This window comes from Xanthobacter cornucopiae, assembly GCF_043195065.2.
GTDB lineage: Bacteria > Pseudomonadota > Alphaproteobacteria > Rhizobiales > Xanthobacteraceae > Xanthobacter.
On the sequence record NZ_CM195531.1, the window covers coordinates 2,284,708 to 2,340,302 of the forward strand.

The following is a 55,595-nucleotide window of genomic DNA, read 5'->3' on the forward strand; positions in this document are numbered from 1 at the left end:
ACGGCTTTGACCCAAGCCCGCAAGGGTTTAGACAGGTCTTGACGTGACGCAACGTCCGCGCCGCCCGCAGGCCCTAGTGTCCCGCACGGATGGGCTGTTCCCGCGAGCTGGCATCGGCAGCCGTCGAAAAAGCTCCAGGATCGGCGCATCGCAGGAGGAATGCCCAATGCTCGACACGATAAGAAGCGTCCTCATCGGCATCACCGAGGAGGGGATAGACGAGCCGTCCTCGGCGCTGAGCTACGGCGTGTCCCTGGCGCGGCAGGCCGGCGCTCATGCCACCATCCAGGCCGCCTCGCTCAAGGTGGTGCTCGGCACCACCTTCGTCAGCAACATGGCGGCCGGCCTCATCGGCGACCACAACCGGCGCCTCAAGGCCCTGGCCGCGGCCGTGGCGGAGCGGGCCCGGGGCGACGCCCAGGCCCAGGGCGTGTCGTGCTCGGTGGAAACGCCGCAACTGCCTTATGGCGAGCTGGTCGACACCTTCGTGGCCCAGGCGCGCGTCCACGACATGTGCGTGCTCGATGCGGAAACCGCCACCGTCAACGCCGACCGCGGCCTGATCGAGGCCTTGCTGTTCGACGGCGGCCGGCCCCTCATCGTGGTGCCGCCGGGCTGGGACACCTTCAAGCACCACCGCGTGCTGATCGCCTGGGATGCAAGCGTCCGCGCGACACGGGCCGTCAACGACGCCATGCCCATCCTGAAATCGGCCGCGGCGGTCGAGGTGGTCGCGGTCGGCACGGAGAAGGAGCTTGCCCATTCCGTTCCCGGCGCCGAGCTGGCGCCCCATCTTGCCCGGCACGGGGTGAACGTGACCGTGAAGAACCTCGTCGTCCAGCCCAACGGCATCGCCGGCGCGCTGCGGGAGCAGGCGACGCTGTTCAATGCCGACCTGCTGGTGATGGGGGCATTCAACCATTCCGTCGTGCGCGAATGGGTGCTCGGCGGCGTCACGCAATCCTTGCTCAAGGACAGCCCGGTTCCCCTGCTCATGTCCTATTGAACGGCGCTGGCGACCCGCCGGCCCGCAACCGAAACCCGTGGCCCGCCGGCCACGGATCGGCCCGATCAGGCATCTGACGGGAATGCGGCTGCCGGTCGGAGCCGGAACCCGGGCCCCGGCCATGCCAAGCTCCCACCGGCCTGCACCAAGATCATCGGCCGACCGGCGCGGAGCACCCGCGCCCCAGCAGCCAGGCCGGCCGCGCGCGGAGCGGTCTCAGCTGACCGCCTGCCACTTGCCCTCAGCATTGCGGCACGCGGCGCCACGCGCGATCTGCGGGTGGCCGTCAATATAAATGGTATGGGAGTAATCACGGCAGGTCTGGAAGCCGGGCCGGTGATAGGAGGGGCCGGCGATGACCGTGCCCCGCGCGCCGCTGTCGCTCTTCCAGCCGATGGGATAGCCCGGCCCACCCGTCTCAAGGGCCGCGACCTCCGCGTCATAGGCCTTCTGGCGGTCGGCGTCCTCCAGCCCGTTGCCGATGGCGCCGCTGATCAAGCCGCCGGATACCGCCCCCCGCATCACCGGGGTGACCGGCAGGGCGATGTTTCCCGCACCCTTGAGGTTGGCATTGGCGTCGCTGGCGCAACCGGACAGGAGGGTTCCCAGCGCGACGGCGCTGAGGAGCGCGGGCACCATGCGGACGAACTCCGGACGAACGGGCATTGCGCGTGATCTTTCAACGCCAGGGCCTTGCGGCGCGGAAGGGAACGGCAGCGACAAGCGGACTGCCGCACAGTCTTAGTTGGACTTCGCCGCGAGTAAAAGCGGCGGCAGCGCCGCCTCGTGCCACAGGCGACGTTTTCCGGGGCTCATGCACCGGCGGAAGGACCGGTGCCCGTCACCGCCGGCAGCACCAGTTCCGTGCGCAGCCCCCCGATCGGCGCGGTCCCGAGGTCGAAACGCCCGCCATAGAGCAACGCCAGCTCATGCACGATGGAGAGGCCGAGGCCCGATCCCGGCTTCGATTCGTCGAGCCGCCGGCCCCGCCGGCCCACGTCCGCGCGGCGGGACGGCGCGAGGCCCGGGCCGTCGTCGTCGATGATCAGGCGGAAGAAGGTGCGATCTCCCGCCGTCCGTGGCCGCTCGAGGCAGACCTCGACCTCCACCCGCGCCGACGCCCATTTGCAGGCATTGTCGACCAGGTTGCCCACCATCTCCTCAAGGTCCTGCTGCTCGCCGCGGAAGCGGACTTCGTCGGCGACCCGCACGTCGATGGCGAGGTCCTTGCCGCGATGGATCTTCTCCATGGTGCGGGCGAGCGCGGTGACGATGGCGGACACATCGCACACGCTGATGACGACCGACGCCCGCGCCGCCATCCGCGCCCGTTCGAGATGGTGCGCCACCTGGTCGCGCATGACCCCGGCCTGGTCGCGCACGCGCACCGCAAGCGGGTCGTCGCGGGTGCCGGCCTCGTTCATCAGCACCGACAACGGCGTCTTCAGGGCATGGGCCAGATTGCCCACGTGGGTGCGGGCGCGCTCGACCACCTCCTGATTGGCCTCGATCAGGGCGTTCACCTCCCGCACCAGCGGCACGATCTCTTCCGGATAGCGGTCCTCCAGGCGCTCGGCCTTGCCGGAGCGCACGTCGGCCAGCGCCTGGGAGATGCTGGACAGGGGCCGGAGGCCGAACCGGACCTGGAACAGCACCACCAGCAGGAAGGCCAGCGCCAGCACGATCAGGGTTCCCACCAGGACAAGGTTGAACCCGGAAATGTCGAGCTCCAGCTCGGTCGCCACCGCCGCCACCGACACCGCATATCGTCCGTCGCTACCGAAATCGAGCGACCTTTCCACCACGCGCAGCTTCTCGCCCCTTGGACCATCGCCATAGCCCTGCCGCATGGACCCCGAGCCGCCGGTCGACATCAACGCCGACAAACGCCCCTCATGCAGCGAGCGCGAGGTCTTCACCGTCTCCTTGCCATCCAGGCTCTGGACGATCTGCCAGTACCAACCCGAATTGGGAAATACGAACAGCGGATCGGCAAGGGCCAGCGGCTCCGGCAGGCCGGCCCCGCTGGCATTGGCGACTTCCGCGACAATGGTCTTGAGATACACATCGAGCCGCCGGTCGAAGGCGCGCTCGGCGGCCCGGGTGTACAGCGTGGCCAGCACCAGCCCCACCACCACCAGCACCACCATCATGATGGCGACAGCGGACAACACCAGGCGAAACGCCAGCGATCCAGGATCGGCGGAGCGTCGCGGGAGACGGGTCATGACCAACCCGGCGCCCGCAGCAGGCGGGCAGGCTGACACGCGGGCATGGCTCAGCGCGCGCCTTCAGGCGGCGACAGCAGGTAGCCGAGACCGCGCACGGTCTGGATCACATCGCAATCGAGCTTGCGCCTGAGACGTCCCACGAACACCTCGATAGTATTGGAATCCCGGTCGAAATCCTGATCGTAGAGATGCTCCACCAGTTCGGCCCGGGACACCACCCGGCCCACATGGTGCATCAGATAGGACAAAAGACGGTACTCATGGGAGGTGAGTTTGACCGAGGTCCCGTCCACGGTGACCCGGCCGGACCGCGTATCGAGGCGGACCGGACCGCACGTCAGCTCGCTCGACGCATGCCCGGCCGCCCGCCGCAGCAAGGCCCGCAGGCGCGCCAGCACCTCCTCCATGTGGAAGGGCTTGGCCACATAATCGTCGGCGCCGGCATCGAAGCCCTGCACCTTGTCGCTCCAGCGGTCGCGCGCCGTCAGGATGAGCACCGGCATGATCTTGCCGGCGCGCCGCCAACTCTCCAGCACCGAGATGCCATCCATCTTGGGCAGGCCGATATCCAGCACCACCGCGTCATAGGGCTCGGTGTCGCCGAGAAAATGGCCCTCTTCTCCATCGAAGGCGCGATCCACGGCGTAACCCGCGTCGGCCAGCGCCGCCACGAGCTGACGATTGAGATCGGGATCATCCTCCACCACCAGCAACCGCACCGCCCCCTCCCCCGCCAGATGCGCGGGGGTACAATGGCAGCAATCCCGCCGCAAGTCAGGGCCCCGGCGGGGGTGCGCGCCCGGGCCGCACACCGCCGCCTCGGGCTCCCGGCGTCAGCCGGGTCCCGCGTCGCGGCCGGTGCGCACCGCCTCCACCTCCGCGCGCTCCGCCTGCCCGGCCAGGGCATGGAGTCCCATCGCCACCGCGACGATGGCCACCGGCCAGACCCAGGACGGGATCTCGCCCAGGGACTCACGCAGCCCGGCGATCCGGCCCGCCGCCGCCGGCATCTGCTCCAGCACTCCGAGCAGGGCCGCGGGCAACGCCAGCAGCAACGCCCCCCATTTGCTCCGGCGGGTGGCGCGCGCGACCAGATCGCCGCCTGCCGCCAGCGCCCGCGCCGTGACCTCGGCCCGCGCCGCGCTCACCGGGCGCGGGCCCGCGGTGGCGAGGGCTGCTGCGGTGGCGGTGTCGAGCGTCCCGGTGACCGGCAATCCCGCCGTCGCCTGGAACGCGGCCACGGCGGCGGTGGTGCGCGGTCCCCACAGGCCGTCGGCCGCCCCGGCCTCCGCATAGCCAAGGTCGCGCAGGCGCAGTTGCAGGGCGCGGACCTCTCCGGGGTCGAGACCGGCGCCGGAGAGACCCGGCGCCGCCGATCGCGCCAGCCGCGCGGGCGGCGTGGGTCCGAAATCAGCCCCGACATCGGCCCCGATGAGGTGCTTCATCAAGGGCGCCAAGCCGATCTGCTGATCCACGGCGGTGGCGCTCCATACGCCATCGGCCACATATTTGCCGCGCACATATTGGTCCGAGCCGCTCCAGAGATAAGCGCTGGCGATCCCGCGCAGACGGTAGCCGAAGCCGTTGAAGCGCTCGCCTTCATACAGGCACCGCGCCAGACTCCACGGAACGCCCGGCTTCAGGCCCTTCAACGCCAAGGCGTCGACCGCGGCCTCCTCCCAGGTCTTGAACGGCCCACGTCCGGCCGGCACAAGCCGCGTCCTGCGCCCGGTGCCCAGGATGCGCTCGCCATTATGGAGCACACCGCGGAAATCGCAGCCGGATTCGCGCGCATGCAGAACACCCACCAAGGCCCAGGGCACGCCCGTGGCCGCCTCCACCGCGCGATACCGCGCCTTGCCGGCGATGATCCGGCGCGCCATGGCCGCGATGGCGGCCGCCCGCCGCGGCTCCACACGCATCTCCGCCCATCGCCGCGTGTAGTCCGCTTCGAGCACCGCAAACGAATAGCTGCTGGCCATCACGGCTCCCTTCCTGGCTGAGAAAGACTGGCTGAAAGAAGGAGGCCGCCCGCCGGCGACCTCAAGAACGCCCCACGCCGGCGTCACGCGGACGGGAGGGGTTGGCGCGCCCGCCAAGCGGCCCTATACTTCCGTTACGGAAGAAGGATACGCATGAACGACCTCCGCCTGCCGGCGCTCACGCTGGCCCTGCTCTCCTGGTTCATCCTGTTCTGGCTGAGCTGAGGCCTGGCAACGAAGGCCGCTCACGCGGAGAAGCCGCAACGGGGGGTGGCCGGCGTCACCACGTGCGCTCCGAAATCGGGCGTGTCCGCCGCCTCGCCCCACCACAGGAGATTGACGTGGTCGGCCGCGCTGCCGGCGGCCACGCCCTGGTCGGCCAGGAAGCACAAATCGTAGCGGACGCCCGCGCGCATGCCGGCCGGCAATTGCTCCCGGCCCCCCGGCCCCTCCGCCGTGCTGTCATAGCCGAGCACCGCGGCGAGCACGCAGAGCGCCTCGGCGCGGTCGGCAAATCGCAAATGCAACGTGATCATGGCTTCTCCTCCGGCCCGGTCATCAGGCCCAGACCCGCGCCTGGGCCTGCAGCGCCGGCGCCCCGGCGCGGACCGCCCACACCAGCAGCGCGTCGATGTCGTAGCGGGCCCCCGCGTAGAGGCCGCCATTGGTGCCGAAATGGACGGTCGCCATGTCATAAGTCAGCGCTGTGGCGTCGCTGTAGACCGCGCCGCCGTTGACGCTGCCTGCGCGGCCGGTCGGGTCCCAGGCGATGGCGACACCCGCCTCGCCCGGAATGACGGCGCCGCTGATGGTGAGCACGGTCGCCGCACCCATCAGGCCCAGCGCCGTGGTGGTCTGCGCGCGCAGAATGGTGCCGCCGGCGGCGCGGAGGAGGTTCTGGGAGCTGACCTGGGAGGCGACCCGCCCGCGCAGGACAACGGTATTGGCCCCGGCGGCGGAGAGGCGTGCCGCGGCGGCGCTGCTCCAGGGGCACACATCGGTCACCCGCGCCAGCGCCATGGAGGTCGTCTCCACATAGCTGGTGGGGATGGAATTGGCCTCCACCTGCACCTTGCGCACGTCGCCGGCGGGGGTCAGGGTCAAGGTGCCGGCAACCGGGGTGAAGCTGTAGGCCACACGGTCGTTGCTGCCGGTGCCGGCCACGACATGGGCGTGGGCGCCGCTGAGGGCAAGGGTGCCGGTGCCCTCGAAGGCGAGCGTGTAGGCCTGGGCGGTCACGCTCAGACCCTGCGCCGCCGCGGGCGCGGCCGAGCCGACGAACAGATTGGTGGAGGTGCCCTCCATGACCATCCGGCGGCGGCCACTGGCATAATCGAAAGCCAGCGCGTTGGCGGGCGCCAGCACTCGCGCGCCAGAAGCCGAGACCACCGCCTTGGCGGCTCCGCTCCGCTGTACGATGCTGGTGGACGAGGCATGGGCGCCGTTCAACGCATAGCGCTCGCGGGAGAAGTCCGCCGCCAGCACCGGTGCCGCCCCCTCCACCAGATGCGCGGCGTCGGTCCACCAGGCGGCTTCCCGCTCGGGAAAAGCGGAGACCGGACAGCGCAGCAGATGGATGGAGACCCGCACCCGCCCGCCGGTGAACACGCCGCCAGTGGCCGTCAATCGCACCGCCGTCGCGGCATAGAAGGCGGTCGGCCCGATCACGCCGGAATTCGAGGCGCCGAGGGCGATCCCCAGCATCCCGCCGAACTTCGAGACCTCTCCGGCGATGCCGCACTCATAGGACGTGGCGCCGGTGACCTCGGACAGGACACGGGTGGAGACGCCGAGCACGATGGCCCGGGCCGGAATGACGATGGTGGTATCGGTGCTGGCGCCCGACAGAATCAGGTCCTCTTCCCGCATCTCCGCCTCGATGGCGGAGCGGGTGGGCATCGCCGCCAGCGGCGACACGAAGCCCCCGCCGTCGTAGAGCACCAGCCGCCACTGGTCGCGAATGAAGGCAAGCCGCCCGGCTGACAGGGGGCTGAAGGTGAAGGCGCCGCGCTCATAGGTGGCGACGGTTCCGGCCTGTCCCGAGAAGGCTCCGCTCGCCCCCGCCGGCACAAACCAGCGCGCGCCGGCCGCCGGCGCGGCCGGCGGCGCGGTGGCGGTGACGCTCTCCAGCACCAGCTGCCCATCCGCGGCCGCGCTGAAGGGGGCAACCCAGGCGCCGCCGTCGAAGCGGGCGAACCGCGCCTCGTCGCGGACATAGGCCAGCGCATCGCGCGGCAGGGCCAGGAAATCGAACGCCCCACCCTCGTAGGCCGCGAGCCGGCCCGCCTGCCCGGCGAAGGCACCGGTGGCGCCGGCCGGCACGAACCAGCGCGCCCCCTCCTCCGGGGTGGCCGGCGGTGCGGACATCGTCACGCTTTCCAGCGCCAGCTGCACATGGGCATCGAGGGCGCGCAGCGCCTCGTTGTGGGTGACATGCTTCTGCGCCTGCGCCGCCGCCAGATACGGCAGGGCGAGGTTCGCCGACTGATCGGACGCCATGGACACGCTCCAATAGGAAAGGGTCGAGCCGGCCGCGGCCCCGTTCGGGCGGGCGGGGGCGGCAGGGGTCAGGGCACCAGCGTGCGCAACGTCGGCGCGCCGGCCCCCACGGTGGCCGACAGCTGGCGCACGCGCACCGCGAGGCTGGCCTGGGCGGCGCCAAAGTCCGCCAGCTCAGCGGCGGCGGCGTAGGTCACACGCGGCGTCCCGGTCTCGATGACGCGGACCACGCTGGCGCCGGAGAGAATCTCCACCCGGTAGGCCTCGCCGGCTTCCCCCAGCGGCACCTCCACCCCATCCCAGCCGTCGCCGTCGAGGCGGGTGCGACGGGTGAAGTCGATCACGAGTCCGGCCGCCGTGCGCCGCGCCCGCACATGCACCGGCGCCAGCGGCCGCAGCGCGGTGCCGGCGACGCTGGCCGCGACCTGCGTCACGTCCTCGCCGCCATGGTCGCCGCGCGCCGGCCCGACGCGGTAGATGGAGCTGCGCCCCAGCGCCGGCAGCCCGCTCGCCACCGTCACCAGGGCGGCGTCGAGCCGCACCATCCGCGTGCCCTCCGGCCAAGCCTGGGCGCCGGCAGCCTCGGTCCCGGCCTGGCCGCGCAGCAGGCCGGACAGGCGATAGGTGGCGGTATCCACCAGATCGGCCTGGGTGAACTGGAGAATCTCCGGCGCCCGCCCGTCCGCGAACAGCACCAGCCGGTTCGCCCCCTCAAGCACCTTCGTTTCGCTCGCGGAGGCCAGCCGTCCGGTGTCCAGCCGCGCCAGCACCGTGTTGAAGCGATCGAAGCGCCAGCACGGGCCGGCCGGCAGCGCCGACAGCAGCGTGCCGAAGGTGGCGGGCGCGGTCAGAGCCGCCAGCGCCTCGAAGCTCGCGCCATCGGAGGATCGCCAGACCGCGAGGGTGCCCGGCCAGGGGGACACGGCGGCGGCGAGAAACTGCAACGGCAGAGGATCGCTTCCCTCCACGGCCGGCAGATCGAGCACCACCACCGTCGGCGGTCCCGCCGCGGCGGGCACGGCGACGCCGCCGCCCGCCCAGCCCTCCAGGGCCGTGTCGAACACCTCCGGCTCGATGGAGCGGGCGGTGATCGCCCGCGCCTCCGCCTCCTCCACACGGGTGATCTCCAGCAGGCGCTGGCGCCCGTCGAGATCAAGGCGCACCACGTCGCCCGGCATCAGCGCCGCCCGCGACGGCGGCAGGGTGAAGGACGCCGTCTCCCGGCCCGCCCACAGGTCCTGCAACCAGACATCGGCGGCCCGCGCCATCACGTTGGGCGCGGCGACCACGGCAAGCTCGGCCTGGGTGACATGCCGGCTGCGGCCGGCGAGCCGGCGCGACGACACCGTCGCCTTGCGGTAGTCGCGCAGCGGATCGATGAAGCCGAGGCTCACCTCGAGCGGCAGTTCGCTTTCCTGCGCCCGGGTGAAGGCGACGAGCGCGCCCTCGTCCGGCTGCACCAGGTCATCGACACCAAGCTCGGTGACGGCGCCGGCGCCCCGCTGGTGGAAGATGACCGCTGCGCCCTCCTCCGCCGCCGCGAAGGCGAAGGCGCGGGCCAGGGGCTCCAGGGCGGCGCGGGCGGACATGGGCGCGCTCACCACATAGCCCTCCACCACGCCCGCAAGCTGCGTGGCATCCACGTCTCCGGCGTCGAAATCGGCGCACAGGCGCGCCACCAGCGCGTCGAGGGGCGCCGCGCCCAGGCGGCCGGTCAGCCAGTGGCCGGTGGCCCAGTTGGCGCCATCCCCCCACACGTCGGACAACACTGGAAACTGCGGATAAGGCCGCGCGTCCCAGGTCCACAGATAGACGCACCCCGGCTCCACCATGCGCCCGCCATAGAGCGGCGCGGGCGGGTTGTCGGCGGCACTCGCCCCCGCCGCCGGATCGAAGGTGGCGAGGATGGCTTCCAGCGTCCGCCGCTGCACCAGGTCGTCGCGCCGCCCCGAGGAGAAAGGCGGCAGGGCGTTTTCCGAGGACTTGGGATCGGGAAACGCGCTCGGCCGGTTGGGGCCCTTGTCCACCGCCGCGCAGCCCGCCTCCATGAGGCGGATCGGCTTGCCGCCGGGCACATAGGCAGTGGGCGCCGCCGCGCGGACGCCGCCGATGCGCTCGTGATGCGGATTGGCCCACCACGACCAGAGGTCCTTCTGGCGAAACACCCAGGGCTCGCCGTGGGCGCCGTCGGTGATCGGCGCGCGCGCCTGCGCGGCCCGCGCGGCATCATCCGTGTAGAACCAGTCGAAGGCCTCACCGGCGCGCAGGCGGGACTTGAGATAAGCGGGATCGGTGATGACGCGGGCCAGCGCCGCGTCATGATGGGCCGTCCCCTCGCGCCAGTCGGTGAGGGGCGGATAATAATCGATGCCGACGAAGTCGATGGCCGGGGAGGCCCACACCACGTCGAGCGGAAACCGCACCTCGCCGCCATCGAACACCTGCGCCCCATACTCGGCCCAATTGGCGCCGTAGGACACCTGCGTTTCCGCCCCCACCACCGCCTTCACGTCGGCGGCCAGCGCCGCGAAGGCGGCGGCGGCGGGAAAGGCGCCGGCGGCATCGCGCAGCCGGGTGAGCGCCTCCATCTCGGAGCCGATCAAGAAGGCCTCGACGCCGCCGGCCGCCGCCGCCAGATGGGCATAGTGCAGCGCCATGCGGCGCAGGCTCCATTCATCCGGGCCGGTGTAGAGCACGAGGCTCCCCAGGCGCAGGAAATGACCCGGCGCGGCGACACCGAACAGGGCCGCCACCTGCGCGGCACAGGCCGCCGTGCCCTCCACCGTGCCGGGCCGCCCCGGCGCCGGATCGCACACGATGCGCCCGCGCCAGGGATGCGGCGGCTGGGCGCCGCCGCCGGTCCACGGGTCGGGCAGCGTGTTCGCCGCCGGAATATCCATCATGACAAACGGATTGAGCGTGACCTTGAGGCCCGCCGCCTTGAGCTTGCCGATGGCCCGGACCACGGTGAGGTCGGACGGCGTCCCGCCGTAGGCGGCGCGGCCGTCGTAACGCGACACCTCAGGCAGCAGCAGCCGGGTGAGGCCGCCCACCGACCACGCATCGGGAAAGGTGGACTTCACATGGCGCTCGCACTTGGGGCGCACGCGGCAGTGCCCGGCGCGCAGGTCGTCGCCGAACCAGGATACCACCAGCGACACCCGCTCCAGATTGGGGCACGCCGCCAGCAACTGGTCGAGCGAGGCCTCGAAGTCACTGCCGGCGGTGCTCACGTGGCGCGCTTCCGGCCCGTAACTGCCCGGGCCGTGGACCTGGACGGTGTTGACCGTGTCATAGCCGAACTCGGTGGCGCCGGGGATGAGGGTGACCGCCCGCACCAGCGGCTCGAGCGCCCCCACCGCCCGCTCCACCTCCACCGTGAGCTGGGGCAGGCGGTTGCCGTAGTCGGTCAGTTCCAGGTTCTCGAACACCAGGTAGGCGACGCCGCGATAGGCGGGGGTGTCGGCCGCGCCCTGCCTGGCGGCGATCCAGGGGTCCGGCTCCTGGTCCTCGGTGCCGAGATGGGTGCGCACGGTGAGCCCCGCCACGTCCATCAGCTTGCCGTCGGCCCAGATGCGGCCGATGCGGGAAACCGGCCCCTCGCATACCGCCACCGCGAAATTGGCATAATAGGTGTAGCTGACGCTCTTCACCTTGGGCGAGAGGCTGCCGCCCTTGCCGCCGGCGGAGGCGCTCTCCGTGGTCTTCACCTCGGTCAGCCGGGTGGCCCAGATCACCTGCCCGGCGAGCCGCGCCCGCCCATAGAGGCGCGGGATCGCCGCCCCGGGCGTGGAGGCCATCACGTCGAGATCGGACAGGCGCGGCCCCTCGGAGGTGCTGGCACGGGCGCCACCCACCAGGGTCTGGTCGAGCACCGCGCCGCCCAGCGCGCCGAGCGCCCGGCCGGCCAATGCCCCGGCGGGGCCGAACAGGGCGCCGCCAAGGAGCCCGCCGGCGGCGCCGAGAAGCAGGGTCGCCATGACAAATCCTCGCAGGTGGGAAGAGGGAAGGCGGCGCGGAGCCTGGGCGCCGTCAGGGATCGGCAAGGCCGGGAAAGCGGAAAGCGAAGGCCAGGCGCCGCCGCCACCAGGATGTCAGCGCGCCCTCGCAGACCGCCGCGCCGTCATAGGCATGGATCATCCGCCCCTCCCCGGCGAGGATGGCGGCGTGCTTGGCCGGCAGATGGGCGCGGAAACGGAACAGCACCACGTCGCCCGCTCCCGCCGCCTCGGGGTCGAGGGCGACGAGATGCCGTCGTGCCGTATCCGCCAGGGTCTCGCGGCGGCCCGCCTCGGCCCAGTCGGGCGCATAGGCGGGCAGCGGCTCCGGCTCGGGGCCGACACGGGCGCGCCACACCCCGCGCACCAGCCCCAGGCAATCCGCCCCCACGCCCTGAAGGGACGCGCGATGGCGATAGGGCGTGCCGATCCAGCCGCGTGCCTCGGCCACCAGCGCGGCGCGTGTCACGAGAGGCGTCATTCCAGCAGGCTCCCGTCGTATCCGCCTTCCCCGGGCACCGCCACCGCGATCACGAAGTCATTGCCGGGCATGTGGGGAAAGCCGCGAAAATTGGCGGCGTTGGCGAACCGCTCGCGGCAGGTGGCGAACTGCTTGTCACAGCCCACGCTCACCGCCACCGCGTCTCCCACCGCCACTGGAAACGGCGGGCGCTGCCACAGCCGCACCGCCGCCGCCGCGCCGGACCGGTCGTGGCCCTTGATCTCGGTGTCGAAGCCGGCATTGGCGCCGCTGGTGAAGGCGAGCCGCCCGCGCGCCAGGGCGGCGGCGGCGAAAGCGGACAGGCCGGCGAGCTGGAACCGCAGCGTGCCTTCCACCGCGCTCACGGTGCCTGTGCCGGACCATGCCGGGGCCGACAGGTCCACGCCACAGCGGGCATCACCGAGGTCGGCGTCGCAGCCGGTGGCGTAGAGGCGCCCCCGGGTCTGGTTCATGGCATCGGTAAGGGCGCGGATTTCCGCCGTGAACCGCCCATCCTCGCGGCGCACCTCGCCGATGGTGCCCCGGCGCAGCAGCAGCCGCGCCTGCGGATCGGACCAGTCGACCAGCCACAGCTCGATCGCCGCGCCGTCGTACAGACCCGCGACCAGGTCGTCCTCGGTCAGCGCATCGGCGGACAGGGCCCCCGACACCTCCGTGCCGGTGACCGCCAGCCCCTCGGCGCTGGTGGTCTCGGAGCCGGCGATGCCGGAGGCCGCCTTGAAGGTGAGGCCCTCCAGGAGCAGGTCGCGATCATGGTCGGTGAAACCCAGCGCCACGCCGTCGCGACGCACCAGACGCCAGGCCGAGCACAAGGTGGTGACACCGCCGGCGAGCCGGCTCGCGAGCGCGGAAGGAAGCGTGCGCATGGGACCCTCGGAACGGGATGGAGTTCAGGCGCGGATTTCGATCACCGGGATGCGCGGGATCTCGCCGGCGGCGAAGGCGGACAGATTCACCTCGAGGAAGTCGGTGTCGAACCGCACCGGCACGTCGAACAGGAATCCGGCGGTGACCACCGTCCCCGCCGCCGGCACATGGCCGGCGTGGAAGGTCACGAGGCCACGGCTCGCATCCACGGAGAACGCCGTCCCCTCGCCTTGCGCGACGCCGTCCACCCCCACCCGCACGGACCCGGCCACCGGCTTCGTGATGGGCCGCACATAAGGCGCGTGGAGCGCACCATAGGTCTTGGCGAGGGTGAAGACCGAGGTGGTGCCGTCACCGATGGCGAGCGGCTGGTCGAGCGGGCCCGGCGCCTGTCCGTGGGGGGCCGAGGCGTGGTCGAGCCGGTCGCGCCAGCGGAAGCCGTGAAGCCGCCCCCGGCGCTCCTCGAAGAAGGCCACCACCTCCGACAGGGCCACCAGGGTTTTGACGCCGAAGCCGGCGTCCCACCGGCGCCGCGAATCAGCAAGCCGGGTGTTGCGCTCCTCCCGGCCGGTGGCGCCGGTGACAACCTGCGTGACCCGTTCGGGACCGCCGGACGCGCCCAGGGCGACGTCGAGGGGAAACAGAATGTCGTGAAAGGCGGCCATTTGATCCCCTCATCCCAATTCTACAGCCTGCTCAATAGAAACAGACTTGACATAGTTGAACGTGGCGCCTTGACTTTGAGTGCCTCGATGAGGATGGAGCGAATGCATGGCTACGAAGCCCGCGAAGAAGCCTGCGGCTGCTGCGGAGAAGCCGGCCGCCAAGGCGGCTCCGGAGAAGGCAGCCCCCACCGCCAAGATCGCCACGAAGACCGCCACCACACCCACCGCGACGACGCCCGCGAAGCCCTCGGCCAAGGCCGCTGTCAAGGCCACGGCCCAGACCACGGCCAAGGTGCCGGCCAAGGCCACGCCCAAGGCCTCGAAGGCAAAGGCGGCACCCGTCGCGCCGGTTGAGGTGGAGACTGTGGAGGTCGCGGCGGTGAGCGCGCCCACCAAACCGTCGGCGACGAAGAAGGCATCTCCCAAGGCGGCGGCGAAGGCCGTGGCGGCTGCCGCGCCCGTGACGGACGCCCCCCCTGCCCCCGCCAAGGCGGTCGCAGCCAAGGCGGTCGCAGCCAAGGCCGGCGCATCGAAGGCGCGCGCGGCTACCAAATCCGCGCCCGCGACCGTGGAAACCACCGCGCCCGAGCCGGCCGTCGCGGCGGTGCCTGCCAAGTCCACGCCGCCGAAGGCGAAGACCGCGTCCGGGACCGCGCCCAAGGCCGCCCCGAAAAGCGCCGCGACAAAGACGAAGACCGTGGCGGCCGCTCCGGCGCCCACCCCCAAGATCACGCCCAAGGTCACACCCGAGATCACACCCGCGCAGAAGCCCGTGGCGGCGAAGAAGCCGGCAACGGTGAAGGCGCCTCCGGTGGCGCCGGTGACCGAAGCCGTTCCGGTGGCGTCCGCCAAGCCCGTGGCGGCGAAGAAGCCCGCCGCCGCCAAGGCGACCAAGGCGAAGGCCACCGCAAAGGCGTGAGCGCGCTCCCGCCTCCGGGCGTCGCCCGCACCGCGGGCGGCGACGCGATGACCACAGGTCCCCGAGCGACAACCGGAGACCCGGGGGACAATCGCCGCGCGGACCCGCGTTTCCGTTCGGAGACCGCATTGGTGGCGCGTTTCGGCCATGGCATAGTGCACGCCGCGTGCAACGGGGTCAGGGCCCCGGCTGCAGCGCCGGCTCATCGCCTGAGGTCATCCCCATGATGCCGAAGAGTTTCGCCTCAGCCACTCCGCAAGACCGTGGCACGGACGACAACGCACTACGGACCTCCGCCGGTGCCGAGTCCCATGGCCGGACTCATGATGCGCACGCCGGCCGGCCCGTGGCGGCCTATCCTGGTTTCATCCCATTGCGCCACCGGCCCTCCCAGCCGGCCCTCCGTCGCCGATCCGGCCTCCGCGCGGCGTTGGCCAGCCTTGGCGCGGTGCTTTTCATCCTCGCGGTGGCGACGTCCGGCGCCCTGGCGCAGAGCAAGGGCACGGGCGGGCAGGTCACCTCCAATTGCGCCGCGCTCGGTGAAGGCTTCGTGCGCGCGCCCGGTTCCGATACCTGCGTGCGCATGCGCGGCGCGGTGCGCGCGGAGGTGTTCACGGGCGCCTCCGCCTCCAATGGTGGCGGCTTCGGCAACACCGCCACCGATCTCGGCGGCGGCACCCCCGTCCCCGCCTCCGACCCGTGGAAGCAGACGCGCTGAGCGCTCACGCCCCGCGCTGCGCCCGCGCCACCGCGCGCGCCACCAGCCCCGACACATAGGCATCGGAGCGGCGAAAGGCCGACAGGTCCGGCGTCGCCACGTTCACCGTCACCTGGGGCCGCGACTGGGGCCGCGATCCGCCCTCCACCTGGCGCACCCCAAGGCGTCCATCGGCACCCCGGGTCAGGGGCATGATGGCTTCCGCCCCCTTCTCCCCCATCAGGCCGAAGCTGGCGCCGGCCAGCGGAAAATAGGTGGGTGCCGCCACCACGCCGCCGCGCGCGAATGGCCGCACGCGCGCTTCCTCCGACAGCCCCGGCGCGACCAGCACCCCGCCCTTGGCGAACGGCCGCGCCGCGCCTCCCTCGATCACGCCGCCGGTGGCGAAGCCAAGCCCGCCGGCTGCGCTCGACAGCACAGCGGAGAGCCCGGTTTCCAGCGGCTTGAACGCGGCGGTGAGGGCGATATTGGACAAACGCGCCGCCACCTGCTCCAGCACCGCCCCGAAGTCCTTGCCATGGATCGCGAGCCCGGTGAAGGCCCCGCCCAGGGTGCTGGCGAGGCCCCTGGCGGACACCTCCATGTTCGCGAAGGCGGCCTTGGCGGCCCGCGTATCCACAGCGACGGCAATGTCAACGGCTTCGGTCATGGATCAGTTCCCCCGGAAGCGTGGGCGGTCAGCCGTCCCCGACACCTGACGGCGCGACATGCGCCGGGGCATCGGGAAAGCGCTCCATCAGCGCCCGAAGGCGCGTTCGGTCCAGGGCCGGCGCGGGGCGGGGCGAAAGCCCCCCGGCGGCGGCCAGCTCGCGCGGCGTCATGCGCCAGAACGCATCGGGTGGCAGCCGCAGAACGCCGAGACCCAACCCCATCGCCGCGTCCCACGGAAAGGCGCGCGGCGCTGGCGAGGTCCCATTCAGGCGCTCCGCGGCACCGGCGGGGGGAGCGGGGCGCCCTCCTGCGGCGCGCCGAAGGTGGCGCTCAGCAGCGCGGCGACAAGGCGCACGCAGCCGACGGCCCCGCCCTCCACCCGCATGCGCTCCACCTCGTCCAGCGTCACCTGCTCGCCAGCGCCGGTGAGGCCGGCATGCAGGATGCGCGCGGCATCCCGGGCGGAGAGGCGGCCGCGCTCGAAACGCTCGGCCAGGGCCATGAGGTCGGCGGCGCCGAACGCGCTCTCCAGTTCCGCCAGCGCCCCGAGGGTGAGCACGAGCACGCGCGGGCGATCGTCGATGACGGCGTCGATTTCGCCACGCCGGGCATTGGCCATGGGCCGGTCCTCCTGTTGAACATCCCGCCGCTCACAGCGCCGCGAAGGCGATCTCGCCGGCGCTTTCCAGGGTCAGGTCGAAGGTGACCTCCCGGTCATGCTCGGCGGCGATCTCCAAAGCGGTGATCTGGAAGGCGCCGGTGACGGTGCCGAAGTCGGGCACCACCACCTGGCACGCGGCCAGCGCCCCATCGAAGAAGAGCTGCCGGACCAGGGCGTCGGAGGCGGCGTCCTTGAACACCCCGGCACCGGAGATGCTCGCCCGCTTCACCCCCGCCCCCGCCAGCAGCTCGCGCCAGCGGCCGGCGGACTCCGAGTGGGTCACGTCCACGCTCTGGGTATTGAAGGCGAGCGTGCGCGAGCGCAGGCCCGCCACGGTGGCGAAACCGGTGCCGTCGTGGATCCTCAGCAACAGGTCCTTACCCTTCTGCGCGCTCATGAAAACCTCCGCTCGATCTCATCACAGGGGCTCGGTGACGGCACGAAACCGCACCAGGGCATGAAAGGTGCGCCCATCCTTCTCGCGCACCACCTCGGCGGTGGTGGCGCGCAGATTGGCCAGCCGGTGGCCGGCCAGTGCCAGCGGCGCGTCGTGCAACGCCGCCTGCACGGCGGCGGCCAGGGCGAAAGCCTCGGCCCGCCCGCCGCCGCGCGAGAAGGCGTGCAGGGTCAGCGCGTGCTCGGCGCCCGCCTCGGTGGCCGTGGACCAGTCGCTCACCACCGCCTCGCCCAGGGCGACGAAGGGAAAGGCTGCATCCGGGGGCGGCACGTCATGGATGCGCGGCCCGCCGAGCAGGGCGAGCAGCGGCGCGTCGGCAACCAGCGCCTCATGCACCGCCTTGCGCAGGCTCAGGACCGGACTGGTCAGCGGCACGCTCACGATCCGCCCTCCCCTGGCCCGTCATCCGCGCGCCCGGCGCGCCGGGTCCGCGCGAAGGCCAGCCGCACCCGGTCCAGCACCGGGTCCCCCTCCCGGCCCGCCTCGCCGCGCACCCGCGCCAGCACCGCCGGCTCGGCCACGCGGACCAGGGGACGCCCCGGTAGCCCGGCCCGGTGCGGCCGCACGCCGGTGGCCGCCTCTACCTGCCGCGCCAGTTCGTCCGCCGCGCGCGCCGCGGCGCGTTCGGCGGCGTCGGGGAGAGCGCGGCCGGCAAGCCGGGCCGCCAGCCCGTCGGCGAAGCGCGCCCGCACGGTCATCCTCATGGCTGCTCCTCCCGGCAGCGGCAGCGGGTGAAGCGGCCGCGCCCCTCCGCATCGTCCACCGCCTCCACATGGAACACCCGGGCGCCCAGCAGCAGCCGGTCGCCGGGGGCGAGGGTGTTGGGCGCGCGCACGGTGATGCGCACCAGCTGGACCGCGCGCGGGCGCTCCTCGCCGAGGCCGAACTCGCGGGACAGGGACTCGATGGCGCCCCACAGCTGGTCCACGCTCAGGAAGTGGCGCGCGACGCCGCCGGCACCGTCCGGCAGGTCCACATAGGTCTGGTGCGTCAGGCGGTGACGCAGGCTCGCCACCGCGCTCACAGCCGCACCAGCCGATAGGGCGCCAGCAGCGCCGTGACGGTGGCGGGCAGCGCCTGCGCCGCGCCGGAGCCGTCGCGGAACTCGTAGAAATGGGCCAGCACCAGCCGCACCGCCTGTGTCAGGTCCGCCGGCACATGGTCCGGAGTGGTGCCATAGCCGGCGCGGACGGTCAGCGTGATGCCGCCCGGCCCCGGCCGGGGCACCCGCGCCGGATCCACATGGATCAGCGCCGGGGCGCGATCCGCCTTCAGGATCAAGGCGCCCTCGGGCACGGCCACGCTGGCGCCATCCGGCAAGCCCACCTGCGCCGACACGATGGCCCGAACCGGCGCCACCGGGCTGGGGATGACCCCGCTGAGCGGCCACGCCTCCCGCGAGAAGCGCCAGGTCTGCTCCAGCAGAACCCGGCCGGTGGCCGCCTCCACCGCCCGCCGGGCGGCGGGGATGAGGGCATCGACAAGGGCATCCTCGGCATCGTGGTCGATGCGCAGGAAGGCCTTGGCCTCGGCGCGGGTGAGCGGCTCGGCGGCGGGACCGACGAGAAGTTCTGCCATGGGCGGGTCTCCGTTGAGATGAGGGCGCCCGGCGCCATTGACGCCCCGGCGCCGGACCGGCAGAAGGCGGGAATGATCGGTTCTCGCCCCCTCGCCGTGTTCCTTCTTGCGTGCGCGGCCCTCGGCGCGGCGCCGGCCGCGCGCGCCATGGTGGGCGGCGCGCCGGCCGACGCGGCTTTAGCCGCCCACACGGTGATGGTGGTCTCCACCCGCGGCGCCGCCTGTACCGCCACGGTGCTGGCGCCGGACCTGCTGCTGACGGCCGCCCACTGCGTGGCGCCGCAGGCCGACTATGCCGTCGCCCTCATCGGCGAGGGGCCGCCGCGGCTCATTCCGGCGGCGCGGGTGCTGGTGCATCCGCGCTTCGACGCCGACCAGTTCCGCACCCGCCGCCCCACCCCGGACATCGCCCTGGTGAAACTCTCGGCGCCGCTGCCGGAGCCATTCCGTCCCGCAGCCCTGACCGACGCCGAGGGACTGCCCGCCAAGGGCGCGCCATTCACCCTGGCCGGCTTCGGCGTGACGGCCGAGGGCGCCCCCCGGACCGCCGGCACCCTGCGCGCGGTGCGCCTGCCCTCCGTGGGCACCACCGGCGGCATCATGGTGCGCCTCTCCCCACCGCAGGGCGTGGCCGGGGCCTGCACCGGCGATTCCGGCGGGCCAGCGTTCCAGGCGGGCGCCGTTGCCGGCGTCATCGGCTGGGCCACCGGCCCCGGTGGCGCGCGCGGCTGCGGCGGCGTCACCGGCGTGACGCTGGTGTCCATCCATCGCGACTGGATCCTCTCCACCGCTGCCGCCCTCGGCAGCCCGATCGAGCGCTGACCATGGCCCCGCCGCCCCTTCCCGCGCGCATGATGCGCTGGGGCGGCGCGGCGGTGGGCGTGCTCATTCTCGGCGCGGCGGCGAGCCTCCTTCTGTCGGGCGAACAACCGGAGCGGCCGCCATCAATCCTGGCCGATACGCCCGGCCCCGCGCCGCAGACGGCCTCCGGCCGGGAGGAGGCGCGGAACCCGCCCGGCGGTGCCGTCCGAACCGCGACCGCGCCGGAGGATGCGCGCCGGGCGCCGCAGCCGGACACCCTGCGCACCGCCGAGCCGATCCCGCGCGCGGCGGGCAGCTCGCTCCAGCCCCTGCCCGGTGCGGCCAGCTCCGCCACCCCGGTGGCCCCTCCTGCCGCCGTGCCCCCTGCCGCCCCGCTCGGCAACGCCGAGGCGCGGGGCGAGAGCATCGATGCCGCCCTGTGCCGCCTCATCGACGGGGCGGCGGCCAAGGCCGGATTGCCGGCCGCCTTCCTCACCCGCCTCATCTGGCGGGAAAGCTCGTTCCGGCCGCATGTGGTGAGCCGCGCCGGGGCGCAGGGTATCGCCCAGTTCATGCCCGGCACGGCGCGCGAGCGCGGGCTGGCCAATCCCTTCGATCCGGAGGAGGCGATTCCGGCCTCGGCGGCACTGCTGGCCGATCTCAAGCGCCAGTTCGGCAGCCTGGGGCTGGCGGCGGCGGCCTATAATGCGGGACCGGGCCGCGTCTCGGGCTTCCTCGCCGGCGGCGGCCTGCCGCAGGAAACCCGCACCTACGTGCGCCTCATCACCGGCCGCACCGCCGAGGACTGGGCCACCCTGAAACGCCGCGGCGAGGCGCCGTCGCAGGAGGCGGACGCCCCCTGCCTTGCCACCCTCGCCGCCCTGCGCCAGGGTGCGCCCGCCCCGGACGCCGGGCCGAACGGCCTGTTCGCGCCATGGGGCGTGCAGATTTCCGGCAACTTTTCGAAAGACCTCGCGCTCGCCTCGTTCCGGAGGGCCGCGAGCCGCTACGACAGCGTGTTCGGCGACGCGGTGCCCGTCATCGTCGCCACCCGCATGGCCGGACGCGGCGCGCGCACCTTCTACCGGGTGCGCCTGCCGGCGCAGACGCGGGCGGAGGCCAATGCCTGGTGCAACCGCCTGCGCAAGGCCGGCGGCCCCTGCATCGTGCTGCCCAATTGAGCGCGGCGGGCGGACCGGTGGACGCCGCGCGCGGGCGGCGCCACCCTGCCCTTATCCCATCGGCCCCGGTCTTCGACCGGTGCCGATGGGGCCGCCAAGTGGAGCCGCTCAAATGGGGCCGCTCAAGCGCCGCGCGGGCTTGACCCAAGGCCCATGAGACACGCTCACGGGCCTTTGGCATTAGCTCGCGGCGAACTTCAGCAGCTTGGCGGCGTCGAAATCCTGGATGCCGCCGCCGACCCGTTTGGTGGTGTAGAACAGCACATAGGGCTTGGCCGAATAGGGATCGCGCAGCACCCGCACCCCGGCCCGGTCCACCACCAGGTAAAACCGGCGGAAGTCGCCGAAGGCGATGGCGAAGGCATCGGCCGCAATGTCCGGCATGTCCTCGCTTTCCACCACCGGAAAGCCCATCAGGCTCGCCCCCGCGCCCGCCACCGCCGGCGGCGCCCACAGGTAGTTGCCGTTCTCGTCCTTCAGCTTGCGCACCGCCGACTGGGTCCGCCGGTTCAGCACGAAGGTGGCGTTCTGGCGGTAGCCGCCCTTCAGCGCATAGACCAGCTCGATCAGCCGGTCGCCGGCATCTGCGGCGGGGAAGGCGCCGGCGGCGCCGGTGGCCACATAGCCCACCTTGTCCCAGGCCCAGGCGCTCTCCGCCACCTTGGAGTAGGCGAGGAAGCCCTTGGGCTTCGACACCCCGTTGCCGACGACGAAGGCGGCGCCCTCCTGCTCGGCGAAGGCGGCGTCCACCTCCTGGGCGATCCACTCGTCCACGTTCACCTGGGCATCGTCCAGCAGGGCCTGGGTGGCGGCGGGCATGGCATAGAGTTCCATGGCCGGATAATCGAGCGCCGCCAGCGCCGGGCTGTCGGTCTGCGGGCGGGCCGCCGTTTCCGCCGCCCAGCCGGCCACCGGGCCGGAGGTCATGAACGGCTTGCGATAGGTGCCGGCGCCGATGGTGCGCACGGTGGCGAGCGCGCGGATGGGCGACAGCGCGGCGAGCCGCCGGCCGATCTCGCTCTCGATCTCGCTCGGCACCAGATAGCCGCCATCCACCCCGGAGCCGGCGGCGAGCGCCTTCGCCTCCAGCGCCTTCAGGCCGCCGGCCGCGCCGTGGCGCACATAGGTGTCGAAGGCGCTGGCATGGAGGCCGCCCGCCGCCGCGCGGGCCGGGGCGCCCAGCGCCGGGCGCTGGGCCTTGGTGGCCAGGGCGTCGAGGCGCGCCTGGTGGGCATCGAGGGCGGCATCGATGCGCGCCACCTGCTCGGTGGCGAGCACATCGGCGCCGCGCCGCTCCACCTCGGCGAGGCGGGCGTCGTTGGCGGCCTTGTAGGCCTCGAAGGCGGAAAGGAAATCGGCGACGGCGGCGCGCGCGTCGAGGCCCGAGGGGTCGGGGGCGGCCACCTTCATCTCGGGGGCCTGGGAGGGGCTGGAGTGCAGCTGATGCATGGATGATCCTTGGCTTGGAGGAAACGGGGCTCAGCGCCCGGCGAGGCCGGCGCGCAGGCGGGCGGTGGCGCCGGCCAGCGCCAGGGCCGCCGCGGCGCCGGTGCCGCCGGGGGCGATGCGGGCGCCGGGCTGCATGGGAAAGGTGACGATGGACACCTCCCACAGGTCGATGCGGGTGAGCCGGCGCACCCGGGTGCGCGGATCGGTGCGGGCCTCCACCGCCTTGAAGCCGATGGACAGGCCGTCGAGCGCGCCCTCGGCCACCAGCGCCGCGCATTCGCGGGCGCGGGCGACGGCGGGGGAGAGCCGGCCGCGCGCGTAAAGGCCGCGCGCATCCTCCCAAAGCTCGGTCCACACGCCGATGGGCTCGGCCGGATCGTGCTGGTAGAGCATGCGCACGCCGGCGGCGCCGCGCCGGGACAGGCTCTCGGCGAAGGCGCCGGGCAGCACCAGGTCACGGCCGAGATCGGTGACCCCGAACAGGCAGGCATAGCCTTCCACGCTCAGCTCGGGCGGAGCGGCGGCGGGCGCGGCGGCGGCGCGCAGGGCGGGCTCGGGTATCGCCACGCCTCAGCCCTCCCCATTGCCGGGCTTGCGGCGCCGGCGGGTCTTGTCGAGCTTCTCCAGGGTGGCCACGAACTCGCGCAGCACCGATGCCGCGCCCATGGCGGCGCCCTGGACCGCACCGTGAGCCGCACCTTGGGCGCGGGTCTCGGCCGGCCCGTGGGCCCTGGCGCGCGCGGCCGCGCCGCCGAGCGCACGAATGCGCGGCGCCGACGCCTTCTGGAAGGGGGCACGCATGGATCGTCTCCGAAATGTGAAGGATCGAAAGGCCCGCCACGGGCCGCCGCCGCTCCCCGGCGCGCGCCGGGGCTGCAGCAAAGGGAAACGTGCGCGCCCGCGCACGAGAGCACCGGGGCGCGCACGGCAGCAGCGGGACGCAGGGCCAGAGGCGCACCGGCCCAAGGACGCGCGGGGCGAAAGGCGCGGGGGGCGAAAGGCGCACCGGTCGAAGGGCGCGTGGACGCGCGGGCGCGACGCCCGGCCGGACCGACCTACGCCGCCGGCATCCGGGCGGGCGCGGCGCCGGCGGGGTCAGCCCTTGTCGTCATAATGGGCGTTGAAGCGGGCCAGCTCGCGGATGAAGTCATCGAACCGCCGCGTCGCCCGCGCCAGTTCCCCCAGCACCCGCCAGAACGCCACCGACGCCGCAAGCGCCCACGCCAACAACGCCACATGCGCCAAATCCCCCCGCTCGGCGAAGGTGCGGATGAGGATGTCCATGGCGGGGCCTTGTGGTGTGTGGAGGGTAATGACCCATTGCTGACCCTCGTCCGCCCTTTCAGCGGCGTCCGCTTTGCGCCCCGTTTCGGACGTTCGCGCGTCTTGGCGCGACACCTGGAAGCTGCCATCCGGCGAGGTTTGCAGAAAAGGTCGCAACGGGCGGAAAACTGACTGAAGGCGTTGCGGCATGGTGGTCGCGGAAATCGACGAAAGCCGCCGTTCACGGCGATCGGGGAAACCGGGATTCATGTCCGCAATGGTCGGGATTGCACCGCGCAATTCGAACGGCGGCCGATGATGAGACATGAACGCGTCAAAGAAACTCAAGCCTATTGCACTATGCAATGGCAGCGTTCCTACGCGTGTTGTAAGATCGTCGGATCCCCCATAACGAGCGTTTTCGGGGGCGGAATGGTGGCAACCGCTGAGGAAACAACATGGCCAGACGCCCAAGGCGCACTCATGTTCTCATCGATTGGAACAGTGAACTTCACGCTCTACGTGGAGCGACTTCTTCAGAAAGCGTGGATGTTGCTCGTCGGGTTCTTAAGTCGGTATGCCGCCAGGTCGGGAAAAGCCTTCTTCAATCGGCACCCGACGAGAACTTTTTTCTATTCCTTCGCGCCTATCATGGATGGCGACGGGGCTTTGAGCCGACACCAAACCGCGCGGCACTGGAGGCGGCCCGCGTCTTCGACCCGGATGCCGATGAAGGTGGCGGCCTTAACGAGTATTCGGCGCATCCCCGACGGGTGATCGTGCGAGAGCTGGAGTTCGGGGATCGGCTGCTCGGAGCAAGGGACGAACGGCTATGTGGTCAAAGACGGGATCACCATTTGCCGAGCACCCTCCAGACCGACCGCGCCGGCATTCTGGGCGAGAAGATGGTGGACACGGCACTGGTTTCCGACTTGCTTTACCTTGCGGTAGAAGACGACGACAGTTGGCTGATCGTGGTTGGACAGGATGCGGACCTGGTTCCCGGCATCTTGACGGCAGAAGGATTGTTGCAAGGAACAGGCCGCCGCGTGGTCTATCTTGCTCGCGGCGGATTAAAGAATAGCAACCCCAAAATGGCGGAATTGGTATGGCAACGGATGAATTGACGCCCAAAGATCTGCGCCCGTTCGCGGATATCGGAACTTCGGTCGAGGTAATCGAGGCTGGGCTCCGGCTGACCAGAAACGAACTCCCTATCACGGTTTCGAGAGAGACTGCGGGTTACGTGGTTTCCGCCAATGGACAAACCCGCCACTACCCAAGCGCTGGCGCGGTCCTAGCGAGCCCGGTGTTTGCAGATCTTCCCAAGGTCGCGAGGAATCAGGCAGCTCTCCTGGCTCCTGAAAGGATGATTGGCAGACCGATCCCCATCACCTGTGGAATGAAGATAATAGAAGGACAGCTTCCGGGATGGAGTGACAGCGAAAGCCCTTGGAAGAGCCTCGATGATTGGCTGCGCACCGTTCCTTCTTCGCGGCAGCCGGACGGAACCGATTTCCTCCTGATCGACGGCCCAGCAGGTGTCGGGAAGACGACGATTGTTCGTGAGGCCGCACTGGCCTGTGCCGAGTCGTATGATGGGTCGGCACCATTGATCCTGCAAGTTATCAGCCGAGGACGCGTTCTCCAGAACATTCCGGACCTGATTGCTTTCGCGTTACAGGATATTCGGTCTAATCTGACGGTCAATCAGTTGATCGTATTGATGCGCTACGGCCTCGTAACACTGGCTATCGACGGGTTCGACGAACTTTCTGATCCCAACGGATTTGAAACAGCTTGGAGTGGCCTCAACGGCTTAATCGGAGAGGCCCGTGGCTCAGCGACATTCTTGCTTGCTGGGAGAGAAACTTTCGTATCGACCGACACGATGCGGAAGCAGTTGACCACCTTCAATACCAATCGCGACCGGCTTGCCGCCTTGTCTCTGACCGATCCAGATCCTGTCGCCGCCTGGACCTGGCTTCTTGAACAGGATGGTTGGAGCCATCAACTTCTGCAGAAAGATTTTGTCGAGCCGATTTTTGTCTATGGTTCCTATGCTCTTCGACCCTTCTTTCTGCATCTCATCTCACGAGAGCCCGAGGCCTTGGCAAGCGACCAGCCCCCGGCGTCGGACCTTTTGACCTACCTCGTGGACGCAATGACCCGCAGAGAAGCGACTAAATTCGTGGAAGCGCTTGATCCGCCGGATGGAAGCAAGGCAATCGCAAATTATGAGCTCTATGTCGGGCGCTTCCTTGAAGAAGTTGCCCGCGATCTCGCCGAGAACCAGTCAGAAGCGCTCGGCGATGACGCCCTTGATCTGCTTGCCAGGGTTGCTGCGGAAGGCCTGTTGCCCGACGATCAGATTGCCGCCGTAGCGCAACGTGCTCGAACCGTGGTGTTTCTTGCAAACGATCTGAAGGCTGGCGACGTGCGTTTTGCTCACGAGCAACTTCAGCAACATTTCTTGGCGCGCGAAGCTCTGAGGTCGGTGGGCGAAGGTGAAATTCCTCGCTATGTCAGGCGTAACTTGTTCGGTCGTGAGGCCCTGGAGGTCTTTGGCCATGTGGCGCGCGGAAAAGGGGAAGAGGCAAATCGGTTTCTGATAGCTGTCCGCAAACAGCTTGCCTCACCCTCGCGCGATCGGACCAATATCAACCTTGCCGTTCTGGGTATTGCCGCCGCATGTGCAGTGGTTCTCGACGACGCTGATCTTCAGATTAGCGATATCGGACTCGGAGAGCTTCACTTTCCATTTGCGGCGCCAGGCGGGATCAGCTTTCGGGGTACTACGATCAGTATTTTGCACGCCGCTGGCGCCGATCTGCGGAAGGTGCACTTTAGTGATGGCGTTGTCATTGTGACACTGGAGATCGACGGCCGCACACGTTTGCCTTCGCCCATCCCGCTGCCGCAAATACTGGTTAGTCAGGAGGGGACGACAGCCGACCAAAACGTTATCAAAGGGGCTTTGTCCCCAACGGAAGTTGTCAACGATCCTACCAAGCTTGTCTGGTCGGAGAGCCTTGCTGAACTCCTTGGTCGAATTGACCGCTATCGCACATTCTGGTTGCGGACGAATATAAATGATGCGGACCCGCCGGGCCGAAGGATTATCGCGCACCCGGATTGGGACAGAGTATTTTCGGCTTTGAAAGAGTTGGATCTGGTGACGGTGAAGACGCGCCAAGCTTCCGGAACATCGTCGGCATTCATTCATTTCCGGCAAGATAGCTTGCTGATGGAACATCGAGATTTGCATTGGAAGCTGATGCTGAGTGGAGGGGAGGGGTGATCCAGAAACGCGCTCGTATCGCAAGCTGATGCTCCGACGATACACCCTTGAACGGCGGCTTCGAGGCGACGCAGCGCAGCGTTCTGATAGGTCGCGAATGACCGCTTAGGGCCGCTCGCGACATCCTCGCAGCGTTAGTGAATGTTCGCTTGATCCGGACGGCCGCCAGGACCGGCCTGACCGTAGGCGGCCCCATACCAGACGTTCGGACATGCACTTAGCAAGGTCAGCAAGTGGCGCAAAGCCGAATATCGGCGTCAGACAAGGCACTTATGTCGCTTTCGTGGCCCCCTCACCCATACCCCACCGCCGCCCGCTTTTCGGTGTCGGTGAGGAAGTCGGCGGTGGCGATGCGGGACCACAGTTCGGTGCGTTCGGGGGCCAGGGCTTCCACCTGGTCGAGATCGGGGACGAGGTGGAGCGGGGCGGGGCCATAGGCGGGGGCGAGCCAGGTGGAGAGGCCTTCGGCGATGCGGCGCACCAAAGGCACTACGCTCTGGCGCCACAGGGCGCGGTTGGCCTCGGCGTAATTGGCATAGGTGTTGTCGCCGGGAATGCCCAGCAGCATGGGCGGCACCCCCACCGCCAGCGCGATCTCGCGCGCCGCGCCGTTGCGCGCCGCCTCGAAATCCATGTCCTTGGGCGAGAGCGAGAGCGGGCGCCAGTCCAGCCCGCCTTCCAGCAGCAGCGGCCGGCCGGCATTGGCCGCGCCCTGGAACGAGGCCTCCAGCTCCCCCTTCAGCCGCTCGAACTGCTCCTCGGTGAGCGATCCGGCGCCGCCATAGACCAGCGCCCCCGAGGGCCGGGCGGCGTTGTCGATGAGCGCCTTGTTCCAGGCGCTGGCGGCATTGTGCAGGTCCAGGGCCTGGGCGGCGGCCTCCAGCGGCGCGAAGCCGTAATGGTCGTCCAGCGGGTTGAAGGCGGTGAGGTGCAGCACCGGGGGCACATCGGCGCCCTCCACCAGGCTCGCCTGCGGGATGCGCAGGGTGCGCCCGTCCAGGGTATAGTCATGGGCCTGCGGCCAGCCGTCCGGCCCCGGCACCACCCGCATCCGGTCCGGGCGCAGGATGTGCAGCTCGCGCACCTGTCCCTCCACCGCCACCGCCTCCACATAGGCGTTGCCCGCCACCAGCAGGTGGCTCGCCAGCCCCTCCATGAGGGCGCCGCCGGCGAGGCGCGGATTGGGCCGCGCCAGCAGGTCCAGCATCGGGTGGGTGTCGTGCTCGCGCCCGCCCTCCATCAGCACCAAGGGCACGGTGGCCGCCGTCTCGCCGATCATGCGCACCGCCCGATAGGCGATGGCGTTGCGGGCGAAGCCCTCGCGCGCCAGCGAGGCATAGTCGCGCGGGCTCCAGCGCGCCTGCCCGGTGGACAGCAGCGCCACCAGCGCCGCCGTGCGGCTGGCCTTGGCCTCCGGCGGCGCCGGCCGGGAGCGGAACGGGGCAAGCAGCGAAGCGAACATGACGGGCTCCTTGAAAACGGACCACGGGCACCCGCAGCCGGCGCAAAACACGCGCCGGCATGGCTGTCCGGCGGCGGGGAAACTCTGTAAGCTCCACCTGGGCAAAGCTGGACGAAGCTGGGAGGGGCCATGCTCTACGCGCTGGTTCTCATCATCCATACAACCACGTACATCCAGCAGTTCACACCGGGGCCGGACTGGCCCTATCAAGTGGGATCGCCCTATTACGTCACCCAGACCGCCCAGCAGGTGGTGGCTTACTACCAGACGGAGCGCGCCTGCCGCCGCGCCACCGGCCAGCGCACCAGCGCCTGGCCGCCCCCGCGCGAGGGCCAGCGGGTGCAGGCCACCTGCATTCCCGTGGAGGCGGAGCCGCCGCCGGTGGACATCTTCGGCCGGCCGCTGCGCTGAGGGCTCACAGCCCCCGCACCCGGGGCGCGGGGGCCCGCGGGCCCAGGGCGAGCGCGGTGATGGCCCACACCAGCGCGTCCAGCCGGTCCGGCGAGCGGCCGGAGGAGAGGCCGTCCGGCCCGAAATCGCACAATTCGTCCTCCAGCGCCGGGAAGCCGCCCACATGGCGCACCCGGCCCTGTTCGTAGAGCGCGGCCACCGGCTCGGCGCGCAGATACTTGCCGCGCGTCGCCCGCACCGCGTCCACCGGCACCCCGGCATCCACCTCGGCCAGCACCGCGCGCACCATCTCGCCGCCCTGGTTCACCTCGGCCACCACCGTGTCGGCAGCGAAGCGGTGGAACAGCGCCACCGCCCGCGCCGCCCACTGGGCCGGGCGCAGGCCGGCGGCGCTCTCGTCCGCCAGCACATGAATGAGGCCCGTAGCGTCGATGCCGGCGCAGACGATGCCGCAGGCATCGGCCCCCGCCCGCGAGGAGGCCGGCGGGTCCACCGCCACCACGATCCGCGCCAGCGGCGGCGGCGCCCCGGCCCGCGCCGCCTCCAGGCCGGCGCGGGTCCATAGCGCGTCGGGGCGGTCGGCGATGATCTCGCCATCCAGCTCCTGCCGGCCCAGCCGGGTGCCGCCATAGCGCGCCAGCACCTGCGCCAGGAAGCCGGGAGCGAGATGGAAGGCGTTGTCAGCCGTGCGGGCGCGCGTCACGGCGGTGGCCGGATCGTCCAGCAGCCGGCGCAGCAAAGCGGTCGGGCGTGGGGTGGTGGTCACCATCTGCCGGGGCTGGTCGCCAAGCCGCAGGCCGAACTGCAGCATGTCGAAGGCTGCCGTGCCGCGCCGCCATTTCGCCAACTCGTCGCACCACGCGGCCCCGAACTGCGGCCCGCGCAGGCTTTCGGGATCGTCGGCGGAAAAGCCCTGGGCCACGGCGCCGTTGCCCCACTCCAGCCGGCGCCGGGAGGGTTCCCAGCGCGGCCGCTCGGCATCGGGATGGACCGCCAGCAGGCCGGACACCCCCTCCACCATCACCTCGCGCACATCGGCCATGGTTTCCGCCACCAGGGCGATGCGCCCCACCGGCCGGCCGGCGAACGGCGCCCGCCCGAGGGCGAGGCCGCGCACCCATTCGGCACCGGCGCGGGTCTTGCCGGCGCCGCGCCCGCCCAGCACCAGCCAGGTGGTCCAGGGCCCGCCACCGGCAGCGGCCGGGGGCGGCAGCTGGTCCGGCCGCGCCCAGAAGGCCCAGTCGGCGAGGAGGGCGCGCAGCTCGCCTTCGCCGAGCTCAAGAAGAAAGCGGGTCGCCTGCTCCGGCCTGCTCCTCACGCATGCGCTCAAGGCGGCGCGCAAGCTCGCGACGGAACTCATCGAGGTCGCGGACCGTGTCATCGGCGTCCTTTGCGGGTTTGGCGGCGTCGTCCTCGGCGGCGACCAGCTCGCGCAGGGTGCGGGCGATGAGGGCGAGCGCCCGGGCGTCCTTCTCGGAATCGGCGGGGGCGCGCGAGGTCCCCTCGGCACCGGCCACACGGCGGGTGCGGGTCTCGATCTCCTCCACCTGCCGTTCCGCCGCCCGCCACAGCCGCGCCAGCAGCCGCGCCCGGGGCGCGGCGACCGGGGACGGCCGGCCCGCGACGGAGGTGGCGGCGGCCGCCGCGCTCTTGAAAGTCTTGGCGGCGCGACGCCCGATGGGCTGGAGCCGCACCGAGCCATCGGCCCCCACCTCGCGGTCGATCCAGTGATAGGCGGCGCCGGTGGACAGGCCGGTGCGGGCGCAGATGTCGGCGATGGGCACGCCCTGGGCATAGAGCTGGCGTGCCAGCCCCGCCGTCGCGGGAGCCTGCCGACGCGGCGGTTTAGTGGCCATGGGAATTTCCGAAGCTGCGAGCGAGAGCGCCACCGGCCCCGCCGGGCGCAACTCTCGAACATGACGCAACCCTACCCGGACAGCGCACCGCTGTCAAGGACTAAAATCCTCATAACCCCGAAAATAGGATCAAATCCCATTTTCTGCCGGTGCCGCGGCGGGCGCCGGGAGGGCGTCCGGCTCTTCCACCAGCACCCGGTTGCGGCCGGCCATCTTGGCCGCGTAGAGGGCCTTGTCGGCGCGGCGGTAGATCTCGGCAAAGGTGTCGCCGGACCGCGCGGCGGCCACGCCACAGGAGAAGGTGTAGGAGAAGTCCGGCAGATCGGCGAGGGGACGGGAGGCGCGCACCACCGCCAGCATGCGCTCCACGATCGCCACCGCGGCCTCGCGCCCGGCGTCCGGCAGCACCAGCACGAACTCTTCGCCGCCGATGCGGCCGAAGCAGTCCGAGCGCCGGACCTGGCCGCTGATGCGCTGGGCGAAATCGCGCAGGATGGCGTCTCCCGCCTGATGGCCGTAGCGGTCGTTGATATATTTGAAATTGTCGAGGTCCAGCACGCACAGCGACCCCGCCGGGGGCAGTCCCGGCGCGGCGGCGGAACGGGCCAGCATCTCGTCGATGCGGGCGGTGACGAAGCGGCGGTTGGCAACCCCGGTGAGATCGTCCGTATGGGCCGCGCGCAAGGCCGCGTCGCGATCGAGCCGCACCGTGCGCACATCGGCGCGCAGTTCGGTGATGTCGCAGCCAACGCAGAACATCCAGCCGTCGGCGGCGACGGTCTCGTTCATCAGCAGCCAGCGGCCGTCATGCAGCTTCACTTCCATGGCGCGAAACGGCGTCTTGCCGCGCTGGGACAGGGCCGAGACCAGCCAGGCCTCCACATCGGTGACATTGAGGGCGACGCCGCGGTCGAGCACCACATTGCGGCGGACCATCGCGGCCCAGGTGGGGCTCTCGCCCTCCGCCACCCCATAGGCGGCACGGTACGCGGCATTCGCATAACGCAAACGGTCCGCCTCGTCGAAGGCGGCGAAGAGAACGGGGCTCTCTTCCTGGAGTTGACGCAGATGGGCCGCCAGATCACTCATGATGGTACCGAACATAGCCGAGTTCCGCAGCGCGCGGGAGGCCGGGAGCGAACACGGTGACATGCGCAATTCACATGACTGACAAACCAATCATGCATGCAATGCAACACCGAGGTTCCAGCCCGGCCTTGAAATGGGCGCGCAACTCTGGTCTGAAGCCCCGCCCGGGAGAATGACATGAGCGCCTGCGGCCTGGATTTCGGCACATCGAACACCACACTCGGCATCGTCGAGGACGGCCGGGCCCGGCTGTGCGCGCTGGAAGGCGCGCACGTGACCGTGCCGAGCGCGGTCTTCTTCGGCACCGACGGCACCTATCGCATCGGCCGCGCCGCCATCGAGGCGTATGTGGAGGGGGTGGAAGGCCGGCTGATGCGCGGCCTCAAATCCGTGCTCGGCAGCGCCCTGATCGACGAGACCACCCGCATTGGCCGTGAGCGGGCACCATTCCGCACGGTCATCGCCCGCTTCCTGTCCGAGGTGAAGCGCCGCGCCGAGCAGACCGCCGGGCGTCCCCTCGACGCCGTGGTGCACGGCCGGCCGGTGCATTTCGTGGACGGCGATGCCGACGGCGACCGCAAGGCCGAGGAGACCTTGCGCCGCATCGCCGGCGAGGTCGGATTTCATGAGGTGCTGTTCCAGTACGAACCGATCGCGGCCGCCCTGGACTATGAACAGCAGATCGACGCCGAGGAGCTGGCGCTGATCGCCGACATCGGCGGCGGCACCTCCGATTTCTCCATCGTGCGCATCAGCCCCGAGCGCCGGGCCCGCGTGGACCGCGCCGACGACATCCTGGCCAATGACGGCGTGCGCATCGGCGGCACCGACTTCGACCGGGTGCTGAGCCTGAGCACCCTGATGCCCCTCCTCGGCTATGGCAGCGGCATGCGGGGCAAGAAGATCGACGTGCCGTCGAGCTACTTCCACGACCTCGCCAGCTGGCACTCCATCAACCGGATCTACGAACCGAAAGTGGCGCGGGAGATCCGGGAGGTGAAGCGGGATGCCCTGGCGCCCGAGCGGCTGGAGCGGCTGGAGCAGGTGATCGAGGAACGGCGCGGGCATGCCCTGGCCGGAGCTGTGGAGGCGGTGAAGATCGACTTGGCCGAGGCCGGGCAGGCCCATCTGCCGCTGGAATGGATCGAGGCCGGCTTCACCCTGGGCGTGACCCAGCAGGAGCTGAAGGAGACCACCGCCGACCTCGCCACGCGCATCGCCCGCCGCATCGACGCCTCGCTGGCGACCGCGGGCGTGACCGCCGGCCAGATCGACGCCCTGTTCCTCACCGGCGGCTCCACCCGCCTCGCCCATGTGCGCGCCGCCATCACCGCCGCCCTGCCGCATGCCAAGGTGGTGGAGGGCGATACCTTCGGCTCGGTGGGCATCGGCCTCACCATTGAGGCCGGCCGCCGATTCGGTGGCTAGCGCGGGTTCCGCTCGCGCAGGCTCGCGGACCACGCGCCGCACTTTTTGCCGATAAGCCTCTTCAAGCGAAGCGGGGTCCGCTTCGCTTGAAGAGGCGCGCGCGCCAGAGGCCGGTGAGCTTGGCTCCCGGGCTTCCGGCGGAGCCCGCGCGGCGCCTCAGCGAACCCGCTTGGCACCGGCCATGGACCGATCCCGCGGCATGAGGTGCCGCCAAGGGACATGCGCCTGATTCGCTCCGCCTCCGGCGCACTACGCCGCGCCGGCTCCAGCCGGCCGGTCCATGCAGGCTCCGCCGCGCGAGCCGACCCGGCGTCGAAGATCGCTCACGGTCCCTACCCGCCGGCCGCGTCGGCCGCGCCCAACCATGAGACAGCGCCGCCCCCTGCCCGAAGCCGGCCCCTGCCCGAAGCCGGCCCCTGCCCGAAGCCGGCCCGGGCCACCGCCGGCGGGGGGACGCCCAGCCGCGGCGCGACGACGCTCCCGCGATCGCCGGCGGGCCGGGCGCGCGGGTGGGGGCGACACCCGTCCGCGACAACCGCACCCCCAGACAGGAGCACCCCCGCGGGCGCGATCCCACGGGGGTGCTTCAGAACGACCGGAGCCCGATGGGCGCCGGGAAAATCAACGCGGCGGTAAACCGCTCAGTTCGCGGCGATGCCGGCGAAGGTGGCGGCGGGGATGCGGAAGAAGCCGCGGCCGTTGGAGAGCGCCTGATAATGCACGGAAGCGCCGGCCAGCAGGCGCTCATACCACGCCTTCGGGCTGACGCCCTCGGGGCAACCGTCGATGGTCCACACATCCGCGTTGGGCTGGAAACGGACGTGGATCAGCACTTCGTCGGTGGGCTCGGAAACGACAGCCTTGGCAAGGGCAGACATGGAATGCTCCGTCATGAATACAGGACCGCCAGAAAGGCGAAATGAACCGAAGAGGCTTTCCCTCCCGTGCCGGCGATCCGATGCCGACAGGCGGAAATCCCCTCGCCAGACAGTAAAGAGGAGGTCGGGCGGCCAAACCTTGATCACGATCAAAAAATGCGCACCGATGCCATCGCCCGGCCGAAAAAACGTGCCGTCCCCGCCCCCCGCGCGCGGCGTGCCGCCGGAAAACGCGGCGCGCCCACCCATGCGGCTCCGCCGGAAAACCGCCGGACGAAGCGGGCCGCCTCTCCCCTGGGGGAGGCGGCGGCATGGTCGCCACAAGGCGCGCCCGGCGCGGCACGGCCACTGAGCAGGCCGGCGCCGCGCACATCCGCCCCGACGCTGGCAAACCCATTATACGATCGGCCCCGGTCTTCGACCGGTGCCAAGCGGGTCCGCTCAAGCGCCGCGCGGGCTTGACCAAAGGCCCATGAGTCACGCGCACCGGCCTTTGGCATTAGGATGGCGCCCGGTCCAGCTCACCTCGAAGGCCCCCTCATGCGCCCCTCCCCCGAAGCGCGCCCCTTCCCCAAGGCGCGCGTCGACGCGCTCACCGACGGCGTGTTTGCCTTTGCGATGACCCTGCTGGTGGTGGACATCCGCCTGCCCGAGGGGCTGGAGATCACCAGCTCGGCGGCGCTGTGGCAGCACCTGAGGGCGCTGTCGCCACAGGCGGTGGCCTATGTCATCTCGTTCTTCGTGCTGGCCGCCCTGTGGCGCAGCACCATCGCCGTGCGCCATGACGCCGACGATGTCGCCGCCTCCACCTTGAAGCTCTGGCTCTGGTATCTGCTGTTCGTCACCATGGTGCCGTTCTCGTCGGCTCTGGTGGGGCGCTACGGGCAGTTTCCGCCGGCAGTGTGGATCTATGCGGGCAACATGATCGCCCTCGGCGTGCTGTCGCTGCCCCTGCATCGGCTGGAGGTGCCGGCGGCGGAGCGCCCGCGCATGCGCCGGGGCGAACAACACACGATCCTGTTCATCGCCTCGGCCGCCGCCTCGGTGCTCGTCAGCCTCCGGGCCCCGGACTATGCCATGTATGCCTATCTGCTCAACGCCTTGGGGCGCCTGCCGCCGTTCCGCTGACCGGCCGGCGCGGGCGCCCCGCCGGGGCACGCGAGGCCCCCTTGGCGCCCCTGGGCCAGCGCACCGGCCAGGACACCAGCCGCTCCACCAGCTCGAACAGGCCGAACTGGTCCTCCAGCCCGGCCACCCGGCCCGCCACCGACACCCCCGCCGCGCGCACGCTGTCGGCATCGCCCGACACCAGCGGATGCCAGAACGGCAGATCCTTGCCCTCGTCCAGCAGGCGATAGGCGCAGGTGGGCGGCAGCCACGACAGGCTCGCGACCGCCTCCGGCGTCAGCCGCACGCAATCTTCCACGGTCTCGCTGCGATGGGCGTAATCGGCGCAGCGGCAGCCCTCCACGTCGAACAGGCGACAGGCCACATCGGTATAGGCGATGGCGCCGGTGTCCTCGTCCTCCAGCTTGACGAGACAGCAGCGCCCGCAGCCGTCGCACAGGCTCTCCCACTGCTCAGCGCTCATGGCGGCCAGCGGCGTGGTGCGCCAGAACGGCGGATCGGCGGCGGGAGGATCGGGTGGGGCGGTCATGGGGCTGCTTTAGCACGCGGCGGACCGCCGAGGCGATGGCCACGCCCGCGAACGACCTGGGAAAGGACCCAGGCAAGAACCAAAGGGAAGGGACCAACGGGAAGGGATTAAAAAAGGACGGCCAAGCGGGCCGCCCGGCAAGCGCCCCAGAAGCCAGGCCCAGACGCCAAGCCCAGACGCCAGGCCAAACGACGCCGCCAAAGTCCAAGCCAAGGGCCGGCGCTGCACGCCCCGGCCCCGCTTGGCGACCCGTTCAGCCCAGGTAGCCGCCGGCCCGCAGGTGGGCGACGATCTGGTCGGCCATCTCCTCCGGCGCCGAGACACCGCCGGCCAGGCGGATTTCCGGCGCCTCGGGCGGCTCGTAGGGGCTGTCGATGCCGGTGAAATTCTTGATCTGCCCGGCCCGCGCCCGCTTGTAGAGCCCCTTCACGTCGCGGTTTTCCGCCACGTCCAGCGGCGTATCCACGAAGATTTCGATGAACTCGCCCGGCGGCAGCAGCTCGCGCGCCATCTGCCGCTCGGCGCGGAACGGCGAAATGAAGGACACCAAAGTAATCAGCCCGGCATCCACGAACAGCTTCGACACCTCGGCCACGCGGCGGATGTTCTCCACCCGGTCGGCCTCGGTGAAGCCGAGATCCTTGTTGAGGCCGTGGCGCACATTGTCGCCGTCCAGCAGGGCGGTATGGCGCCCCTCGGCGTTCAGGCGCTTTTCCACCAGGTTCGCCACCGTGGACTTGCCGGCGCCCGACAGGCCGGTGAACCACAACACCACCGGCCGCTGGCCCTTCATGGCGGCGCGGCTCTCCTTGGAGACGTTGAGCTGCTGCCAGTGCACGTTGGTGGCACGCCGAAGGCCGAAATCCACCATGCCGGCGCCGACCGTGAGGTTGCTCATGCGGTCGATGACGATGAAGGCGCCGGCCTGCGGCACCTCGGCGAAGGGGTCGAAGGCAATGGGGTCGTGGGTGGCGATGTTGACCACCGCCACCTCGTTCAGCGCCAGGGTCTTGGCGGCCAGGCGCTGGAAAGTGTTCACGTCCAGCTTATGCTTGATCTCGGTGACCTGCGCGCCCACCGAGCGGGTACCGATCTTGATGAGATAGGGCCGGCCGGGCAACAGCGGCTCGTCATGCATCCAGATGAGATGGGCGGCGAACTGGTCGGACACCTCCGGCCGGTCGCCGGCGGCCGCCAGCACGTCGCCGCGCGAAACGTCCACCTCATCGGTGAGCGTGAGGGTGACCGCCTGACCGGGGCCCGCCTCCTCCAGCTCTCCATCCTTGGTGACAATGGCCTTGACGCGGCTGGTGGCACCGGAGCCGGCCACCACCACCGCGTCGCCGGGACGCACCAGGCCCGAGACGACGGTGCCGGAGAAGCCCCGGAAATCCAGGTTCGGCCGGTTCACCCACTGCACCGGCATGCGGAACGGCCGGCCGAGCGCGTCGCTGGCCACCTCCACATGCTCCAGGTGCTCCAGCAGGGTCGGGCCGCTGTACCAGGGGGTGCGGGTGCTCTTCTCGATCACATTGTCGCCGAACCGGGCGCTGAGCGGGATCGGCACCAGAGTTTCGAAGCCGAAATCGGCGGCGAAGGCGGCATAGGTGCGCACGATCTCGTCGAAGCGGGCCTGGGAGAAGTCCACCAGGTCGATCTTGTTCACCGCCAGCACCACATGCTTCAGGCCGAGCAGCTTGACGATGTAGGAATGGCGCCGGGTCTGGGTGAGGATGCCCTGGCGGGCGTCCACCAGGATCACGGCTAGGTCGGAATTCGAGGCCCCGGTGGCCATGTTGCGCGTGTACTGCTCATGGCCGGGGGTGTCCGCGACGATGAACTTGCGCCGGTCGGTGGCGAAGAAGCGGTAGGCCACGTCGATGGTGATGCCCTGCTCGCGCTCGGCGGCGAGGCCATCCACCAGCAGCGCGAAGTCGAGATCGTCGCCGACCGTGCCATGCTTGCGCGAATCGGCGGACAGGCTGGCCAGCTGGTCCTCGAACAGCAGCTTGGTGTCGTAGAGCAGGCGGCCGATGAGGGTGCTCTTGCCGTCGTCGACGCTGCCGCAGGTGAGGAAGCGCAGCAGGCTCTTTTGCTCCTGGGCGGCGAGGTAGGCGCTGAAGCTGGAGAATTCCGGCGGCGCGGCGGGATGATCGGTCATCAGAAATAGCCCTCCCGCTTCTTCTTCTCCATGGAGGCGGCCTCGTCATGGTCGATGAGACGCCCGGCGCGCTCGGAGGTGCGGGCGGTGAGCATCTCCGCCACGATCTTCTCCAGCGTATCGGCCTCGCTCTCCACGGCGGCGGTGAGCGGATAGCAGCCGAGCGTTCGGAAGCGGATGTGCCGGGTCTGCGGCACCTCGCCGGGCAGGAGCGGGAAGCGCGCGTCGTCCACCATCAGCAGCTGGCCGGAGCGCTCCACCACCGGCCGGTCGGCGGCGAAATAGAGCGGCACGATGGGGATGCGCTCGGACAGGATGTATTGCCAGATGTCGAGCTCGGTCCAGTTGGACAGCGGGAACACGCGGATGCTCTCGCCCGCCTTCACCCGGGTGTTGTAGAGGCTCCACAGCTCCGGCCGCTGGGTCTTGGGGTCCCAGCCGTGGTTGGCGGTGCGGAAGGAGAACACGCGCTCCTTGGCGCGGCTCTTCTCCTCGTCGCGGCGGGCGCCGCCGAACGCGGCGTCGAAGCCATGCTTGGTCAGCGCCTGCTTGAGCGCCTCGGTCTTCATCACATGGGTGTAGAGGTTTGAGCCGTGGTCGAACGGATTGACGTTCTGCGCCAGCCCGTCGGGATTGGTGTAGGTGATCAGCTCGAAGCCCAGCTCCCGCGCCATGCGATCGCGGAAGGCGATCATCTCGCGGAACTTCCACGTGGTGTCGATGTGCATCAACGGGAAGGGCGGCTTCGACGGGTAGAAGGCCTTCACCGCGAGATGCAGCATCACCGCGGAATCCTTGCCGATGGAATAGAGCATCACCGGATTGCGGAATTCGGAGGCCACCTCCCGCATGATGAAGATGGATTCGGCCTCAAGACGCTTCAAATGCGTCAAACGCTCTGACGACATCGACCCGGCTACTCCTTCATGCCCCAGCCCGCGTCCACCAGCCGGCATCGGCTTTCATTTCACCCGGTCTATATGTTCTTAAACTCATATTCCACACAATTTGTTAATGTGAAATATTTCACACAAAATTCAGGTTATACTCAGCGATCAAACACCGCCACCAGCTCCACATGGGGCGAGTAGCGGAACTGGTCCACCGGCGTCACGCCGCCGAGGCGCCAGCCGCCCGCCACCAGGATGCGGGCATCGCGGGCGAAGGTGGTGGCGTTGCAGGACACATAGACCAGCCGGCCCACCTTGGCGGCGGCCAGCTCGCGGGCCTGCGCCTCCGCCCCCTGGCGCGGCGGATCGATCACCACGGCGTCGAAGGCGCTGAGCTCCTGGGCCATCAGCGGCCGGCGGAACAGGTCCCGCGCCTCGCCGCTCACCGCCTTCAGGCCGGGGGCATGGGCCGCCTTCACCAGCGCCGCCAGCGCCGGGGCGTGGCTTTCCGCCGCAAACACGCGCGCCGTCGCCGCCAGCCGCAGCGCGAAGGTGCCGACGCCGGAGAACAGGTCTGCCACCTTCCGCGCGCCCGCGGTGGCCGCGCATACGGCGTGGGCAAGATGCGCCTCGCCGGCCGCCGTGGCCTGCAGGAAGGCGGCGGGTGGCAACTCCACCCGCGCCGCGCCCATGGCCAGCGCCGGGGCGGCGCGCTGCAGCACCAGTTCCCCATGGCGGGTGAGCCGGGCCAAATCGAAGCGCTCGGCCAGGGCGGCGAGTTCCGTCAAGAGCTTGGGTGGCAGCGGGCCGGAGCCGCGCACGTCCATGTCGAGCCCGGTGTCGGTGGCAACCACCTGCAGGTCGAGCGGCTTCTTCAGCGGCGCCAGCGCCCGCGCCACCGCCTGCGCCGCCGGCAGGGCCCGGGACAGCCCCGGCGCCAGCACCGGGCACCCCTCCAGCGCCACCATGGCATGGGACTTGCGCTCGGCGAAGCCCACCACCGTCTCGGCGCCATATTGGCGGGCATGGAAAATGACGCGCCGGCGGCCCTCGCCGTGGGCATCCACCAGCGGCGCCACCTCCGCTTCGAGCCCCTCCCGCGCCAGTGCCTCCGCCACCAGGGCCCGCTTCCAGGCAAAATAGGGATCCAGCCGCCAATGCTGGGTCAGGCAGCCACCGCAGCGGCCGAAATGGACGCACGCCGGCGCCACCCGCTCCGGGCTCGGCTCCAGCACCTCGGCAAGGCGCAGCCGATCGCCCTCCAGGGTGCCGCGCACCCGCTCGCCGGCCAGGGCATAGGGCACGAACACCGGGCCGCCCGGCCCCTCGGCGACGCCGTCGCCCTGAGCGCCCACCCGGCGCACCACCAGATCCAGCATCGGCACGCTCACGGACGTTCAGCCCCCAGCAGATATTCCACATTGCCGTCGCCGCCGGCGATGGGCGAGGGCACCAGCCCCATCACCCGCCAGCCGAGGCCGGTCACCAGGTCCGCCGCCGCCGCGCAGACCACCTCGCGCACCTGGGGATCGCGCACGATGCCCTTCTTCAGCGCCGCGCGCCCGGCCTCGAACTGGGGCTTCACCAGCGCCACCAGCCGGGCGTGGGAGGCGGCGAAGGCGAGCGCCGCCGGCAGCACCTGCCGGAGCGAGATGAAGCTCACATCCACCACCACTAGGCCCACCGGCACCGGAATCGCGGCGCGGTCGAGGGTGCGGATGTCGGTTTCCTCCATCACGCTCACCTCCCGCCGGCCGCGCAGGCTGGCATGGAACTGGTCGCGCCCCACGTCCACGGCGAACACATGGCGGGCGCCCTGGCGCAGCAGCACGTCGGTGAAGCCACCGGTGGAGGCGCCCACATCCAGCGCCACCCGGCCGGCGACCTCGATGCCGAACGCCCTCAGGCCGGCTTCGAGCTTCAGCCCCCCGCGCGAGACGAACCCATGCACGTCGGAAGCCTCGATGCAGGCATCGTCGGCCACGTCCTGGGCCGGCTTGGCGACCACGACGCCGTCCACCCGCACCAGCCCGGCCGCCACCGCCGCCTGGGCCCGGGCGCGGCTCTCGAACAGGCCGCGCTCCACAAGAAGTCGATCAATGCGCATGGGCGCCCCGCTTCGGCCCCACGGCCCGCCTACGGTATAATAATACATATGACCGCGCCAACGGCCATGCCGCGACGCAAAACCATACCTTGTGCGGTCGCGAACGGGCGGCCGCCGTGATATGCCATGCACGCGGGGGAAGCAAATTGGCGATCGGATGCCACCTGGGCGGGGGAGATCCTCCGGCCGGGGTGTTGGCATGCGACGGAATCCTGGGACCATGCAACAGCACCTCCAGTCCAAACCGGCCCGGCCCGCGCCCCGCTGGCCGCTCATCGCCTTCGCCCTCGCGCTCAGCCTGTCCTCTGCCGTCGCGGCTGCGACCGGGGAGGCCGCCAAGGGCAAGGCGCCCAAGCGCGCGGACAGTCCCAAGGACAACCGGGTGTGGCTGCTGGCGCGCACCGACGAGACCACCAGCCTGCGCTTCGGCGCCCCCGGCATTGGCGACCCGGTGTTCGCCGTGGCCTGCCAGCCCGGGGCCGGCCTGCTGCAATTCACGGTGGAGGTGGCCTCCACCAAGATTCGCTCCGGCGACGGCGTGGCGCTGTCGCTGGCCGCCGGCAAGAGGCGGCTGGAACTGGCCGCCTCCACCTTTCGCGGCGCCACCGACGGGCTGGTGGTGGCGGAGGCGGCGGTGTCGCTGGAAGACCGCGTGCTGGACCTGTTCGCCGACGGCGAAACCCTGACCGTGCGCGCCCCCGGCACCACCGCCAGCTTTCCCCTGGCGGGCGCCCGGGCGAAGCTGCCGGACTTCCGCAAGGGCTGCCTGACGCGGCGGTGATGCCGATCCCTTGCCCGTCGCCCCGCGCGGCCGGATCGGGCAGCCCTTTTCCGCCGGGCCGGAGCGCGCGCCGGCCCGGCGGTTAACCCTCGTTTCAGAATGACCCGCCCGCGGGCACCCGGAGGCGGCGCCGGGCCTTCACCTTCCCGCGACAGCCACTATGATCCGCGCCGGATCCAAAGGAACATCCCATGCTCCGTCCGCTCATCGCCCTCTCCACCGTCCTCGCGCTGACCCTGCCGGCCGCCGCCCAGCAGAAGATGACCTGGCACACCCAGGAGACCGAGGACAGCGCCGCGCTGGTCTTCGGCGTGCCCGAGACCGACGAGGTTCTGCTGTTCTTCGTCTGCAAGCCGGGCTCGGACGCGGTGACCGCGCAGAGCCAGATCGGCTCCAAGGGCCTGGAGCGGGAGGCCGCCGCCACCCTCACCCTGGCGGCCGGCAGCGTCAAGAAGACGCTCAAGGGCAAGGCCGTGGGCAATGAGGAAAACACCAACGTGGACGTGGAAGCCCCCGCCAGGATCGCCGACGTGAAGGCGCTGGCAAAGGGCGGCGCCACCTTGTCCGTCGAGGTGAAGGGCGCCAAGCAGAAGGTCAGCCTTTCCGGGGTCGGCGAGGCACTCGCCAAGTTCGAGGCCGCCTGCAAGCCCAAAAGCTGAACCAGACAGAGTGCTGAGTCACCCCAAGAGCTGAGGGCGCAGCGCCATCGGGCGGATCACTCGCCCGGCCGGGGCAAAGACCCAGCCGGGACAAGTCCCCAGCCGAGGCAAGTGCCCCCTCAGCCGCTGGCCGGCGGCACCATCCCGGCCCGGGCCCGCCGCCCGCATGGGCGCGCACACGCAGTAACGGGGGGCGATGACGATTCTGGCGATCGCTTGCCGGAAGAGGGCGCTTCCCCGTCAACGCCGGGCAATTGGTGCCAAGAAAGTGGTGCCAAGAAAGTGGTGCCAGAAAATGGTGCCAACAGAGCTGCGGAAGGAAAGCCGCGGCGGACACCGGTCGGCACGACGCGCACGGCTTCAATCACGCCCATGCGCCGCCTGAGCGAACCGGAGGGCAGTCCCCTGCCCGCTCCAGCCTGTTCCCACGTGCGCCGGCGTGGCGCTGGGGAGGGGCGAAGGCGCGGCGAAACCTGGCCGCCCCGGGCATCGCGTGATGGATGCACGCGCACCCGCTGCCGCCGCCCCCGCGCGCGCCATGGCGCTCCCGCCGTGCCAACCCGGCGCAGATCATCCCGCACGCGCGGCCACGACCGGCTGGCCCCGAGCCCGCGGCGGCGAGCGACGCCCCTGGACACCCCTGGACGCCCGCCCCCTGAAGACCGTCACGCGCGCCGAAAGCTGCCCCCAGCTTCAGCCGTGCCGATGCCCGCAGCCGGGCCCATGGACATGCCCGCCTGCAGCCGACGCCGCCGCCCCGTGCCCGTGATCGGAGTGCCCGTGATCGTGATGGGCATGGTCGTGCGCTCCATGCCCGTGATCGTGCCCGCAGCCGGGCCCATGAACATGTCCGCCCGCAGCCGACGCCGCCGACCCGTGCCCATGATCGGAGTGCCCATGATCGTGATGGGCATGGTCGTGCGCGTCATGGCCGTGATCGTGCCCGCAGCCGGGCCCATGAACATGTCCGCCCGCAGCCGACGCCGCCGACCCGTGCCCGTGATCGGAATGCCCATGATCGTGATGGGCATGGTCGTGCGCGTCATGGCCGTGATCGTGCCCGCAGCCGGGCCCATGGACATGTCCGCCCGCAGCCGACGCCGCCGACCCGTGCCCGTGATCGGAGTGCCCATGATCGTGATGGGCATGGTCGTGCACCCCATCGCCGTGCGCGTCGCCTGCCGCTTCAAGGGCGCCCTTCTCCGGGCGGAAGGCGCGTGCCACTGCCGTGACGCTGACGCCGAATCCACGCACCCGTTCGCTCAGCGCGGCATCTTCGGGAAAATAAACGGCATCCTCCGTAAGCTCCACCGGCACATGACGGCTGCCCAGGTGCCAGACCACGCGCAGCAGCCGTTGCGGGCTCGGCGTGCGCACCTCGATCAGGCGCTCGGTCGCGGCCTTGACGCGGACCAGGCTGCCGTCCTCCAGCTTCACCGCGTCCCCATCGTCGAGGACCGTGGCCTTGTCGAGGTCGAGCTGGACGGCGAGCCCCGCGTCGGTGGTGAAAGCGAAGCTCCGGCCGAACCGGGCCCGATGATCGAGGGTCAGCTCGTCCACGACCCGCTCATCGCGGACGGCCGGGCGGCGAACAATGGTGGTGGCGCGGGTCATCTCATCCTCCGGGATCGCTTCCCGATGCCACCTTATACCATCGGCCGCGATCTTCGACCGGTGCCAAGCTTCGACCGGTGCCAAGCGGGTCCGCTCAAGCGCCGCGCAGGCTTGACCAAAGGCCCACGAGTCACGCTCACGGGCCTTTCTGTGTCATCCCGCCGGAGACAATATCCAGCCCGCGCCCATCCGCGGCCGGGGGCCGCTCCCGGCCTCCGGATCGGCCTCAAGCGGGGCGTCACGGGCGCCTGCCCGCCGCGTCCCCATCGTCCCCGAGGAGGTGGCGGCGATGTCTCCGTCCAGGCCGCCGCCGCACGGGCCGCCGCGACCGGGCGCGGCGCGAACGACACTCCCCGCCGGAACCCGGAGCGGGACCGCCCGCGCCATCACCGACGCGCGGGAGCACCGGCCGCCTGCCCTCAGATCGCCATCAGGCGGCGCACGTCGTCCCCGTGCAGGCCGCTGCCCTCGCCCGATGCCACCACCTCGCCGCGGTCCATCAGGATGAAGCTGTCGGCAAGCTCGCGCGCGAACTCGAAATACTGCTCCACCAGCACGATGGCCATGTCGCCCTTGTCGCGCAGGTAGGAGATGGCGCGGCCGATGTCCTTGATGATGGAGGGCTGGATGCCCTCGGTGGGCTCGTCCAGCAGCAGCAGGCGCGGCCGCGTCACCAGCGCCCGGCCGATGGCCAATTGCTGCTGCTGGCCGCCGGACAGGTCGCCGCCCCGCCGCTTGAGCATGGATTTGAGCACCGGGAACAGCTCGAACACCTCGTCGGGAATGAACCTGTCGCGTGACGCGAGGCGAGCATAGCCGGTCTCCAGGTTCTCCTTCACCGACAGCAGCGGGAACACCTCGCGCCCCTGGGGCACGAAGCCGATGCCGCGCGCCGCGCGATCGGGCGTGGAGAGGCGGGAAATCTCCTCCCCGCCCAGGGTGATCGCCCCCCCGGCGATGGGCCTTTGCCCGACGATGGCCCGCAGCAGCGAGGTCTTGCCCACGCCGTTGCGCCCGAGCACGCAGGTGACCTTGCCCGCCTCGGCGGTCACCGACACCTTCTTCAGCGTGTAGGCAGCGCCGTAATAGAGGTCGAGATTCTCCACCTTCAGCATGGCGCGCTCACCTTCCCAGATACACTTCGATGACACGCGGGTCGGCGCTGACCTGGTCGAGCGGGCCCTCGGCCAGCACCGAGCCCTCATGCAGCACCGTCACCTTCACGTCGAGGTCGCGCACGAACTGCATGTCGTGCTCCACCACCACCACCGCGCGGGTCCTGGCGATCTCCTTCAGCAGCACGGCCGTGTCGGCGGTCTCCTGGTCGGTCATGCCGGCGGCGGGCTCGTCCACCAGCAGCAGGCGGGGTTCCTGCGCCAGCAGCATGCCGATCTCAAGCCACTGCTTCTGGCCGTGGCTCAGGTCGCCGGCGCGGCGCCGGCGGTGGTCCTGGAGACGCACCCGCTCCAACAACTCGTCCACCCGCGCCGCCTCGTGCGGGGTGCGATGCCAGCGGATGTTGGCGAAGGCCCGCCGGTCCGCCTTCACCGCCAGCAGAATGTTGTCCTCCACCGTGTGCATGTCGAACACGGTGGGGGTCTGGAACTTGCGGCCGATGCCGAGCTGGGCGATGGCCGCCTCGTCCAGGGCGGTGAGGTCGTTGATGCCGGCAAACAGGGCGGTGCCGCTGTTGGGCCGCGTCTTGCCGGTGATGACGTCCATCATGGTGGTCTTGCCGGCGCCGTTGGGGCCGATGATGGCCCGCATCTCCCGTTCGCCGATGACGAGGGACAAGGCATTGAGCGCCCGGAAGCCGTCGAAGGAGACGGTGATGGCGTCGAGATAGAGCAGCGCCGAGGTCAGCGCCAGCGGGTTGCGCCCCGGGCGCGCCGCCGCCAGCTGGGCGTCGTCCGCCTCCAGCGACAGGGCGCCGGGCGACTTCACCACCTCCGGCGCGGGCGCGCGGATGGTGCCGGGCGCCGGCGCGCCGGCCAGCGACTTGGCGGCGAGGGTCTTGGCGTTCAGGGGGGTGGGGGTGAGGCTCATGGGGCTCACTCCGCCGGGCTGGCCGCGGGGGCGGCGGGGGCCGGCCGGCGCCAGCGTTCGGAGAGCTGCGACCACAGGCCCAGCACGCCTCTCGGCAGGAACAGCGTCACCCCCACGAACAGGGCGCCGAGGGCGAACAGCCACGCCTCTGGCAGCATGCCGGTGAACCAGGTCTTGCCCGCATTGACCAGCAGCGCCCCCAGGGCCGCGCCCACCAGGGTGCCGCGCCCGCCCACCGCCACCCAGATCACCATTTCAATGGACTGGGCCGGCGCGAACTCGCCGGGATTGATGATGCCCACCTGGGGCACATAGAGCGCGCCGGCCACCCCGGCCAGCATGGCCGACAGCACCCACGCCAGCAGCTTGTAGTTCTGCACCCGGTAGCCGAGGAAGCGGGTGCGGCTTTCCGCGTCGCGCACCGCCACCAGCACCTTGCCGTACTTGGAGGTCACCAGCGCCCGGCAGATGAGATAGCCCCCCGCCAAGGCCAGCGCCGAGGCCACGAACAGCACCAGACGGGTTGACGGCGCCTGGATGGAGAAGCCCAGAATGTCCTTGAAATCGGTGAGGCCGTTGTTGCCGCCGAAGCCCATGTCGTTGCGGAAAAAGGCCAGCATCAGCGCGAACGTCATGGCCTGGGTGATGATGGAGAGATAGACGCCGGTGACCCGCGAGCGGAACGCCAGCCAGCCGAACACGAAGGCCAGCAGCCCCGGCACCGCCACCACCATCAGCAGGGCAAACGGGAACAGGTCGAAGCCGTGCCAGAACCAGGGCAGTTCCTTGTAGTTCAGGAACACCATGAAATCCGGCAGCTCGGGATTGCCGTAGACGCCGCGCGGGCCGATCTGGCGCATGAGGTACATGCCCATGGCATAGCCGCCGAGCGCGAAGAAGGCGCCGTGGCCCAGCGAGAGCACCCCGCAATAGCCCCACACCAGGTCCACCGCCACCGCCAGCAGCGCATAGGCGAGGTACTTGCCCAGCAGCGGGATCATGTAGTCCGGCACATGCAGCGGATGGCCGGGCGGCAACAGCAGGTTCGAGGCCGGCACCAGCACCGCCGCCGCCAGCACGAGGACCAGGAAGATGCCGCCGGTGCGGTCGATGATGCTCCTCATGATTCCACCGCCCGGCCCTTGAGCGCGAACAGGCCGCGCGGGCGCTTCTGGATGAACAGGATGATGGCCACCAGCAGGATGATCTTGCCCAGCACCGCGCCGGCGAACGGCTCCAGCAGCTTGTTGGCGATGCCAAGCGTGAAGGCGCCCACCAGGGTGCCCCAGAGGTTCCCCACCCCGCCGAACACCACCACCATGAACGAATCGATGATGTAGCCCTGGCCGAGGTTGGGGCTGACATTGTCGATCTGCGACAGCGCCACCCCAGCGATGCCGGCGATGCCGGAGCCGAGACCGAAGGTGAGCGCGTCGATGCGCCCGGTGCGGATGCCCATGGCCGCCGCCATGCGCCGGTTCTGGGTGACCGCCCGCACATAGAGGCCGAGCGGCGTGCGCTTCAGCACCAGCAGCAGGGCGAAGAACACCAGCAGCGCAAACACGATGATCCACAATCGGTTGTAGGTGATGGACAACTGTCCCACCTGGAACGCCCCGGACATCCAGGAGGGCGCCCCCACTTCCTGGTTGGTGGGCCCGAAGATGGAGCGGACCGCCTGTTGCAGGATCAGCGACACGCCCCAGGTGGCCAGCAGCGTTTCCAGCGGCCGGCCGTAGAGGAAGCGGATCACCGTGCGCTCGATGAGGATGCCCACCAGGGCGGTGAACAGGAACGCCAGCGGCAACGCGATGGCCAGCGACCAGTCGAACAGGTGCGGCGCCGAGGTGCGAATGGCGTCCTGCACCACGAAGGTGGTGTACGCCCCCAGCATCACCATCTCGCCGTGGGCCATGTTGATGACCCCCATCACCCCGAAGGTGATGGCGAGGCCGATGGCGGCGAGCAGCAGCACCGAGCCCAGCGACAGGCCGTACCAGACGTTCTGCGCCACGCCCCAGAACTTCAGGTTGCGCTCGATGGCGGCGATGCCGGTGGCGGCGGCGGCGGTCACCGCCGGCGGGGCATCCGCCGGCACGGTGCGCAGCAGGCCCAGCGCCTCCTGGTCGCCGCGCGCGGCGATGAGGGCGACGGCCGCCGCCCGCTCGCCCTCCGGTGCGTCCGCCTTGCCGATGAGGATGGCGGCGCGCGCCTGCGCCAGCGCCGCCTTCGCCTCCGGTTGCCGCTCCTGGGCGAGCGCCGCCTCCACCGTCGCCAGCGCCGCCGGGTCGCGCGACTTGAACACCGCGGCCGCAGCCTCGCGCCGGCGGGCCGGGTCCGGGTCGAGCAGGGAGAGGGCGCCCGCCGCCGCCTCGATGGCGCGCCGCACCCGGTTGTTGGCGCGCACCGGCGCAAGGCCCGGCGGCGCGGATGCCACAGGGCCGCCGGTGGCCGCGTCCTCAAGCGCGCCATCGGCGGCGCGGATGAACACCGCCTTGGTGGCGGGATCGAACATCAGCCGCCCCTCGGCCAGGGCGGCGACGATCACCGCCGCCCGGGGGCTACCGCTGGCGGACAAGGCCACCAGCGCGTCGGCGGTATCGGAATAGCTGTCGCTGGCGAACTTCGCCACCACGCCGGACAGATCGGGCGGCGTCTGCGCCCGCGCTCCGGCCACGGTCAGCAGGCCGCAGAGCAGCACCGCGAGCAGGGTGGCGAGCCGCGCGGCCCATGTCGCCGCCCCTGTCGCCGCCCATGCCGCGGCCCAGGCCCGGCCCGCCGACGCGACCAGGGCGCTCGCGGCGGCCATCCGCCGCCACGCCGTCCTCGCCTCCGCCGGTCGCGGGCGGCGCCTGCGGGCGGACCGGCACTCGATGGGCGGGATCGCAAGGGGCATGGGCGTCACATCCGGTGCTGAAGCGGGGGGCGAGCCGCCCGATGGGGCCCGCGACGAAACCTTGGCCGGCGCGGGCCTATGGTCCGCGCAAGACGGGGCGCGCAAGACGGGGCGCGCAAAACAGGGCGCACAAGAGACACGGCGCGAGTTCCGGCGGCGCCGTCCCTTCGACGCCGACGCCCTCGGGATGCGCAGCCCCTGGGACGCGAGCCGTCCGATCACCGGCAGGCATCCGGGCGGCGCGGAGCGGAACTCGCGCGAAGCCGGGCGCGACGCAAACCCAATCGGCGGAGGGCGGGACCCGAGCGGGGGCCGGAACCCTCCGCCCGCGTTCCATCCGCCGTCCGCGATCCCCAGCCCCGCCTGTCCCCCGCCCCGCGCGACGGGCTACGACGCCGCGGCGGGGTGAGGGAGCGGCCGGGACCGGCCTGCGCCCTCTCCCCGGGCAGGGGGGAGAGGGCCGGGTGTGGGCCCCGCCGCGCCGCCAAGAGCTTTGCGGCACGAAAGGGACCCCTCGCCTCCACCCGGCCAACCCCCACCGGGAGGCAGACCGGGATCACCCGAGGCGAACGGCGGGAGCGTCCGGCCGCTGCGTCATCCAGGCGACATCACGCGCTCCGGCGCGCGTCACGCAGACACGCCGCTCGCGCCCCTCACTTGGCGGCGGCGCCGAGGCAGACGTTCTTGGTGGTGTCGAAGTTGCCGCAATTGTACTTCACCCAGTCGGCCACCAGGTTCTTGGAGCCTTCGAGGTAGCGCGACCACGCCTCGCCCGGGATCAGCTCCTTGGTCTTCCACACCACGTCGAACTGGCCATCACCCTCGATCTCGCCGATGAAGACGGGCTTGGTGATGTGGTGGTTCGGAAGCATCTCCGAGATGCCGCCGGTAAGGTTGGCCTGCTTGATGCCCGGCAGCGCCGCGATCACCTTGTCGGGATCGGTGGTGCCGGCCTTCTCGACCGCCTTCACCCACATGTTGAAGCCGATGTAGTGGGCCTCCATGGGATCATTGGTGACGCGCTTGGGGTCCTTGGTGAAGGCGTGCCACTTGGCGATGAAATCCTTGTTCTCCGGCGTGTCGATGGACATGAAGTAGTTCCAGGCCGCCAGGTGCCCCACCAGCGGCTTGGTGTCGATGCCGGCCAGCTCTTCCTCGCCCACCGAGAAGGCGACCACCGGAATGTCGGTGGCCTTGATGCCCTGGTTCGCCAGCTCCTTGTAGAACGGCACGTTGGCATCGCCGTTGATGGTGGACACCACGGCGGTCTTCTTGCCCTGAGAGCCGAACTTCTTGATGTCGGCGACGATGGTCTGCCAATCGGAATGACCAAACGGCGTATAGTTGATCATGATGTCCTCGGCCTTCACGCCGCGGGACTTCAGGTAGGCCTCAAGAATCTTGTTGGTGGTGCGGGGATAGACATAGTCAGTGCCGGCCAGAACCCAGCGCTCGACCTTTTCTTCGTTGGCGAGGTAGTCCACCGCCGGAATCGCCTGCTGGTTGGGCGCGGCGCCGGTGTAGAACACGTTGCGCTCGCTCTCCTCGCCCTCGTACTGCACCGGGTAGAACAGGATGTTGTTCAATTCCTTGAACACCGGCAGCACCGACTTGCGCGATACCGAGGTCCAGGCGCCGAACACCGCCGCCACCTTGTCCTTGGTGATGAGCTCGCGTGCCTTCTCGGCGAACAGCGGCCAGTTGGAGGCCGGGTCCACCACCACCGCCTCCAGCTTCTTGCCGAGCAGGCCGCCCTTCTTGTTCTGCTCCTCGATGAGCATCAGCATCACGTCCTTCAACGTGGTCTCGCTGATGGCCATGGTGCCGGATAGGGAATGCAGGACGCCGACCTTGATGGTCTCTTCCGCCCGTGCCGCGCCGCCAGCGCCGGCCAGGGTGCCCGCCGCCGCGCCCACCAGGGCCGTCGCGGCGGCAAGCCGCCTCAATCCCGTCGTCGCGCTCTTGAACAAACGGAGCATTCCCATCTCCCTTTCGGTGATCTTCCGCCCGTCGGACCGCTCCGGTCCCGGACAGGGCCGCCTCGCGGCAGCAAGCGCCATGCCAAGGGGCACACGAGGCCGTAGGGCGCCGCAAACCGGCGCGGGCACCTCCGCCACCCCCGCGCGACGCTCAAGCCGGCCACACCAAAATACCCCCACACTGCTCACCTTGCGTGCAGGTGATTAATTCTTGACCATTTTCGCCAATGCGGTAGGCAAGCGGCACGCCGGGGCATGCGGGCGCGGTCCATCCCCGGCGGCCTTGCGCGGCGCGAAAACTTGGCGCGCCGGCCCTTGACGCGCGCCGCGCGCGGGCTTTCCGTGCCCACATATGACAAGAAGGAGAGAGCCGGTGGATGATCTGATCGCGGGCTACGAGCGCTTCCGGGAAGTGTCCTGGCCCGAGCGCAAGCAGGTGTTCGAGCAGCTCGCGGCCAAGGGACAGCGACCGGAGACGCTGGTCATCGCCTGCTCCGACAGCCGGGTCGATCCGCAGATGATCTTCGATGCCGGCCCGGGCGAGATGTTCATCGTCCGCAACGTGGCCAACCTGGTGCCCCCCTACAAGCCCGACGCCAATTATCACGGCACCTCGGCCGCCATCGAGTTCGCGGTGCGGGTGCTGAAGGTGAAGCATGTGGTGGTGATGGGGCATGCCCAGTGCGGCGGCGTGCACGCCCTGTTGGACGGCGCCCCGCCGGAGGCCCGCGACTTCGTGGTGGAATGGATGACCATCGCCGAGCCGGCCCGGCGCCAGGCCGAGGCCTCGGGCCTGCCGGGCGCCGAGCGCCAGCGCTTCTGCGAACAGTGCTGCGTCAGGCTCTCCTTGTCCAACCTCGGCTCGTTCCCCTGGGTGGCCGAGCGCGTGGCGGCCGGCGACCTGGAACTCCACGGCGCCTATTTCGGCGTCGCCACCGGGCGCCTGGAGATCCTCCAGGACGACGGCACGTTCAAGGTGGTCTAGGGCCGAACGCCGCGATCCGGTCGCGGCACCGGCTTGCGGTGATTTGATACTGTCATCGACCGCAGATTAGAGATCGCAGGATACCCGCCGCAGCGTCATCGATGCTGCGGCGCGCAGCGCGTTCGCGGGTCGGGCTCCACGGGGGAGAATGGGGATGAACCTGGGCAAATTCAGCAGCGAAGCGGTGGCGGCAACCGCGTCGAATGCGCTGGCCGGCCGCCTCGGCCACGAGCACGTCGCCGACATCGTCGAATTCCTCAACAGCAAGCGGCTCGAGGAAGCCACCGGCATCGTCGCCGCCATGCCGCTGGCCTGGGCGGTGGAGGTGCTGGACCAGCCCCAGTTCCACGACGCCTGCGAGGTGATCGAGGCGCTGCCCCAGGACAAGGCGGTGGCGCTGCTGGAGGGCATGTCCGCCGACCGCGCCGCCGACGTGCTGCGCTGGGTGGAGGACGACGCCCGTGCCCGCCTGCGCAACGGCCTGCCCGCCGACACCCGCGCCGCCATCGACCACCTGCTCACCTTCCCGGAGGGCACGGCGGGATCGCTGATGACCACCGAGTTCGTCAGCGTGCCGTCCGACTGGACCGTGCAGCAGACCCTCGACCACGTGCGCGCCGTGGAAAGCAGCCGCGAGACCATCTACGCCATCTACGTGCTGGAGCCGGTGACACGGCGCCTCGTCAACACCGTGACCCTGCGCCGCCTGATCTCCGGCGTGCCGGACGCCAACATCCTGACCGTGGCGCAGCCCTATGCCCCGATCACGGTGGCGCCCACCCTGTCCCGCGAGGAGGTGGCGCGCACCATCTCCAAATACGACTTCCTGGCGGTGCCGGTGGTGGACACCACCGGCCACATCATCGGCATCGTCACCGTGGACGACGTCATCGACGCCATGATCTCGGAGCAGACCGAGGACGTCCAGCGCATGGGCGGCATGGAGGCCATCGACGAGCCCTATCTCGACATCTCGTTCGTGCAGATGATCAAGAAGCGCGCCGGCTGGCTGTGCGTGCTGTTCCTCTCCGAAATGCTCACCACCTCCGCCATGCAGGTGTTCGCGGACGAGCTGGAGCGGGCCATCGTGCTCGCCTTGTTCATCCCGCTGGTCATGAGCTCGGGCGGCAATTCCGGCTCCCAGGCCACCTCCCTCATCATCCGCGCCCTCGCCCTGCAGGAGGTGAAGCTGAAGGACTGGTGGCGGGTGGCGCTGCGCGAGCTGCCGACCGGCATCGTGCTCGGCTCCATCCTCGGCGTCATCGGCATCATCCGCATCGTCGTGTGGCAGGAAGCCGGCATCTTTGACTATGGCGAGTATTGGAAGCTGCTGGCCGCCACCATCGGCGCGGCGCTGATCGGCATCGTCACCTTCGGCTCGCTCACCGGCTCGCTGCTGCCGTTCGCGCTCAAGCGGCTCGGCTTCGATCCGGCCACCGCCTCCGCCCCGTTCATCGCCACCCTGGTGGACGTGACCGGCATCGTCATCTACTTCTCGGTGGCCTGGCTGTTCCTGCACGGCACCATCCTGTGAGGGTGGCCGCAGGGCGGGACACCGGTCCCGCCCTGCGGAATGGCGCGGGGATCAGCGCGATGCCGGGCCCGTTCGCAGTTGCGCTCGCCCACGCTCCCGGCCCATGGTGCGTCCTTGCCCGTTGATGATTTCGAGACCTGACCGATGGTGCAGCTGGCCTTCATCCTCGTTGGCGCGCGCGCGCTGCGCCGGCGGTGGTGGGTTCTCTTCCTGATCGCCGTGCTGCTTCTGAGCCTGGCGGCGCTCATCCTCGCCGACCTGGTGGACGGCGTGTCCTCCGTCACCACGCAGGTCTTTGGATACGTCTTCCTGCTGGAAGGGGTGATCGGCCTGTTCATCGGCCTCGGCGCCGCGGGCGGCACCGGCAGGGCATTCGCGTTCGTGCGCTCCGCGCTGCTGGTCGTGCTCGGGCTGATGATCGCCGACCTTCAGTTCCACAACGACACGGCGGTGGCGATCCTGTTCGGCCTCGCCTTCGCCGTGGACGGCGCCGCCCGCATCGCCTCCTCGGCGGTGATCCGGTTTCCGCAATGGCGGTTCATGGCCATCATCGGCGGCGCCGAGCTGGTGCTGTCCGTGCTGATCGTCACCAACTGGCCCATCTCCAACGCCCTCAACGTGCCGCTGTGCATCAGCCTGCTGCTGCTGCTGAGCGGCTGGGTGATTCTGCGCACCAGCCTGATGCTACGCACCCATCTGGACGAGGTCGCCATCCTCGCGCTGCCGCTGTTCGCCCGCCGCAACTGGTATGACAACGCGCCGGTGCTGGTGGAGGACGACAGCGACGCGCCGCCCCGCCTGACGCGCCAGGAGGTGCCCCTCACGGTCTATGTCTGGACCCCGGTGGGCTCGGCGGACGTGCGCGGGCGCCGGCTGCTGATCGACCGCTACATCGCCGCCGTCGATGCCAGCGGCGCCATCTCCACCGGCCATTCGGCGCTGGAGCTGGCGCCCGACGTCTACATTTCCCATTACCCCGCGGAAGAGATCGAGCGCGATTCCGGCCAGTTCGCGCGCATCCTGCGCGCCTCCGTGGAAAACAACGTGCGCGGCCGCTTCCAGCCCTCCTATGCCCACGAGGCCGCCAATTGGTGCGAGGCCGACCAGAAGGTCCAGTTCCACACCTATGACGGGCGGCGCCTGCGCGCCTATTGGGCCGGCTACCGCCAGGAAGACACCTACAACCTCACCAATCGCAACTGCTCGGTGGCGGTGGCCGCCGCGCTTGATTCGGCCCTCGAAGGCGCGGTCGCCACCCGCCTGCCCTGGCTGCGCCTGGGCCTGCTGCTGCTGAACCCGGACCTGTGGGCCGCCGCCTACATCCGCTCGCGCGCCGAAACCATGAGCTGGACCCCGGGCCTGGTGCTCGACTATGCCCGCACGCTCAAGCGCATCGTCGAGCCGAACACCGCCTCCTGGCCGGTCCGGCTGCGTGATTTCCTGCGCCGCGTCAGCCGGCGCCCCCGCCCCACCACCGCCGAGGAAAGCACCCCATGACCGCGCCCGACGCCGCGACCGAAGACGGCCCCGCGCCCGCCGGCCACATCCTCGCGCGCGGGGCGGTGATCGCCACCGCCGCGGTGTTCGGGCTCACCTACTCCCTGAGCGCGCCGCTGGTGGCGTTCGGCCTCGCCCAGCACGGCCTGTCGGAGGCGCTCATCGGCGCCAACGCCGCCATGCATGCGGTGGGCGTGCTGGTCACGGCGATGCTGCTGCCGCGCATCGTGGCAAGTGTCGGTGCCCGCAGGGTCATCCTCGGCTCCGTGGTGCTGTCCGCGCTCACCCTGCTGGCCTTTCCCTACATGCCGGCGATCTGGCTGTGGTTCCCGCTGCGCCTGCTGCTGGGCATGGCCGCCGAGGCCCTGTTCGTCACCTCCGAGACCTGGATCAACGCGCTCTCCACCGAGAACACCCGCGCCCGCGCCATGGCCGCCTACACGGCGGCGCTGTCGGTGGGGCTGGCGCTGGGGCCGTTCATCCTGTCCCTGGTGGGAACGGCGGGGGTGCTGCCCTATCTCATCGGCGCCATCGCCTGCCTGGCGGCGGCGGTGTTCGTCGCCTCGCCCCGGGTGCCGGCGCCGCATTTCGACGAACCCACGGTCGGCTCGCCGGTGCACTATCTGCGCCTCGCGCCGCTGGCGCTGACCGCCACCGCGCTCAACGCGGCCATCGAGACCGCCGGGCTGTCCTTCCTCGCCCTCTATGCCATCGGGCTGGGCTGGGGCGAGCAGGACGCCACGCGCCTGATGTCGGTGATGATGGTGGGCGCCATCGTGCTGCAGCTGCCCATCGGCTGGCTCGGCGACACCGTGGACCGGCGGCGGCTGGTGATCGCCCTGGCGGCGGTCTCGGCCGCCGGAGCAGCAGTGTGGCCGCTGGCGCTCGGCCACGAGGTGGCGACCTATGCCCTGCTGTTCGTGTGGGGCGGGGCCT

54 protein-coding genes (1 of these 54 running past the window's edge) are annotated in these 55,595 nt (G+C 70.5%); 15 read left to right on the forward strand and 39 right to left on the reverse strand.

The genetic code is table 11. The annotated features are described in order from the left end of the window. Positions 1 to 166: 166 nt before the first annotated feature. Entirely contained in the window at positions 167 to 1,006 is an 840-nt protein-coding gene (locus V5F53_RS10140; RefSeq protein ID WP_393996314.1) for a universal stress protein, read from the forward strand. Between the two features lie 216 nt (positions 1,007 to 1,222). On the opposite strand, the gene V5F53_RS10145 is transcribed toward V5F53_RS10140, so the two are convergent. The 11 genes from V5F53_RS10145 to V5F53_RS10195 form a co-directional block, all read right to left on the reverse strand. Continuing rightward, on the reverse strand, positions 1,223 to 1,672 hold the full coding sequence (locus V5F53_RS10145) for an RT0821/Lpp0805 family surface protein (protein WP_509212999.1): 450 nt from the start codon (positions 1,670 to 1,672) through the stop codon (positions 1,223 to 1,225). A 146-nt stretch (positions 1,673 to 1,818) separates the two neighbouring features. Then, positions 1,819 to 3,234 (reverse strand): ATP-binding protein, encoded by a 1,416-nt coding sequence (locus tag V5F53_RS10150; RefSeq protein WP_393996316.1) that lies wholly within the window; start codon positions 3,232 to 3,234, stop codon positions 1,819 to 1,821. A gap of 50 nt (positions 3,235 to 3,284) precedes the next feature. Further along, the gene (locus tag V5F53_RS10155) at positions 3,285 to 3,956 is read right to left on the reverse strand and encodes a response regulator transcription factor (RefSeq protein ID WP_393996317.1); all 672 of its coding nucleotides are present in this window, start codon (positions 3,954 to 3,956) and stop codon (positions 3,285 to 3,287) included. A 114-nt stretch (positions 3,957 to 4,070) separates the two neighbouring features. Continuing rightward, positions 4,071 to 5,219 carry a peptidoglycan-binding protein gene (locus V5F53_RS10160; protein ID WP_393996318.1) on the reverse strand — a complete coding sequence of 383 codons (1,149 nt, stop codon included), beginning with the start codon at positions 5,217 to 5,219 and terminating at the stop codon, positions 4,071 to 4,073. Between the two features lie 245 nt (positions 5,220 to 5,464). Continuing rightward, a complete protein-coding gene (locus V5F53_RS10165; RefSeq protein WP_393996319.1) occupies positions 5,465 to 5,755 on the reverse strand; it encodes a hypothetical protein in 291 nt (96 codons plus the stop codon). Between the two features lie 22 nt (positions 5,756 to 5,777). After that, positions 5,778 to 7,718 (reverse strand): DUF2793 domain-containing protein, encoded by a 1,941-nt coding sequence (locus V5F53_RS10170; RefSeq protein WP_393996320.1) that lies wholly within the window; start codon positions 7,716 to 7,718, stop codon positions 5,778 to 5,780. A gap of 68 nt (positions 7,719 to 7,786) precedes the next feature. Further along, a complete protein-coding gene (locus tag V5F53_RS10175; RefSeq protein ID WP_393996321.1) occupies positions 7,787 to 11,698 on the reverse strand; it encodes a baseplate multidomain protein megatron in 3,912 nt (1,303 codons plus the stop codon). Positions 11,699 to 11,750: 52 nt separating this feature from the next. Beyond that, on the reverse strand, positions 11,751 to 12,197 hold the full coding sequence (locus V5F53_RS10180) for an NlpC/P60 family protein (RefSeq protein ID WP_393996322.1): 447 nt from the start codon (positions 12,195 to 12,197) through the stop codon (positions 11,751 to 11,753). Continuing rightward, the gene (locus V5F53_RS10185) at positions 12,194 to 13,084 is read right to left on the reverse strand and encodes a phage/gene transfer agent baseplate hub protein (protein WP_393996323.1); all 891 of its coding nucleotides are present in this window, start codon (positions 13,082 to 13,084) and stop codon (positions 12,194 to 12,196) included. Before V5F53_RS10185 ends, V5F53_RS10180 begins: the two co-directional genes overlap by 4 nt. A 24-nt stretch (positions 13,085 to 13,108) precedes the next feature. Beyond that, complete coding sequence (locus tag V5F53_RS10190; protein ID WP_393996324.1) at positions 13,109 to 13,750, reverse strand: phage distal tail protein, Rcc01695 family; 642 nt, start codon at positions 13,748 to 13,750, stop codon at positions 13,109 to 13,111. 9 nt (positions 13,751 to 13,759) lie between these two features. Further along, positions 13,760 to 14,656: a hypothetical protein gene (locus tag V5F53_RS10195; RefSeq protein WP_509213000.1), complete on the reverse strand. Its 897-nt coding sequence runs from the start codon at positions 14,654 to 14,656 to the stop codon at positions 13,760 to 13,762. 461 nt (positions 14,657 to 15,117) lie between these two features. Here V5F53_RS10195 and V5F53_RS10200 point away from each other — a divergent pair, with 461 nt between their 5' ends. Next, positions 15,118 to 15,387: a porin gene (locus V5F53_RS10200; protein WP_393996326.1), complete on the forward strand. Its 270-nt coding sequence runs from the start codon at positions 15,118 to 15,120 to the stop codon at positions 15,385 to 15,387. Positions 15,388 to 15,391: 4 nt separating this feature from the next. Here the strand turns inward: V5F53_RS10200 and V5F53_RS10205 are convergent, their stop codons facing one another. From V5F53_RS10205 to V5F53_RS10240, 8 genes are read right to left on the reverse strand one after another with little or no spacing between them, the layout of a single operon-like run. Beyond that, on the reverse strand, positions 15,392 to 16,036 hold the full coding sequence (locus tag V5F53_RS10205) for a phage tail tape measure protein (RefSeq protein WP_393996327.1): 645 nt from the start codon (positions 16,034 to 16,036) through the stop codon (positions 15,392 to 15,394). A gap of 28 nt (positions 16,037 to 16,064) precedes the next feature. Then, positions 16,065 to 16,259 carry a rcc01693 family protein gene (locus V5F53_RS10210; protein WP_509213001.1) on the reverse strand — a complete coding sequence of 65 codons (195 nt, stop codon included), beginning with the start codon at positions 16,257 to 16,259 and terminating at the stop codon, positions 16,065 to 16,067. 44 nt (positions 16,260 to 16,303) lie between these two features. Beyond that, positions 16,304 to 16,657: a gene transfer agent family protein gene (locus tag V5F53_RS10215; protein ID WP_393996328.1), complete on the reverse strand. Its 354-nt coding sequence runs from the start codon at positions 16,655 to 16,657 to the stop codon at positions 16,304 to 16,306. A gap of 31 nt (positions 16,658 to 16,688) precedes the next feature. Beyond that, on the reverse strand, positions 16,689 to 17,096 hold the full coding sequence (locus V5F53_RS10220) for a phage major tail protein, TP901-1 family (RefSeq protein WP_393996329.1): 408 nt from the start codon (positions 17,094 to 17,096) through the stop codon (positions 16,689 to 16,691). A gap of 21 nt (positions 17,097 to 17,117) precedes the next feature. After that, entirely contained in the window at positions 17,118 to 17,537 is a 420-nt protein-coding gene (locus tag V5F53_RS10225) for a DUF3168 domain-containing protein (protein ID WP_393996330.1), read from the reverse strand. Then, positions 17,534 to 17,860 carry a hypothetical protein gene (locus V5F53_RS10230; RefSeq protein WP_393996331.1) on the reverse strand — a complete coding sequence of 109 codons (327 nt, stop codon included), beginning with the start codon at positions 17,858 to 17,860 and terminating at the stop codon, positions 17,534 to 17,536. Before V5F53_RS10230 ends, V5F53_RS10225 begins: the two co-directional genes overlap by 4 nt. Then, complete coding sequence (locus V5F53_RS10235) at positions 17,857 to 18,180, reverse strand: phage head completion protein (RefSeq protein ID WP_509213002.1); 324 nt, start codon at positions 18,178 to 18,180, stop codon at positions 17,857 to 17,859. The genes V5F53_RS10230 and V5F53_RS10235 overlap by 4 nt, the downstream gene beginning before the upstream one ends. Then, positions 18,177 to 18,734, reverse strand: a complete 558-nt coding sequence (locus V5F53_RS10240; RefSeq protein WP_393996333.1) for a head-tail connector protein — start codon at positions 18,732 to 18,734, stop codon at positions 18,177 to 18,179. The genes V5F53_RS10235 and V5F53_RS10240 overlap by 4 nt, the downstream gene beginning before the upstream one ends. Positions 18,735 to 18,806: 72 nt before the next feature. On the opposite strand from V5F53_RS10240, the gene V5F53_RS10245 reads away from it, so the two are divergent. After that, complete coding sequence (locus tag V5F53_RS10245) at positions 18,807 to 19,556, forward strand: S1 family peptidase (protein WP_393996334.1); 750 nt, start codon at positions 18,807 to 18,809, stop codon at positions 19,554 to 19,556. Between the two features lie 2 nt (positions 19,557 to 19,558). Beyond that, positions 19,559 to 20,716: a transglycosylase SLT domain-containing protein gene (locus V5F53_RS10250; RefSeq protein WP_393996335.1), complete on the forward strand. Its 1,158-nt coding sequence runs from the start codon at positions 19,559 to 19,561 to the stop codon at positions 20,714 to 20,716. A gap of 180 nt (positions 20,717 to 20,896) precedes the next feature. Here V5F53_RS10250 and V5F53_RS10255 read toward each other — a convergent pair whose 3' ends face one another. From V5F53_RS10255 to V5F53_RS10270, 4 genes are all read right to left on the reverse strand, one after another. Further along, positions 20,897 to 22,165 (reverse strand): phage major capsid protein, encoded by a 1,269-nt coding sequence (locus tag V5F53_RS10255; protein WP_393996336.1) that lies wholly within the window; start codon positions 22,163 to 22,165, stop codon positions 20,897 to 20,899. A gap of 30 nt (positions 22,166 to 22,195) precedes the next feature. Further along, positions 22,196 to 22,732 (reverse strand): HK97 family phage prohead protease, encoded by a 537-nt coding sequence (locus tag V5F53_RS10260; RefSeq protein ID WP_393996337.1) that lies wholly within the window; start codon positions 22,730 to 22,732, stop codon positions 22,196 to 22,198. A gap of 3 nt (positions 22,733 to 22,735) precedes the next feature. Then, the gene (locus tag V5F53_RS10265; RefSeq protein WP_393996338.1) at positions 22,736 to 22,966 is read right to left on the reverse strand and encodes a hypothetical protein; all 231 of its coding nucleotides are present in this window, start codon (positions 22,964 to 22,966) and stop codon (positions 22,736 to 22,738) included. 294 nt (positions 22,967 to 23,260) lie between these two features. After that, positions 23,261 to 23,776: a hypothetical protein gene (locus tag V5F53_RS10270; protein WP_393996339.1), complete on the reverse strand. Its 516-nt coding sequence runs from the start codon at positions 23,774 to 23,776 to the stop codon at positions 23,261 to 23,263. Between the two features lie 110 nt (positions 23,777 to 23,886). Here V5F53_RS10270 and V5F53_RS10275 point away from each other — a divergent pair, with 110 nt between their 5' ends. Both V5F53_RS10275 and V5F53_RS10280 read left to right on the forward strand, forming a co-directional pair. After that, entirely contained in the window at positions 23,887 to 24,555 is a 669-nt protein-coding gene (locus V5F53_RS10275) for a PIN domain-containing protein (RefSeq protein WP_393996340.1), read from the forward strand. Continuing rightward, positions 24,537 to 26,729, forward strand: a complete 2,193-nt coding sequence (locus V5F53_RS10280) for an NACHT domain-containing protein (protein ID WP_393996341.1) — start codon at positions 24,537 to 24,539, stop codon at positions 26,727 to 26,729. Before V5F53_RS10275 ends, V5F53_RS10280 begins: the two co-directional genes overlap by 19 nt. Before the next feature lie 292 nt (positions 26,730 to 27,021). Here V5F53_RS10280 and V5F53_RS10285 read toward each other — a convergent pair whose 3' ends face one another. Next, positions 27,022 to 28,191, reverse strand: coding sequence for a phage portal protein (locus V5F53_RS10285; RefSeq protein ID WP_393996342.1), 1,170 nt, complete (start codon positions 28,189 to 28,191; stop codon positions 27,022 to 27,024). Positions 28,192 to 28,320: 129 nt separating this feature from the next. Here V5F53_RS10285 and V5F53_RS10290 point away from each other — a divergent pair, with 129 nt between their 5' ends. Then, complete coding sequence (locus V5F53_RS10290) at positions 28,321 to 28,602, forward strand: hypothetical protein (protein ID WP_393996343.1); 282 nt, start codon at positions 28,321 to 28,323, stop codon at positions 28,600 to 28,602. 4 nt (positions 28,603 to 28,606) lie between these two features. On the opposite strand, the gene V5F53_RS10295 is transcribed toward V5F53_RS10290, so the two are convergent. The 3 genes from V5F53_RS10295 to V5F53_RS10305 all read right to left on the reverse strand — a co-directional run bounded on the left by V5F53_RS10295 (position 28,607) and on the right by V5F53_RS10305 (position 31,562). After that, positions 28,607 to 29,983, reverse strand: a complete 1,377-nt coding sequence (locus V5F53_RS10295) for a DNA-packaging protein (RefSeq protein WP_393996344.1) — start codon at positions 29,981 to 29,983, stop codon at positions 28,607 to 28,609. Next, positions 29,880 to 30,458 carry a hypothetical protein gene (locus tag V5F53_RS10300; protein WP_393996345.1) on the reverse strand — a complete coding sequence of 193 codons (579 nt, stop codon included), beginning with the start codon at positions 30,456 to 30,458 and terminating at the stop codon, positions 29,880 to 29,882. Before V5F53_RS10300 ends, V5F53_RS10295 begins: the two co-directional genes overlap by 104 nt. A 129-nt stretch (positions 30,459 to 30,587) precedes the next feature. Beyond that, a complete protein-coding gene (locus V5F53_RS10305; RefSeq protein ID WP_393996346.1) occupies positions 30,588 to 31,562 on the reverse strand; it encodes a GGDEF domain-containing protein in 975 nt (324 codons plus the stop codon). A gap of 162 nt (positions 31,563 to 31,724) precedes the next feature. On the opposite strand from V5F53_RS10305, the gene V5F53_RS10310 reads away from it, so the two are divergent. Beyond that, positions 31,725 to 32,975, forward strand: coding sequence for an Hsp70 family protein (locus V5F53_RS10310; protein ID WP_393996347.1), 1,251 nt, complete (start codon positions 31,725 to 31,727; stop codon positions 32,973 to 32,975). A gap of 641 nt (positions 32,976 to 33,616) precedes the next feature. Here the strand turns inward: V5F53_RS10310 and V5F53_RS10315 are convergent. Next, positions 33,617 to 34,102: a hypothetical protein gene (locus tag V5F53_RS10315; protein ID WP_393996348.1), complete on the reverse strand. Its 486-nt coding sequence runs from the start codon at positions 34,100 to 34,102 to the stop codon at positions 33,617 to 33,619. 291 nt (positions 34,103 to 34,393) lie between these two features. On the opposite strand from V5F53_RS10315, the gene V5F53_RS10320 reads away from it, so the two are divergent. Beyond that, complete coding sequence (locus V5F53_RS10320; protein WP_393996349.1) at positions 34,394 to 34,981, forward strand: TMEM175 family protein; 588 nt, start codon at positions 34,394 to 34,396, stop codon at positions 34,979 to 34,981. Here the strand turns inward: V5F53_RS10320 and V5F53_RS10325 are convergent. The 5 genes from V5F53_RS10325 to V5F53_RS10345 all read right to left on the reverse strand — a co-directional run bounded on the left by V5F53_RS10325 (position 34,947) and on the right by V5F53_RS10345 (position 40,668). Next, on the reverse strand, positions 34,947 to 35,510 hold the full coding sequence (locus V5F53_RS10325) for a YcgN family cysteine cluster protein (RefSeq protein ID WP_393996350.1): 564 nt from the start codon (positions 35,508 to 35,510) through the stop codon (positions 34,947 to 34,949). The two genes, V5F53_RS10320 and V5F53_RS10325, sit on opposite strands and share 35 nt — an antisense overlap. Before the next feature lie 253 nt (positions 35,511 to 35,763). Further along, a complete protein-coding gene (gene cysN, locus V5F53_RS10330) occupies positions 35,764 to 37,671 on the reverse strand; it encodes a sulfate adenylyltransferase subunit CysN (protein ID WP_393996351.1) in 1,908 nt (635 codons plus the stop codon). Further along, positions 37,671 to 38,579: a sulfate adenylyltransferase subunit CysD gene (gene cysD, locus V5F53_RS10335; protein WP_393996352.1), complete on the reverse strand. Its 909-nt coding sequence runs from the start codon at positions 38,577 to 38,579 to the stop codon at positions 37,671 to 37,673. The genes cysN and cysD overlap by 1 nt, the downstream gene beginning before the upstream one ends. Positions 38,580 to 38,719: 140 nt before the next feature. Continuing rightward, complete coding sequence (locus V5F53_RS10340) at positions 38,720 to 39,940, reverse strand: class I SAM-dependent RNA methyltransferase (RefSeq protein ID WP_393996543.1); 1,221 nt, start codon at positions 39,938 to 39,940, stop codon at positions 38,720 to 38,722. An 8-nt stretch (positions 39,941 to 39,948) separates the two neighbouring features. Then, on the reverse strand, positions 39,949 to 40,668 hold the full coding sequence (locus V5F53_RS10345) for a TlyA family RNA methyltransferase (protein WP_393996353.1): 720 nt from the start codon (positions 40,666 to 40,668) through the stop codon (positions 39,949 to 39,951). Between the two features lie 220 nt (positions 40,669 to 40,888). Here V5F53_RS10345 and V5F53_RS10350 point away from each other — a divergent pair, with 220 nt between their 5' ends. After that, positions 40,889 to 41,449 carry a hypothetical protein gene (locus V5F53_RS10350; protein ID WP_393996354.1) on the forward strand — a complete coding sequence of 187 codons (561 nt, stop codon included), beginning with the start codon at positions 40,889 to 40,891 and terminating at the stop codon, positions 41,447 to 41,449. A 191-nt stretch (positions 41,450 to 41,640) separates the two neighbouring features. After that, on the forward strand, positions 41,641 to 42,108 hold the full coding sequence (locus tag V5F53_RS10355) for a hypothetical protein (protein ID WP_393996355.1): 468 nt from the start codon (positions 41,641 to 41,643) through the stop codon (positions 42,106 to 42,108). A 693-nt stretch (positions 42,109 to 42,801) separates the two neighbouring features. On the opposite strand, the gene V5F53_RS10360 is transcribed toward V5F53_RS10355, so the two are convergent. The 6 genes from V5F53_RS10360 to urtA form a co-directional block, all read right to left on the reverse strand. Next, positions 42,802 to 43,722 (reverse strand): urease accessory protein UreE, encoded by a 921-nt coding sequence (locus V5F53_RS10360; protein ID WP_393996356.1) that lies wholly within the window; start codon positions 43,720 to 43,722, stop codon positions 42,802 to 42,804. A 419-nt stretch (positions 43,723 to 44,141) separates the two neighbouring features. Continuing rightward, complete coding sequence (gene urtE, locus V5F53_RS10365) at positions 44,142 to 44,837, reverse strand: urea ABC transporter ATP-binding subunit UrtE (protein WP_393996357.1); 696 nt, start codon at positions 44,835 to 44,837, stop codon at positions 44,142 to 44,144. A gap of 7 nt (positions 44,838 to 44,844) precedes the next feature. Beyond that, complete coding sequence (gene urtD, locus V5F53_RS10370) at positions 44,845 to 45,591, reverse strand: urea ABC transporter ATP-binding protein UrtD (RefSeq protein WP_393996544.1); 747 nt, start codon at positions 45,589 to 45,591, stop codon at positions 44,845 to 44,847. A gap of 182 nt (positions 45,592 to 45,773) precedes the next feature. Continuing rightward, on the reverse strand, positions 45,774 to 46,892 hold the full coding sequence (gene urtC, locus V5F53_RS10375) for an urea ABC transporter permease subunit UrtC (RefSeq protein ID WP_393996358.1): 1,119 nt from the start codon (positions 46,890 to 46,892) through the stop codon (positions 45,774 to 45,776). After that, complete coding sequence (gene urtB, locus V5F53_RS10380; RefSeq protein ID WP_393996359.1) at positions 46,889 to 48,577, reverse strand: urea ABC transporter permease subunit UrtB; 1,689 nt, start codon at positions 48,575 to 48,577, stop codon at positions 46,889 to 46,891. Before urtB ends, urtC begins: the two co-directional genes overlap by 4 nt. A gap of 740 nt (positions 48,578 to 49,317) precedes the next feature. Next, positions 49,318 to 50,643, reverse strand: coding sequence for an urea ABC transporter substrate-binding protein (urtA, locus tag V5F53_RS10385; RefSeq protein WP_393996360.1), 1,326 nt, complete (start codon positions 50,641 to 50,643; stop codon positions 49,318 to 49,320). A gap of 373 nt (positions 50,644 to 51,016) precedes the next feature. Between urtA and V5F53_RS10390 the strand changes: the two genes are divergently transcribed. From V5F53_RS10390 to V5F53_RS10405, 4 genes are all read left to right on the forward strand, one after another. Beyond that, positions 51,017 to 51,628 (forward strand): carbonic anhydrase, encoded by a 612-nt coding sequence (locus V5F53_RS10390; protein WP_393996361.1) that lies wholly within the window; start codon positions 51,017 to 51,019, stop codon positions 51,626 to 51,628. 154 nt (positions 51,629 to 51,782) lie between these two features. Beyond that, the gene (mgtE, locus tag V5F53_RS10395) at positions 51,783 to 53,162 is read left to right on the forward strand and encodes a magnesium transporter (RefSeq protein ID WP_393996362.1); all 1,380 of its coding nucleotides are present in this window, start codon (positions 51,783 to 51,785) and stop codon (positions 53,160 to 53,162) included. Positions 53,163 to 53,306: 144 nt separating this feature from the next. Continuing rightward, complete coding sequence (locus V5F53_RS10400; RefSeq protein WP_393996363.1) at positions 53,307 to 54,659, forward strand: HdeD family acid-resistance protein; 1,353 nt, start codon at positions 53,307 to 53,309, stop codon at positions 54,657 to 54,659. Further along, positions 54,656 to 55,595 carry the 5' portion of an MFS transporter gene (locus tag V5F53_RS10405; RefSeq protein ID WP_393996364.1) on the forward strand. It continues 230 nt past the right edge of the window, so only the first 940 of its 1,170 coding nucleotides appear in the window; its start codon is at positions 54,656 to 54,658; its stop codon lies off the right edge, out of view. The genes V5F53_RS10400 and V5F53_RS10405 overlap by 4 nt, the downstream gene beginning before the upstream one ends.

Excerpts from the sequence above, each read along its gene's own strand:
- V5F53_RS10140 (WP_393996314.1), top strand. The coding sequence starts at position 167 with ATGCTCGACACGATAAGAAGCGTCCTCATCGGCATCACCGAGGAGGGG.
- V5F53_RS10145 (WP_509212999.1), bottom strand. The coding sequence starts at position 1,672 with ATGCCCGTTCGTCCGGAGTTCGTCCGCATGGTGCCCGCGCTCCTCAGC.
- V5F53_RS10150 (WP_393996316.1), bottom strand. The coding sequence starts at position 3,234 with ATGACCCGTCTCCCGCGACGCTCCGCCGATCCTGGATCGCTGGCGTTT.
- V5F53_RS10160 (WP_393996318.1), bottom strand. The coding sequence starts at position 5,219 with ATGGCCAGCAGCTATTCGTTTGCGGTGCTCGAAGCGGACTACACGCGG.
- V5F53_RS10165 (WP_393996319.1), bottom strand. The coding sequence starts at position 5,755 with ATGATCACGTTGCATTTGCGATTTGCCGACCGCGCCGAGGCGCTCTGC.
- V5F53_RS10170 (WP_393996320.1), bottom strand. The coding sequence starts at position 7,718 with ATGGCGTCCGATCAGTCGGCGAACCTCGCCCTGCCGTATCTGGCGGCG.
- V5F53_RS10175 (WP_393996321.1), bottom strand. The coding sequence starts at position 11,698 with ATGGCGACCCTGCTTCTCGGCGCCGCCGGCGGGCTCCTTGGCGGCGCC.
- V5F53_RS10180 (WP_393996322.1), bottom strand. The coding sequence starts at position 12,197 with ATGACGCCTCTCGTGACACGCGCCGCGCTGGTGGCCGAGGCACGCGGC.
- V5F53_RS10185 (WP_393996323.1), bottom strand. The coding sequence starts at position 13,084 with ATGCGCACGCTTCCTTCCGCGCTCGCGAGCCGGCTCGCCGGCGGTGTC.
- V5F53_RS10190 (WP_393996324.1), bottom strand. The coding sequence starts at position 13,750 with ATGGCCGCCTTTCACGACATTCTGTTTCCCCTCGACGTCGCCCTGGGC.
- V5F53_RS10205 (WP_393996327.1), bottom strand. The coding sequence starts at position 16,036 with ATGACCGAAGCCGTTGACATTGCCGTCGCTGTGGATACGCGGGCCGCC.
- V5F53_RS10210 (WP_509213001.1), bottom strand. The coding sequence starts at position 16,259 with ATGGGGTTGGGTCTCGGCGTTCTGCGGCTGCCACCCGATGCGTTCTGG.
- V5F53_RS10215 (WP_393996328.1), bottom strand. The coding sequence starts at position 16,657 with ATGGCCAATGCCCGGCGTGGCGAAATCGACGCCGTCATCGACGATCGC.
- V5F53_RS10220 (WP_393996329.1), bottom strand. The coding sequence starts at position 17,096 with ATGAGCGCGCAGAAGGGTAAGGACCTGTTGCTGAGGATCCACGACGGC.
- V5F53_RS10230 (WP_393996331.1), bottom strand. The coding sequence starts at position 17,860 with ATGAGGATGACCGTGCGGGCGCGCTTCGCCGACGGGCTGGCGGCCCGG.
- V5F53_RS10240 (WP_393996333.1), bottom strand. The coding sequence starts at position 18,734 with ATGGCAGAACTTCTCGTCGGTCCCGCCGCCGAGCCGCTCACCCGCGCC.
- V5F53_RS10245 (WP_393996334.1), top strand. The coding sequence starts at position 18,807 with ATGATCGGTTCTCGCCCCCTCGCCGTGTTCCTTCTTGCGTGCGCGGCC.
- V5F53_RS10250 (WP_393996335.1), top strand. The coding sequence starts at position 19,559 with ATGGCCCCGCCGCCCCTTCCCGCGCGCATGATGCGCTGGGGCGGCGCG.
- V5F53_RS10255 (WP_393996336.1), bottom strand. The coding sequence starts at position 22,165 with ATGCATCAGCTGCACTCCAGCCCCTCCCAGGCCCCCGAGATGAAGGTG.
- V5F53_RS10265 (WP_393996338.1), bottom strand. The coding sequence starts at position 22,966 with ATGCGTGCCCCCTTCCAGAAGGCGTCGGCGCCGCGCATTCGTGCGCTC.
- V5F53_RS10275 (WP_393996340.1), top strand. The coding sequence starts at position 23,887 with ATGGCCAGACGCCCAAGGCGCACTCATGTTCTCATCGATTGGAACAGT.
- V5F53_RS10280 (WP_393996341.1), top strand. The coding sequence starts at position 24,537 with ATGGCAACGGATGAATTGACGCCCAAAGATCTGCGCCCGTTCGCGGAT.
- V5F53_RS10285 (WP_393996342.1), bottom strand. The coding sequence starts at position 28,191 with ATGTTCGCTTCGCTGCTTGCCCCGTTCCGCTCCCGGCCGGCGCCGCCG.
- V5F53_RS10290 (WP_393996343.1), top strand. The coding sequence starts at position 28,321 with ATGCTCTACGCGCTGGTTCTCATCATCCATACAACCACGTACATCCAG.
- V5F53_RS10295 (WP_393996344.1), bottom strand. The coding sequence starts at position 29,983 with ATGACACGGTCCGCGACCTCGATGAGTTCCGTCGCGAGCTTGCGCGCC.
- V5F53_RS10300 (WP_393996345.1), bottom strand. The coding sequence starts at position 30,458 with ATGGCCACTAAACCGCCGCGTCGGCAGGCTCCCGCGACGGCGGGGCTG.
- V5F53_RS10305 (WP_393996346.1), bottom strand. The coding sequence starts at position 31,562 with ATGTTCGGTACCATCATGAGTGATCTGGCGGCCCATCTGCGTCAACTC.
- V5F53_RS10310 (WP_393996347.1), top strand. The coding sequence starts at position 31,725 with ATGAGCGCCTGCGGCCTGGATTTCGGCACATCGAACACCACACTCGGC.
- V5F53_RS10315 (WP_393996348.1), bottom strand. The coding sequence starts at position 34,102 with ATGGGTGGGCGCGCCGCGTTTTCCGGCGGCACGCCGCGCGCGGGGGGC.
- V5F53_RS10320 (WP_393996349.1), top strand. The coding sequence starts at position 34,394 with ATGCGCCCCTCCCCCGAAGCGCGCCCCTTCCCCAAGGCGCGCGTCGAC.
- V5F53_RS10325 (WP_393996350.1), bottom strand. The coding sequence starts at position 35,510 with ATGACCGCCCCACCCGATCCTCCCGCCGCCGATCCGCCGTTCTGGCGC.
- cysN (WP_393996351.1), bottom strand. The coding sequence starts at position 37,671 with ATGACCGATCATCCCGCCGCGCCGCCGGAATTCTCCAGCTTCAGCGCC.
- cysD (WP_393996352.1), bottom strand. The coding sequence starts at position 38,579 with ATGTCGTCAGAGCGTTTGACGCATTTGAAGCGTCTTGAGGCCGAATCC.
- V5F53_RS10340 (WP_393996543.1), bottom strand. The coding sequence starts at position 39,940 with ATGCTGGATCTGGTGGTGCGCCGGGTGGGCGCTCAGGGCGACGGCGTC.
- V5F53_RS10345 (WP_393996353.1), bottom strand. The coding sequence starts at position 40,668 with ATGCGCATTGATCGACTTCTTGTGGAGCGCGGCCTGTTCGAGAGCCGC.
- V5F53_RS10350 (WP_393996354.1), top strand. The coding sequence starts at position 40,889 with ATGCAACAGCACCTCCAGTCCAAACCGGCCCGGCCCGCGCCCCGCTGG.
- V5F53_RS10355 (WP_393996355.1), top strand. The coding sequence starts at position 41,641 with ATGCTCCGTCCGCTCATCGCCCTCTCCACCGTCCTCGCGCTGACCCTG.
- V5F53_RS10360 (WP_393996356.1), bottom strand. The coding sequence starts at position 43,722 with ATGACCCGCGCCACCACCATTGTTCGCCGCCCGGCCGTCCGCGATGAG.
- urtE (WP_393996357.1), bottom strand. The coding sequence starts at position 44,837 with ATGCTGAAGGTGGAGAATCTCGACCTCTATTACGGCGCTGCCTACACG.
- urtC (WP_393996358.1), bottom strand. The coding sequence starts at position 46,892 with ATGAGGAGCATCATCGACCGCACCGGCGGCATCTTCCTGGTCCTCGTG.
- urtB (WP_393996359.1), bottom strand. The coding sequence starts at position 48,577 with ATGGCCGCCGCGAGCGCCCTGGTCGCGTCGGCGGGCCGGGCCTGGGCC.
- urtA (WP_393996360.1), bottom strand. The coding sequence starts at position 50,643 with ATGCTCCGTTTGTTCAAGAGCGCGACGACGGGATTGAGGCGGCTTGCC.
- mgtE (WP_393996362.1), top strand. The coding sequence starts at position 51,783 with ATGAACCTGGGCAAATTCAGCAGCGAAGCGGTGGCGGCAACCGCGTCG.
- V5F53_RS10400 (WP_393996363.1), top strand. The coding sequence starts at position 53,307 with ATGGTGCAGCTGGCCTTCATCCTCGTTGGCGCGCGCGCGCTGCGCCGG.